Raw genomic sequence first — 47,219 nt, forward strand, 5'->3', positions numbered from 1 at the left:
AAATGTCGTCGCAGTCTCTCTTCTAAAACCATAGAAGTATACCCTACATAATACTTGTCTTGTGATCTAGAAAAAAGAATGTAAACGTGAAACATAATTTTTTTTATATAAAAAAAAGCCGAACGATCTCGTTCGGCTTTTGTCGGGGTGGCAGTGTTTATTCCGAAAACGGAAATTCGAACCTGCGGCCTTCCCGATTTGCAATCGGGACGCGATAACTGCTACTTATTTTGTAATTAATTCGACAATTTTTGTTTTACTTTTCCATTTTTTAATTTCCTGCTCTCGTGAAATTGCTAAAGATTTTTGGTCAAATAACTCCGAATAAACTATTGCCCAATCTTTGGCTCTTGCTGTAAATCCTTTGTGTGTACTTAAATGTCGTCGCAGTCTCTCTTCTAAAACCATAGAAGTATACCCTACATAATACTTGTCTTGTGATCTAGAAAAAAGAATGTAAACGTGAAACATAATTTTTTTTATATAAAAAAAAGCCGAACGATCTCGTTCGGCTTTTGTCGGGGTGGCAGGATTCGAACCTGCGGCCTCCTGCTCCCAAAGCAGGCGCGATAACCGAGCTACGCTACACCCCGAAAGCGGGTGCAAATATACAACTCTTTTTATCTTACACAAGTATTTTTGAAAAATATGAAAAATGTTATTCTGTTAAAAAAAAGAAGATGAATTCTAGAAAAACTTTTTCTGGATGGGAAAACCAAAGCCCAGATGGTAGCGAAAAGCGTTGCGCTAGGTGCATCTTGCTTTTTTTATCCTAAAAGAGCGACTAAAAGAAGCTCCTTTTAGGACAGTAAAAAAGCAGAGGCAACAGCAAGACCTTGTAGCGAACAGCTGGAATAGCTTTTAAATGAAAAAATTAAACTAAAATTTTAAACACAAGTAAAATCATTCAAATTGTGGTTTCACGATTGTTAACAAAATAGATTTTCAAAAACCATAAATAATCGTATTTTTACGGTTCAAAATTTAGAAAAACAAATGGGCAAAATCATCGCGATTGCTAATCAAAAAGGAGGAGTTGGCAAAACTACAACATCAGTTAATCTTGCAGCTGCATTAGGTGTATTAGAAAAAAAGGTTCTACTTATTGATGCTGATCCTCAAGCTAATGCATCATCAGGACTTGGAATTGATGTTGAATCAGTAGAAATAGGGACGTATCAAATATTAGAGCACAGCCATACTCCGCAAGAAGCAGTTATTAAATGCTCTGCTCCCAATGTTGACGTTATTCCATCTCACATTGACCTTGTTGCTATAGAAATAGAACTAGTTGATAAAGAAAACAGAGAATACATGCTTAAAAAAGCATTGGCCAATGTAAAAGATGAATACGATTTCATTATCATTGACTGTGCGCCATCATTAGGATTATTAACTCTTAATGCTTTAACGGCATCAGACTCTGTAGTTATTCCTATTCAATGCGAATATTTTGCTCTGGAAGGACTGGGTAAATTACTAAATACCATAAAAAGTATTCAAAAAATACACAATCCGGATTTAGATATTGAAGGACTTTTGTTAACCATGTTTGATTCTCGTTTGCGTTTATCTAACCAAGTTGTTGAAGAAGTTCAAAAACATTTTAATGACATGGTTTTTGAAACCATCATTCAAAGAAATGTAAAATTGAGTGAAGCGCCTAGTTTTGGCGAAAGCATAATTAATTATGACGCAACAAGTAAAGGTGCTGTAAACTACCTTCACCTTGCACAAGAAATCATAAAGAAAAACAGTAAATAATTTTATGGCACAAGCAATTAAAAAACAAGCCTTAGGAAGAGGATTATCCGCGTTATTGAAAGATCCAGAAAACGATATCAAATCTGTTGATGATAAAAATGCCGATAAGGTTGTTGGGAATATTATTGAGCTTGAAATTGCTGCAATCGAAATAAATCCGTTTCAACCCCGAAGTAATTTTAATGAGGAATCATTAAGAGAACTAGCTACTTCTATAAAAGAACTGGGTGTTATACAGCCTATTACCGTACGTAAACTAGATTTTAATAAGTTCCAACTTATATCTGGAGAGCGTCGTCTTAGAGCTTCTACACTTGTAGGACTTACTACCGTTCCTGCTTACATTCGTATTGCAAATGACAATGAATCACTTGTTATGGCACTGGTTGAGAACATTCAACGTCATGACTTAGACCCTATAGAAATTGCCTTGTCTTATCAAAGATTGATAGATGAAATCCAACTTACACAAGAACAAATGAGTGATCGTGTAGGAAAGAAAAGATCTACTATTGCTAATTATTTACGCTTATTGAAACTTGATCCTATTATTCAAACAGGAATTAGAGATGGATTCATAAGTATGGGTCATGGTAGAGCCATCATCAATATTGAAAACCAAGATATTCAAGCTGATATTTATCAAAAAATTGTTAGCCAAAATTTATCGGTGCGCGATACCGAGGCATTAGTAAAAAATTACCAAGAGAGCCTAAAACCAAAACCTGAAGGAAAGCCAAAAGCAAATTCGTTTGAGGTTGAGGATGCGCACAAAAACACCTTTACCAATTATTTTGGTACCAAAGTAGACGTGAAAGTTACAGGCGGCGGCAAAGGTAAAATAACCATTCCTTTTCACTCTGAAGAAGATTTTAAAAGAATCATTAATCTAATAAACGACTAGTGTTAAAATCATTTTTCATCATATCCATTCTCATGTTAATGAGTTGTGGTTCTGTTTTTGCACAAACCAAAAACAATACTGAACTCATAGCTAAGGATACCTTGAAATCTTCAAATATTGACCCACTTACACCTGCAAAAGCTGCTTTTTTTTCGGCCGTATTACCTGGTTTAGGACAAGCTTACAATAAAAAATATTGGAAAATTCCACTTGTATATGGCGCCATCGGTACTAGCGTATACTTTTATGTAGACAATAATAAAAAATACAGACAATTTAGAGATGCCTATAAAAGTCGTTTGGAAGGAGTCATAACCGAAGATTCAAAAAGATTTGACAACAATAGATTGATTGCTGCGCAAAAATTTTATCAGCGCAATAGAGATTTATCTGCATTAGTAACACTTGCTTTTTACGCTTTAAACATTATTGATGCCAATGTTGATGCAGCTTTATTGCAGTTTAATGTTGATGAAAGTTTATCACTACGACCTGCTATTTATCAAAATGATGTAACGTTCAGGACAAATGTAGGACTAACGATTAGTTATACTTTTTGAAAGATATAATAAATTTGGTTTTTATCAATAAATAATTAAGCCTTCTTGAATTATAAATAATTAGTAATTCAATTAAACGAAGTTATTGCCACAAGCAAAAAATAAAATTGTCAAATTTAATTTGGCTTTAAATTATAAAATATTACAATGAAAATTGCATTACTAGGATACGGAAAAATGGGCCAAGTGATTGAAAAAATTGCTTTGGAACGTGGTCATGAAATCGTATTAAGAAAAGATGAAAAAAGTACTTTTGAAGGACTTTCTACGGCTGATGTAGCCATTGATTTTAGTGTCCCAACGGCAGCTGTTGAAAATATTTCGACTTGTTTTCATGCTAATGTTCCCGTAATTTCAGGAACCACAGGATGGCTAGAACATTACAGTTCTATTGAAGCACTTTGCCTTGAAACGAAAGGTGCCTTGATTTCCAGTTCCAATTTCAGTTTAGGAGTAAATATCTTTTTTGAGCTAAACGAATACCTTGCAAAAATGATGTCAAAATTTGACAGTTACCAAGTAAGCATGGAAGAAATTCACCATACCCAAAAACTAGATGCACCAAGTGGTACAGCTATTTCATTAGCAAAAGGAATTATGGAGAATAGTTCATACACAAAATGGACTTTAGACAATCCTAATAAAGGTGAAATACACATTGATGCTAAAAGAATAGGAACTGTTCCCGGAACGCACACTGTACAATATGATTCAACAGTTGACAGCATCGAAATAAAACACACGGCACACAACAGAGATGGATTTGCACTTGGAGCAGTTATTGCAGCAGAATGGATTGTAGGAAAGCAAGGGATTTTCTCTATGAAAGATGTATTAGACCTAAAGTAAAAATAAACATTATTCTCTTTGCGAAAATGCATCACAATAATTAAACAAAATTAAAAGACTATGACTGTATATCAATGGTTTGTACTTTCCTTACTGGTACAAATAATTCACTTTTTAGGAACTTGGAAATTATATGAAAGTGCGGGAAGAAAAAAATGGGAAGCAGCTATTCCTGTTTATAACGCAATCGTATTAATGAAAATAATAGGTAGACCTACATGGTGGACCGTTTTATTATTTATCCCAATAATTAACTTAATCTTATTCCCAGTAATATGGATTGAAACCCTGAGAAGTTTTGGAAAAAGATCTTCTTTAGATACTTTTCTAGGAATTGTTACTTTAGGTTTATACATCTACTATATTAATTATACACAAAAATTAAATTACATAGCTGACAGAAGTGTATCGCCTCAGAACAAAACAGCCGACACCATAAGCTCTATATTATTTGCAGTGGTGGTAGCAACTCTTGTTCATACTTATGTTATTCAGCCCTTTACAATACCTACATCATCATTAGAGAAATCATTATTAGTAGGAGACTTTTTGTTTGTAAGTAAGATGAATTATGGCGCAAGAGTACCTATGACAACTGTGGCGTTGCCTATGGTTCACGACTCCATACCTTTGACGCAAAAAAAATCATATTCTTCATGGCCTTTATTGCCTTACTTGAGATTACCTGGAATTCAAAATATAAAGAGAACTGATATAGTTGTCTTTAACTGGCCTGCTGACACCGTTTATAAATTTTTTGACACCTCAAAAAGAAGAGCTTACAAACCAATTGATAAAAAATCAAACTACGTAAAAAGATGCGTAGGGGTGCCAGGCGACAACCTTTCTATTGTTAATGGAGATGTGTATATTGACGGTAAGATCCTTCAATTACCAGAAAGAGCAAAACCTCAATTTTCATATAAAATTGCGCTTGATGGAAAAACACCTATTGATCTTGAATATCTTTTTAAAGAATTAGATATTACAGATAGAGCATTTTTTACTAACGAAACTAAGCGAGACACCATTTACCTTAGTGCTCTAACAGAAGAAGGTGCTCAGGTTTTTAAAAATACTCCCGGCGTAACAGCAGTAGTGAAACAAATTGCCAAAGGCGTTGATCAAGCAAATTTTGGCAAAGGCGTTTTTCCTCACCTAAAAAAATGGAATAGTGACAATTACGGACCTATTTATATCCCGGAACAAGGAAAAACTGTTGCTTTAAATATTGAAAATCTACCTTTCTACAAAACGATTATTGGTGATTACGAGAACAATCAGTTACAAGTAAACGGCACCGAAATTCGTATCAATGGTAAAATTGCTAAAGAATACACTTTTAAGCAAAATTACTATTGGATGATGGGAGATAACCGCAACAACTCTGAAGATAGTAGATACTGGGGATTTGTTCCAGAAAATCATATTGTAGGTAAACCAATATTTATATGGTTAAGTATAGACCCTAACGGTAAAGGAATTAATAAGATTCGTTGGGAAAGAGTTTTCACAACCGTGAGTGGTGAAGGACAACCTCAATCCTATTTTCAATTATTCCTAATAGGACTAGTTGTATTTTTCATAGGAGATTATTTTTGGAAAAAAAGAAAAACAAACAAAGTTTAAATAAAAAAACTAGCGTTTAGTAGCACTATAAAAACTAAACGCTAGTATATTACAACATCATGAATATTATCATACACCCCACCTATTTCCCTTCTATAAGTCATTTTGTAGCCATTGCAAAAGCTGAATCAGTACTTTATGAGGTAGAAGATAATTTTCAAAAGCAAACTAACAGAAATAGAACTTACATTTATAGTCCAAACGGAATTCAACTTTTGAATATCCCTATAAAACATAGTAAAATAACCCATCAAAAAACAAAAGATATCCGAATAGAAAATGATTTTGATTGGCAGAAACAGCATTTTAAATCCTTAGAGGCAGCGTACCGAAGCTCTCCTTTTTTTGAGTTTTTTGAAGATGATTTACAACCTATTTTCGAAAAAAAACATGATTTTTTGATGGATTTAAACTTTGAAGTTTTGGAATTATTATCCAAGTGTATGCGCATGAAAATGGATTATACAAAAACAACAAGTTATTTACTAGAGACTGATCCAGAAATTATTTTAGATTACAGGACATTGGTAAACGGTAAAAAAGACCAATCACAATTTGAACCTTACCAACAGGTTTTTGATGACAAGCACGGTTTCTTGAATAATTTAAGCGTTTTAGATTTACTATTCAATGAAGGTAAGTTTACTTTGGATTATTTGAAAAATCAGACTTTATAATTTTCAGCACAAACATCACAAAAAAATAATTCATTTATTACCTAACAAAATCTATTCATAGGATAAACGTGCCATGATAGGAAAATGATCTGAATTTATAAAATTAGAAAAGTTTTCGAATTTTTTAACCTTCATTCTTTCATCAGCAAAAATATAGTCTATCCTTGCTGGATAATACCTAAACTTATAGGTCTCTCCAAAACCCTTACCGGCTTCTTCAAAACTGTCTTTCATTTTCCCTTTTATACTTCTATAAACATAAGAAAATGCACTATTATTCATATCACCACAAATGATGACTGGATAAACACACTTTAATTTATGCTCTCGAAACTGCTCAGCCTGTTGCTGTTGTTGCTTAAATGCCTTACTGATTCGAATAAACAGTTTTTGAGATTTATTTTGATTGATAGCATCTATATTTTCATCGATTTCATTTACGTCTGGGGAAATTTTGATAGATTGTAAGTGCATGTTATATACCCTAATAATATCTTTTCCCTTCTTTATATCTGCGTAAATGACACTATTACTTGATTTAGGAAATATAATATTACCATGATCAATTATAGGAAATTTTGAAAAAATAGCCTGACCCGTTTTGATTTGGTTTCCTTCGGTAAAAATATAGCGGTGTGGATATACCTTTAAATCTATTCCAGCAGTTGATGAAAACTCTTGAATACACAATATATCAGGGTTTTTTTCATTTATAAAATTCAAAATATCCCCTGGTACATCATCACGTTCGATCCATTTAAAAACGTTTAGGAGCCTGACATTGTAGCTCATAATGGTGAAATCTTGTTCTGCTCTAGGTAATTCAATACTTGAAAATTTATAAAACTTATTTATAAATGTTATCCCTATTAATAATACAATTCCAGAAACAATCAGTTGCTTTTTAAATTGCAAGGTCCAATACAAAAAAAACAAGGTGTTGAAAACAAAGAACAAAGGCATGAATAAAGTAAGAACTGACAATAATGGGAAAGATTTCGGGGCCAAGAAAGGTAAACTATAAGCAATAAAAGTCACCAATGTCAGGACTATATTGAGTAGAAACATACCTTTATTAAACCAAGAAAGATTTCTCATACTTACACTTTTAAATACTAGTTAAAATATACAATTAAATTCAGATTATTTTCCTACTTTAAAAAGGAATTCTTTTTCGTTTTGAGATAAACTATCATAACCAGATTGGCTTATTTTATCTAATATTTGATCTATTTGCTGCTGATTATTATCTTTTACAACAATTTTAGAAACTGCTTTTGGTACCGGTTTTTGATGCGATTTATACACTTTTGTAAAAGGTGAAGTCTTCCCTCTTTGGAATCGATTTTGAAAAAAATTGACAAAATCTGTGACTATTTTACTTAAATCAGTACCATTTTCAAGTAATTTAATGAATAAAAAACCAAATAAAGCTCCTGCAAGATGTGAAATATGCCCACCCATATTACCGGAACGCAATTGCATTAAATCAATAAACAGAATAACAGCTGTTACGTGCCAAAGCTTTACGGTTCCAAATATCAACATTCGGAGTTCCATCAATGGATTGTACGTTGCAACTGCAACCAAAATAGCCATTATAGCCGCAGAGGCTCCAACAATAGGCGCATCTATTGCTAAAATATAAAAAACTAAAACATACACTATTCCAGCAAAAATAGCTCCCAAAACATACAACCCAAACAACTGCTTGCCTGTAAAATAAGTTGTAAATAATCTACCTGCAAAATTCAAAACTATTAAATTAAAAAGAATATGCATGATTCCAGTATGAAAAAAAGCATAGCTCAAAATAGTCCAAGGCTGGCTTATAAAAACAGTGGGATTTGATGATAAACTAACATATTGAAGGTAATCTATACTAATACCCATTAAAGATATAAGGGAAAAAACTAAAAAAGGAATCACAAATAAAGCGATATTCCAAAAAATAAGACGAATAACAATCCCTCCCATTTTGTATTGCAATTTCAAATCATCAATAACATTCATATACCAATTCTTTTGTACCTATTAAAAATATACTCGATTTGTGTTGTATTAATTCCAGCGGTTTTTATTAAATTGGTTTTTTTTCCAATACCACATCATTATAAAGCCAAAAAGCGCTCCACCTACATGCGCAAAATGCGCTATTCCGCCACCACCAAAAATAGATTTACCTGAAATTCCCAGGTATAAATCAACAAGAACTAATCCCGGAACAAAATATTTAGCTTTAATAGGTACTGGAATAAACATAAGCGCCAGTTCAGCATTAGGAAACATAAACGCAAAAGCTACTATAATTCCGTAAATTGCTCCGGAAGCTCCCACAGCAGTCCCGGCATAAGCGCTTGTGAAGTTAGAAAAATCAGAAGCATTTATAAATTGCTGCCAACGAGTATCTATTTTACCTTCGTTTAAAAGCTGTAAAATATCTTGCCTGTTAAAGCCATTTACTGTCAAGGTAGTAATAGCATCATTAAAATAATAATAGTTTACCACAGTGTGCAACAAAGCAGCACCTAAACCACAAGAAATATAAAAAAACAAAAACTTTTTTCCGCCCCATATTTGCTCCAAAGCTGATCCAAAAGAATACAAAGCAAACATATTGAAAAAAATGTGCATGACACCGCCGTGCATAAACATGTGGGATAGCGGTTGCCAGTATTGAAAATTTGGATTCTCTGGAAAAAATAAAGCCAAGACTTTATAAACTACATCTCCTAAAAGGTATGTCCCAATAAAAAATATAATGTTAACAATAATTAATTGCTTCACAACTTCGGTTACGTTTCTCATACTGCAAATTTTTTATCTAAATCTTCCACACGCATAGTGATGAAAGTGGGTTTATGAAATGGCGAGACACTAGGATCTTTGCACGCAAAAAGTCCATTAACTAAATTTTCCTGCTCTTTTTCTGTAAGATGTGTTCCTGTTTTTACGGCTAAACTTTTAGCCATTGACTTTGCTATAGTATCATTTTGACTAAAACTGCTCTCAGGAATTCCATCTTGAAGATCACTTATTAATTGCTCTAAGACTATAGAAACTTCACTCTCGGTGATATTTACGGGTATTCCAGATATTACAATATGATCTGTATTGTTATCTTCAAAAACAAAACCAGTATTTTTTAACGCTTGCTGCAACTCGGTGATAATTTCCATTTCGCTTGACGAATAAAACAAATTCAAAGGAAATAATAGTTGCTGACTTGATGCTTGCTGTACAGTCATATTAAGCAAAAACTGTTCGTACAACACCCGCTGATGCGCACGCTGCTGATCAACAATTACCATTCCTGATTTGATGGAAGACACAATGTATTTTTTATGAATTTGATAGGTTTTATGCACCGCATGCTCCACCTCTTCATCATTAAAAAGTGACGATGTAACTTCTTCGTTTTCAAAAGTTACTTGCTCCACATCAAAAACGTCTTGTTTTAAACCGACATACAAACTGTCCCATTTTGAGGTGCTTTCTGGCTTTTTGTAACTAGAAAATTGTTTGCTAGGAGTTTCGTTAGAAAACGGATTAAAAGTCCCGTCAACTTGAATTGATGGAACTTCGCCAGATAAATCTTTGTAATGGTATGGCGTATCCAAATTTGAATCCCTATCAAAATCTAAAACTGGAGCTACATTAAATTGTCCTAAACTGTGTTTTATAGAAGCACGAAGGATAGCGTATAAAGCGTGCTCGTCATCAAATTTAATTTCAGTTTTAGTAGGATGAATGTTAATATCAATTGTGTTTGGCGGTACCGTTAGGTATAAAAAATAACTTGGTTGCGCACCGTCTCTCAGGATTCCGTCATAGGCAGCCATGACTGCATGATGTAAGTATCCGCTTTTAATAAAACGATCATTAACAAAGAAAAACTGTTCGCCCCTACTCTTTTTTGCAAATTCAGGCTTACTTACAAAACCTTGAATGGTAACAATATCTGTTTCCTCTTGAACGGGAACCAATTTTTCATTTGTTTTTCCCGAAAATATAGACACAATACGTTGTCTTAACGTCGCTGGAGGCAAATTAAACATTTCGCTTCCGTTGTGATAAAAGGCAAATTGAATGTTAGGGTGAGCCAATGCTACTCGTTGAAATTCATCAACAATATGGCGGTATTCTACAGTATCTGATTTTAAAAAATTTCTCCTAGCCGGAATATTAAAAAACAAATTTTTGATTGCAAATGAAGTTCCTTGTGGCAAAACAGCAAGCTCTTGTGCTACAAATTTACTACCCTCAATAATAATGTGGTGTCCTAACTCATCTTGTTCTTGACGTGTTTTCATTTCAACATGAGCAATAGCAGCAATAGATGCTAATGCTTCACCTCTAAAACCTTTTGTAAACAAGGAAAATAAATCTTCGGCTTGACGTATTTTTGAAGTAGCATGACGTTCAAAACACAGGCGCGCATCAGTTATATTCATTCCTAAACCGTTATCAATCACCTGAACAAGTGCTTTACCAGCATCTTTAATGATTAACTTGATATCTGTAGCCCTTGCATCAACTGCATTTTCCAAAAGTTCTTTTACTACTGATGCAGGACGTTGAACAACCTCTCCAGCTGCAATTTGATTTGCAACATGATCAGGCAGCAATTGTATAATACTCGACATTAAAAAAAATTAGATTTAAAAAATGGTTTTTGGTTCAAACCAAGATGTACAAATTTAGTGATTTTACAAAGGTAATACAGCAAAAACACTCATAAATTAAACTAAAAAAACCTATACAATTATTAAAGTATAGGCTTTTTTTTGAAAACATTATTGTTTCTTTATTCAGTTAATCCTAGTGGTACATTTTCTATTTGCAAAGTACCTGATGACAACAATTGTTGGTGATTAAAAGTACTATTTAAGGATGCTTGCTGACGAATGTATGCCATTTTAATAGCAGCAATAGCAGCTTCTGTTCCTTTGTTACCATGAATACCACCGCTTCTGTCAATAGACTGTTGCATGGTATTATCTGTAAGCACACAAAATATTACAGGGATATCGGTTTGAATGTTTAAGTCTTTAATTCCTTGGGCAACTCCTTCGCATACAAAATCAAAATGTTTTGTTTGCCCTTGAATGACACACCCAATTGCAATTACTACATCCACGTTTTGTGTTTGCAACATTTTCTTTGAACCATAAATAAGTTCAAAACTTCCTGGAACGTTCCATCTAATGATATTAGTCTCTGGAACCTCATTCTCAACTAAAGCGGTATACGCTCCGTTGAACAATCCCTCTGTAATAGTATCATTCCATTCAGCAACAACAATTCCAAAACGAAAATTCTTCGCATCTGGAATGGCATTTTTGTCGTATTCAGATAAATTTTTATTCTCGGTAGCCATCTTATTTTAGATTTCAGTATTAAGTTGCAAGATACAATTTCTCAAAACGGTATCCTGCAACCTGTGTACTTTTTATTTTTATTGAGACAGACCTATTAAAACATCAACAGATGCAGCCTCTGGAGATGATTCGTAATTTTCTTTGATATCTGTAAAATATTTCAGTGCATCAGCTTTATTACCTAATGAAAGAGCTACTTTACCAGCTTTCAATAAAAAACGAGGTGTTGTAAAATCGTTTTTGTTAGTTCCAGCTGCGTTGATGTAATTTTCAAGAGCCTCTTTTGGTTGGTTTTTTTGCGCATAAGCATCACCAATAGCACCTTTTGCAAGAGCGCTTAACATGATATCCTCTGATTTGAATTTTGATAAATAATCAATTGCTTCAGTGTATTTCCCAGTATTTAAATAAGCAATACCTGCATAGTAATTAGCTAGATTTCCTGCATCAGTGCCAGAATATTCGTCAGCAATTTTTAGGAAACCAAATTTCCCTTCAGATCCGTTTAAAGACAATTTATATAACGAGTCACTTGAAACTCCATCAGTCGCTTTTTGAAAATTTTGTTGTGCCACAAACATTTCATTAGCAGCTTCTTCTTGTGCAGGAGCAGCAACTAAACGTTGGTATGCTAAATAACTTAGTGTTGCAAGTGCAGCAGCAGCAACTAATCCTATAATAACTTTTTGATTTTTAGCAACAAAGTCTTCAGTTCTTGATGCGGTTTCATCTAATTTAGAAAATACTTCGGCAGTGGTACTGTCTTTTTCATCAATAACTACTGCTTCTACCGCTTCTTCTTTTACTTCTTTTTCTTTTGGTGCTTTATATCCTCTTTTATTATAAGTTGCCATTTAAATTTAATTTAGTGAATCGCAAAAATAAAATTTTTATTCAAACCCACATAAAAAAAAGGATTTAATATTAAAAAAAAATAAAGTTACACAAAGGCGTTTCTAAATATCTAAAATACTTAAAAATTGAAAAAGTACAAAAGCGAGTTATATGGATATTTTTCAATAATTTGCACCCTAAAAAAAAACTCCTTTCCAAAAACCTTGATCGCTTTTGTAGCAAGACTTTCTCATGTATTTAAAAAAAATTTCGCTCTTCAATTATAAAAATTTTTCAGAGGCTAGCTTTGATTTTGACCAAAAAATAAATTGTTTTGTAGGTAAAAACGGCATTGGCAAAACAAATGTTCTGGATGCTATTTATCATTTGTCTTATGGCAAAAGTTATTTTAACCCACTAGCGGTTCAAAATATCAAACACGGTGAGGATTTTTTTGTCATTGATGCTGAATTTGAAAAAAATGAAAGAACGGAGCAAATAGTTTGTAGCCTAAAAAAAGGACAAAAAAAAATACTCAAACGCAACGGAAAAAATTACGATAAATTTTCAGACCACATTGGTTTTATACCACTTGTAATCATTTCGCCAGCGGATAGAGATTTAATTGTTGAAGGCAGTGAAACTAGAAGAAAGTTCATGGATAGTGTCATATCTCAACTGGATCCGCACTACTTACAAGAATTGATACATTATAATAAGGTCATAAGCCAACGCAATGCTTTGCTTAAATATTTTGCTCTCAATCATGTCTACGATGCAGATACCCTTTCTATTTATAATGAACAATTGACCGGATTAGGGAATTCAATTTTTGAAAAACGAAAAGATTTTGTAGCTCAATTTCTACCTATATTTATTGCCCATCACAAAGCTATCACTGGATCTCAAGAAACAGTACAATTCCTTTATGAAAGCCACCTCTCCCAAAAAGGTTTTTTATCTCTGCTGGAAGGAAGTGTTACAAAAGACCGAGCACTACAATATACTAGTGTGGGCATCCATAAAGACGATTTAGTTTTTCAAATTGACGAGCATCCCATTAAAAAATTTGGATCACAAGGACAGCAAAAGTCATTTTTGATTGCCTTAAAACTAGCTCAGTTTGAATTTTTAAAAAAACAAAGTGGCGTGACACCCATTTTACTTTTTGATGATATTTTTGACAAGCTTGATGAAAGCAGAGTTAGTAAAATTATCGAAATGGTAAATAGTGCTACTTTTGGACAATTATTCATAACAGACACGCATTCAGATCGTACCGAGGCTATTGTGAAATCCACACATCAGTCCTATAAAATTTTTAATCTATAAACGTATTATAAACCAAAATCAAACCAAATGATTCATTTTAAAAACAGGAAAATAATCCATCTCTTTCTTTTTGTTTCTATCATTGCTTTGCAAATTGTAGCATTTAATTTTTGGTATTCTGAAACAAAAATTCAAAATAATATTTACAACTCCATAGATGCTTTAGCAAAACCCAATGAAGCTTTGACCTTATCAAATGAAGCTATAAAAAGTTATTTTGAAGCTAATAATGCTTTCAATGAATATTTAAATAGCAATTCAACGCAACGGTATATAAAATACCAAGAATCCATAAAAAAAATGATTACTGATCTTGAAAAACTAAGCAGTTTGACTCAGGAAAATGTTGCTTTTAACACGATAATCAAATCAAAATTAGGATTAGAACGCGACATGGGCGAACTGCGCAAGGAGTTTGATGCCATCATTAATTCTAATCTTAAAAAAACATCTGTAAACGATTTAAACTTCAAATTAAAATCATACAACTACGAAAAAGTTCTGAGTTCTATAAGCTATGACACCACAAAAACAGCCGTTGTAACAAAAAAGAAAAGTTTTTTTGGCAGACTTGGAAATGCTATTGCTGGTAAAAATGATGTTGACAAAGAAGAAGTGAAATCTGTTATAAAAATGGTTTTTAACAACCAAGAGAAAGCAGGTTCCTTTGAAGAACAATTGAAAAATATTTTTCAAGTTACTGAGAATTATTATAAAAACGAAGTGTCTAAACTGCAAAAAGTTCATTTTGCACTTAAAGAAAAAGACAACGAACTCATTAAAATAAATAAAAACATATTAGCAAAAAGTCAAGAAATAGTCTTGATTTATTCTAGTTCAGCTCAAGAGTTGAATAAAATGGAATACTTGCAAAACATAAAGGATTATAATTCTAATCTTGTAGAAAAGAAACAATTAATTTTTAATATGTTAATTGCCATAAGCATAATTACTATTTTATTGCTGCTATACACCCTCTACTCGTACATACTGGAAAAGAATCTAATTAAGCAAAAACAAAATGCAGAAATTAGTCTAGACAAAAAGAATCAATTAATTGGAATGATCAGCCATGAAATGAGAGCGCCATTGAACATTATTTCAAACTTTTCTAGAAAACTAAAAAATTCAAACACAGACACAACATTAAGTTCATCTATTGACTCCCTATATTTTACTGCTAACTCCTTACAAATTACAGTAAGTCAAATTTTAGATTTTTTTAAAAATGAAAACAACACATTACTCCTGTACAATACAAAGATGAACTTAAAAACAGAGATCAGTGCTATTTTAGAATCTTTAAAAGCTTTGGCCGAATTAAAACAACTTGAAATCATATATACTATACCTAGAGAACTAGACAAAAGTGTTTGGGCAGATAATGTCAAGATTCACCAATTGTTTTACAACATTATAGGTAATGCAATAAAGTTTACCAAAAAAGGATCAATCACAGTAGTCACATCCGTACAAAAAACAGGTGAGAATTATAGATTTGATGTAAAAATAACCGATACGGGTGCCGGAATTCCTGCAGAGGAAGTAGATAAAATTTTTGATAAGTTCTACCAAAGTAAAGCCCATCAAGAGCAAATAAGTTTCGGGGCAGGTCTTGGACTCACATTATGCAAAAATATCATTTCACTTTTTAAAGGAGAAATATCTGTAAAAAGCGAACTGAACGTTGGGACCGAAATTTCGTACTTCCTGATGCTAGCACCCTCAAATGAGGAGCAAGAAACTAGCGAAACAAAGCTAGTAAATCAATTTAAAGATAAAACTACTGAAATCGTTGTAATTGATGATGATACAATTACATTAGCACTTTTGAAAAAATTAATCGACAAATTACATTTTAAAGCAACCACTTTTCAAGACGTAGAGTCAGCAAAAGCATATTTAAAAACGAACACAGCCGACTTGATTCTTACCGATTTACAAATAAGCGAATACTCTGGATTTGACTTTGTAGAGGAAATCAAAAAAATGCCAAATAGAAATGCCGAGGCACCAATACTGGTAATCACTGGCGACTCCTATATGAATACGGCAAACTTAAAAGAATTACAAGTAGATGACATTTTGATAAAACCAATAAACAAAGAAGAACTATTTTTTAAAATTCATGCACTTTTAAACAAATAAAGACATGATTTAGAAATAGATGATTTTAAAATCATGGAATTATATAATATTTATTTTTAATTCTGTTCCATTGTAAACCATAAAATATCTTGAAGGAAGCACATTAAACAATAGAAATTAAGTATTTTTGAAGAACCTAAAATTCCCAAATAAAATGAATCTATTTAAATCCCTAGTAATTGCGGTTTTTACCACACTAACCACTTCTTGCAACGGACAAGAAGCAATTAAAACAAAAACCGTAGAAGCTCAAATATTTAGTGACAAAATAGCCCAAACACCAAACGCTCAAATTATAGATGTACGTACACCTCAAGAATTTTCGTCCTATCATTTAGATAATGCCATCAACATTGACTGGCTTGGTAACAGTTTTGAAAAAGAAGTAGGCAAGTTAGACCCTAAAAAACCTGTTTTTATTTACTGCAAAGCCGGAGGACGTAGTCAAAGTGCACATGAAAAACTCAATCAATTAGGATTTACAACCGTTTATGAAATGAAAGGTGGCATCTTAAAATGGGAGGCTGCAGGACTAGCAAAAACTAGTGCTAAAGTGATTGGTATGACAAGGGAAGAATACACTAAAATTACCACTAGTGATAAAAAAGTACTAATAAATTTCTATGCGGAGTGGTGTGCCCCTTGTAAAAAAATGGCTCCTTATATAAAAACAATGCAAACAGAACTTGCTAACGACGTTACCATCATAAGGCTTGATGCTGATAAAAATAAAACACTCATGAGCGAACTAAAAATTAGTGAACTCCCTACCTTACTATTATACGAAGGCGCAAAAGTAAAATGGCAACAATCTGGCTACATAACAGAAGTTGACCTAAAAAAACAAATACAATAACGTATATGCTCACAAAAGAATCACTTCAATTTCTGGTTGATTTAAAAACCAATAACAATAGAGATTGGTTTTTAGACCAAAAAAAAAGATACGAAGCTTTTAAAACAGATTATAAAAGATTTGTTAGTGACTTGCTAGACACTCTAAAACCTTTAGATCCAAGTCTAGAACTACTTGAAGTTAAGAACTGTACGTTTAGAATTAATAGAGACATTCGGTTTTCAAAAGATAAAACACCATATAAATCCCATTTAGGCATCTGGATTTCATCTGGTGCCAAAGGTCACAATAGATCTGGTTATTACATTCATCTTGAAAAAGGAAGCAGTTTTATAGCTGGAGGATTGTATTGTCCAGAAGCTGAAGATGTAAAAAAAATACGAAAAGAAATTGCATTTTTTCATGAAGATTTAGAAGATATACTGGCCGAGAAAGAATTCAAAAAAGAATTTGGTGATCTTGATAGAAACGAAAAAGATCTTTTAAAAAATCCCCCACGCGGTTACGATAAAGACCATCCAGCAATAGATTTATTAAAACTTAAAAGCTTTGAATCGTCACATAAAATTAATTATGATGATGCCTCAAAAGAAGATTTTACAGCAACAATTTGTCAAAAATTGATTCTTTTAAAACCGCTGAATGATTTTATCAATCGTGCCTTAACGTCGGAATAAAATGAAAAAGCGAAAGATCCTTTTTTTAGGAGAAACCTACCGTGCAGATGCCATCACTTGGATTAAAGGGTTGGAGGAATTTGGCAGTTTTAAAATCATAACCTGGGAGTTACAAAAACCAAGTAATAATTTAAAAAATAGAATTTTACGACTGTTAGAATACACCACAGCATTACAGCAGATTAAAAAAATTATTAGGGTTGAAAAGCCAGATATGGTTATTGCAGAAAGAACCACAAGTTATGGCTTTCTTGCAGTTTTATGCGGCGTAAAACCTGTAGCAATTGCGCAACAAGGATATACTGATTTATGGCCAAGAAATTCCATACTATATCCTATAAAAAAAAGAATGCAGCAATATGCTTTTACACATGCTACATTAATTCATGCTTGGGGTCCTGTAATGTCATATTCCATGCAAAAAGCAAATGTTAACATGAGTAAAGTTTTGGTTTTACCAAAGGGTATTGATTTTGAAAAATTCAATAGTCCCTACAAAACATTTTCAGGCAAAATAAATGCTCTTGTCACCCGTTCCTTATGTCCTGAGTATGGTCATGATGTCATTTTGAAAGCGTTTGGGATCTTACATAAAAAAGAAATAGATTTTGAGTTGACAATTGTAGGTGATGGCAAAGAACTTTTAAATTTAAAAAAATTAGCGCAAGATTTAAATATTTCTCAAAAAGTTCATTTTACGGGAAGAATTTTAAACACTGAATTACCTAAATATCTTGATAAAGCAAATCTATACATCAGCATGCCAGTAACTGAAGGAGTTTCGGCATCACTTTTTGAAGCAATGGCCACGCGCTGTTATCCTATTGTAAGTGATATTCCTGGAAATAAAAGCTATATTAAACATAAAGAAAATGGGCAGCTTGTACCCGTGGGCAATTACAACAAACTTGCACAAGAGATTTTATGGACAATAAAAAACACTAATAATATTGAAAATGCTACCGAAATTAATTACAATTATTGCTCTCAAAAAGCAAATTACAAACTAAACATGAAGGAAATTGCCAATCAATACCATACTCTAATAAACGCCAAGAAATAACTCATTATGTGTGGAATTAATGGAATCTTTCATTTACAAAATCAAAAAAAGGTAGATGAACGTCTCTTACTTAGAATGAGAGACTCACTAGAACATAGAGGACCTGATGACAAAGGAGTTTTTATTGATAAAAATATCGGATTAGGACATAGAAGATTATCTATTATAGATTTAACAATCGCAGGACACCAACCCTACATCTCCGAAGACGGAAGATACATAATGGTTTATAACGGCGAAATTTATAATTACAAATCCTTTTATAGCGAATTAAAAAACAATGGGCTTATTATCAAAAACACATCTGACACAGAGGTGTTAATGAAACTATATCAGTTGCATGGCTTGAAAATGCTGAATAAACTCAATGGAATATTTGCCTTTGCCATTTGGGATAAACTAGAAAAAAAATTGATACTTGCACGAGACAGGATGGGCGTCAAACCGCTATACTATTCGTTTCATAATGAATCATTATATTTTGCATCAGAACAAAAAGCATTGTTTACTGCTGGTGTACCACATAAAATAGCTTCGGACGGACTAGAGGAATATATATTCAATCGTTTTGTAGCTGGTGAAAATACCTTATATCAGAATGTGAACAAAGTTTTACCAGGTCACTCTTTAACTATACATCAAAACGGTAAGAAAGAAATTGTAAAATGGTGGGACTTGAAGACCGAAATTCAAAATCAAGACCAAATTAAAAAACCTATAGAATGGTTTCAAGAAACATTTAACGATTCTATAAATTTAAGAATGGTGAGTGATGTACCCGTAGGTGTATTATTAAGTGGAGGTTTAGACTCATCATCAATTTTAGCTTCTTTACACGATCAAAAATATCAAAAAATACAAACCTTTAATATGGGTTTTGAAGAAGCAGAGCATAACGAGTCTCATCTAGCCAAAAGATTAGCCTCAAAGTTTGATTATGAATTTCACACGATGCAATTAAAAGATGAAAATCTATATGAAAACCTTATTAAAGCTACATACTACCAAGATGAGCCCATTGTACATTTGAGTGAACCTCATATTTTAGCGCTGTCTAAAATGGCTAAACCAAAGGTGAAAGTACTTTTATCTGGTGAAGGAGCAGATGAATTAATGGGAGGTTACGTACGCTATAAAACTTTAAAATATCCATCTTTATTAAATGCAATATCAATGATTAGCAATTTTGAGCTTTTTAATAACAAACCAAGGCTGGAAAAACTGGGACGGTATTCTCAAATTAATACAAATTCCGATTTAGTTATTTTTAATGGATCAAATATATATCCAAATGACATTGCAAAAAATTTCGGCATAAAAAATCCTCCAATAAATGAATACCGAATGAAAATATTTGAGGAAGCAAAATCAATTTACCCTAATAATCTCCGAAGACAGGCACTCTATTTTGACCAGCATACTTATTTGTGCTCTCTATTGGATCGAAATGACCGCTGTACAATGGGAGAATCAATAGAATGTAGAGAACCTTTTTTAGATCCAAGACTCATCATTGGATTAGGTTCATTAGAGGATAAATGGTTGTTTTCAGGAAAAAAATGGAAATTCATTTTAAAAAAATCAATGGAGAAAAAGTTACCACAAGAAATTCTAAATTTTAAAAAAGTAGGTTTAAGTGCACCCTGGGGTAAATACATGGCAAGCAGTGATGCTTTTAAAGAAGAATTACACCTTTTTGCTAAAAGCGATCTCTTTCAAATGCCCTATTTCAATAACATCAATATTCAAAAATTGATTACTAATTTACAAAAAGGAGATATGAGAATGACACCATATGTTATGCCGCTTTTTATGATGCATATCTGGATGAGAACCTACACATCTAAATTTTAATACTTACTTTTGACATTCGTTACAATACTTGAAAAAAGCATACCATCATGAACATACTTCCTCAATTTTCACTAAAAAAACACAACACTTTTGGCATTGATGCTTTCGCAAAAAAATTTATAGCTGTACATACCGTAGCAGAATTAGCAATAGTATTAAACCAGAATCAAAATACTGAATTATTTATTTTAGGTGGAGGCAGCAACATGCTACTAACACAAGACATTGACGCTCTGGTAATTCATGTGGATTTAAAAGGCCAAAAAATCATTAAAGAAAATGATGACTTTGTGTGGGTTGAAAGTCAAGCAGGTGAAAACTGGCATGAATTTGTACTATGGACCATCAATCAAGATTTTGGAGGATTAGAAAACATGTCCCTTATTCCGGGAAATGTGGGTACAACTCCAGTTCAGAATATTGGGGCTTATGGTGCCGAAATAAAAGATACTTTTGCTTATTGCGAAGCAATGAACATTGAAAACCAAGAAATTAAAACGTTCACTAATGAGGAATGTAAATTTGGTTACCGTGAAAGTATTTTTAAAAATGAAATAAAAAATCAATTCGTAATTACATCCGTAGTTTTTAAACTCACCAAGAAAAACCACAAAATAAATATCTCATACGGAGATATTTCAGGTGAATTAAACAAAAAAAACATCACAAACCCTACTCTTGTAGACGTCAGTAATGCTGTTATTACTATCAGAAAAAGTAAATTACCCGATCCTAAAGAACTGGGCAACAGCGGTAGTTTCTTTAAAAATCCAATAGTTTTAAAATCTGATTTTGAAAAAATACATGAGCGCTTTCCAGAAATGAAATTCTATGAAATTTCAGATACTGAGGTTAAAGTTCCCGCGGGTTGGCTGATTGAGCAAGCCGGTTTTAAAGGCAAACGTTTTGGTGATGCGGGTGTGCATAAAAACCAAGCTTTAGTTCTTGTAAATTATGGCAATGCTACCGGAAAAGAGATATTAAATGTAGCACATGAAATTCAAGATACCGTGTTTAACCTTTTTGGAATCTCGATAGAGGCCGAAGTAAATATTATCTAATAAATATATTTCTTAAAATTGTACCACTTTAAAAGAAAAACTAACCATGTACATTCCTGATATTTACAGAAACGACGATGCAGCAGAAATAAAAAAATTTCTATACGAAAACAGTTTTGGTATACTCATCAATCAGTCTAATAGTAAACTGTGTGCTACTCATATTCCATTAGAGCTTGAAACTAACAGTGAAAGAAAAGAAATTTTATGCGGTCATCTTTCAAAAGAAAATCCACAATGGAAAGGATTCTTAGAAAATGACGAAGTTTTAGCAGTATTTTCAGGACCTCACAGTTACATATCTTCTTCATGGTACGATCATGAAAATGTGCCAACTTGGAATTATATTGCAGTTCAAATACATGGGAAAATTAAAATAATTGATGATGAAGCTGCCATAGAATCCTTAAAAAGGTTAGTAGATAAATATGAGAAAGGTTCAGAAAATCCAATCCGAATTGAAGATTTATCAGTAAAAACAATGCGACAAGCAAAGGGAATTGTAGCTTTTGAAATTGAAATTACAGAAATTAATGCGACTAAGAAAATGTCTCAAAATAGAGACCAAAAAAATTATCAAAATATAATTGAGGCATTAGAGCAAGTAAATACCCCACAAGCCATTGCAACTGCAACTGAAATGAAAAAATGTCCTATTTAATTTATTTGGAAATTTACCGAATGTATTTAACATTTCGCAATTCTATTCATACCTTTGCTACCATATTTCCAGACTCCTTGTAACAGGTATTAATACTCATTAAACGCAAATGCTTATATTAATTTTTTACTTTTTTATTTTTATTATTGCCGTTCAAATACTCTATTATTTAGGTGTTTTTAGGCTATTCGCTTTTGCCAAAGATCAAAAAAGTACTCCAAAAAAAATTCCAGTATCTGTAATAGTTTGTGCTAAAAATGAAGAAGAAAACGTAGCACAATTTATACCATTATTAGCTGCACAAGAATATCCTGACTTTGAAATAGTTCTAATTGATGATGCATCAAGTGATAAAACACTAGATATTTTTGAAGAATTTGAAAAGCAATATTCAAACATTCGACTAGTAAAAGTAGAAAACAACGAAGCTTTTTGGGGAAATAAAAAATATGCTTTAACGTTAGGAATCAAAGCTGCAACAAAAGATTATTTATTATTTACAGATGCGGATTGTTATCCTACCTCAAAAAACTGGATTGCTACCATGACAGCACAATTTACTATGCAAAAAACGATTGTTTTGGGTTATGGTAAATACGAACGAATAACAAACTCATTTCTTAATAAAATAATTCGATACGAAACTCTTTTAACGGCCGTGCAGTATTTTTCATGGGCAAAGTTTGGCAAACCATACATGGGAGTTGGCCGAAATTTAGCTTATAAAAAAGATGAGTTTTTTAAAGTTAATGGATTTATTGAACACATGCGCATCCGCTCAGGAGACGATGATTTATTTGTCAATCAAGCCGCAACAGCAAAAAACACCACAATAGCATTCGAGTTGGATAGTTTTACACTTTCTAAACCAAAAACTTCATTTAAAGACTGGATTAAACAAAAAAGAAGACATGTTGCGACTGCTAACCACTATACCTTTTTTGATCAATTTCAACTGGGTGTTTTTTATGCTTCTCAATTATTATTTTTAGTATTACCTGCAATTTTACTTGCGTTTCAATTTGAATGGATTATTGTAACCTGCTTAATAGCCTTGCGCTATCTCGTGGCATGGATTATGATAGGTTCATCTGCAAGGAAACTTGAGGAACATGATTTAAAATTTTGGTTTCCAGTTGTTGAAATTGTCTTAATCTTAATCCAAATCAATATATTTATCATTAATCTATTCTCAAAACCAGCACAGTGGAAATAAACAATCAAATAGAAAAAGCAAAACAAGGTGATCAAGTGGCCTTTACTTTTCTATTGAATCACTACTGGAATGAGGTGTATGGTTTCATGCTAAAAAGAACCGAAAATGAAACTACAGCCGAGGACATTACCATCGAAACGTTTTCTAAAGCATTTGACAAATTAGCAACTTACAATCCTGAATTCCAATTCAATACTTGGCTAATAGCTATTGCAAAAAATGTCCATATTGATTTATTACGAAAGAAAAGACTAAGTCTTTTTGTTGAAATTACAGAAGACGAAAATCATCAAGCATACAATATTGCTGATACTACTCCTTCTGCTGAGGATGTGTTGATCACTGAACAAAACTTATCTAGATTATTACAATGCATTAAAGAATTAAAACCTCATTACCAAGAGGTGATTCAGTTGCGTTATTTTCAAGAAATGAGCTATCAAGAAATAGCTTTAAAAATGAACGAACCACTTAGTAATGTAAAAATTAAACTATTACGTGCCAAGAAGTTGCTAGCCGAAATAATTCAGAAAAAATAATTCCTTTATCTGTTTTGAATGGGCACAAAAAAAAGCCTGAAAAAACAGACTTTCTTTTACATTTATAAATTTCAGTTTAACGTACAATCCTTTCGGGAAAATCAGTAATGATTCCACTCACTTTTAAATCCTGTAGTACTTTGATATCAGCAGGCTCGTTTGCTGTCCAGGGAAGAATTTTGAAATTATTAGATTTCATTATAGCAACATTAGCCGTCGTCAAGGTTTTAAAGTACGGGTTTATTGCTTGCGCATTTAATTCTTTTCCTAACTGAATAACAGTTTCAATAGAATCTTTGTAAGTCAGTAATCCTATAGAAACATCCTTACTCAAAGTTCTCATTTTTCTTAATTCATTTACTTTAAAACTTGATACAAAAAAATCTTTATTGCTCCAGCCACGCTTTTTAAAGTTTTCCATAATGGCGTAGGTATCTGCCGCCGTATTATCTCCTTTGAGCTCAATATTTAAAACTGCTCGTTTGTTTATCGTAGTAATTACTTCATCAAGAGTTGGAATTTGATGTTTTCCTGCAACAAGTACTTTTCTTAATTCATCAAAGGTGTAACTCTCTATCTTTCCTTTCGCATTTGTCAATCGATCTAAATCATCATCATGAAAGACAACAATTTCACCTGTTTTTATTTTAAACACATCTATCTCAAGCATATCTGCCTTAAGATCAATTCCTTTGTTTATAGCGGCAATTGTATTTTCCGTTTCATGACCCATTGCGCCTCTGTGGCCACAAACAATAAATTTATTTGAACTACAACTAAAAAAAAATAGCGTTGTAGCTACTCCCATAATAACCCATTTTAATTTCATAAACATTTTTTATTTTTTGCTGAATATCGGCAACGCCTACCTTCTATGTTTTTCTGCCCCGTGTTAAACAAATTTCCACAGATTTCATCACATTTTAAAAAAAAAATCTGTGTGAATATTTTTAATCTGAGACTAATTCTTTCTAGCTTGGTATAAGTTACGGATAGTCCTATTATTTTTATAAAATTATGTTTTAGAACCTTATTTATCATTACCAAATCATTACGAATAAACTAAATTAAAGCTACTATTTGCGCCATAATGTTTCATAAAGTTTACCTAAAAATAGAAATAAGCACTAAAAAAGGGCGAAAATCAAAACTTTGGTTACAAAAAATTATTTTTCTAATAGTATTAATGTAACACCTTTTTTTCTATTTCTAGATTCCTTTGCCAGCATGAAACTAAACACTAAACTCATGAAAAATATTAAAATGTTCTTATTTACGATGGTGTGGATTATCGTAATAAGCGCTACAAGTCATGCACAAACCACACAAGCTTCTATTTCTGGAACCATTACAGGCACAAATAATGAGACTATAAAAGAAGCAAATGTTACCCTAAAAAATGAATCTACTGGATTTAAAACTACTACACTTACTAACTTTAAAGGGGTTTATACTTTTAAAGAATTGCCTCTAGGTGGCCCTTACACAATTACTGTAAAAACATCTGGATATGGAGAACAACAACGATCTGGATACACACTTAATCAAGGCGATTTGATTACGATTAACATTAAAATGCAAACCGATATGCAAACCCTAGAGGTGGTAGAAGTGGTAGGCCGAGGGTTAAAAAACAAAACAGGAAATCTAGGTGCGGCAACTGCAATTACAGCCAAACTCATTAATTCTTTACCCGTAAACGGAAGAAATTTTACCAACTTAATGGATTTGTCTCCATTAACACGTGGCGGAAACATCTCGGGACAATTAGCATCGTCTACTAATTACACATTAGATGGTATGAATGCAAAAAACCCAACTTCGGCAGGAGCTACCACCAGCAGAAGTGGCGCACCCTACTCCATCTCTATTGAGGCTGTAAGAGAATTTAAAGTAGTCACAAATCAATATGATGTAGGTTATGGTCGTAGTGGTGGTGGAACTGTAAGTGCTGGTACTAAGTCTGGAACAAATGATTTTTCTGGAAGTATGTTTGCTTACAATAGAGCAGACTGGCTTTCTAGTGCTTACGACATTAGAGGAAACAGACGTCAAAATGATTTTACAACTACACAATATGGTTTTACTTTGGGCGGACCCATTATCAAAGACAAACTACACTTTTTTATAGCATGGGATCATCAACAAGATTCAAGACCATTGGTCATTGCTGATGTTCAATCTCCAGAAGATGAGCTTAGGTTTAATGTAACCAAAGCAACGCTGGACAATTTTGTAACCATTGCCAGAAATAAATACGGCGTTTCAAGTTCACCTCAATATGGATCATTTGATAAAAAAAGAAATTCGGATGCAGCATTTGCTCGTCTTGACTGGCAATTAAACAGTAAAAACCTACTAACCATTCGAAATAACTTTACGTTTGATGACAATAAACTGGGATTACAAGACAATACAGCAATTAATTTATATGAGTCTTTTGGTGATGACTATAATATTGATAACAGTATTTTAGCTTCATTGAGAACAACTGTAAATCCTAAAATCACAAACGAATTAAAAGTACAACATCTTTACACTTTTCAAGACAGTAATCCTGGTGATCAATTGCCTTCTTATAACATTCCTAGAGCTATTGTAGAAAATGCAGCCTCCACAATTAATGGTGCTGTGAGAACTACCAATATTCAAATAGGAGGACACCGATTTGCACAAGAAAAATTCACCAATAATGTTTTTCAAATTGTAGATAATCTGTATTACAATACAGATAAAATAAAATATACTTTTGGATTTGACATCATGCAAACCAATTCAAAATCAGTTTATGGTAGTGAAGTAAACGGTCGTTTCCATTTTAATAGTGTTGCAAATTTTGATAATGGCACACCGTATCGTTACTTTAGAGAAGTACCATTAGTGGCTGATCCTACTGTTAATTCGAATATATTAAATGCTGGAATATATGGTCAATTACAAACTAAAATTGCACTTGGTGTTGACTTGACATTAGGACTACGTTTTGATTATGCGAAGTATCCAACTGCAACTTTCAACCAATTGGTTTTTGATGAATTAGGCATTAGAACAGATAACAAATTACAATCGGCTATTTTACAGCCAAGAGTGCAATTGACATGGGATGTAAATGAAAACCACAAAGATTACATACGTGCAGGAGCAGGGATTTTTGCATCAGATTTAAATAACTATGCCATCATTAACAATCTATATTTTGACGGAAAAAAAACTGCAACTGTAGATGTTAGAGCACCCAATGTACCTGTACCTAACTTCACTGGTTACCGAAACAACTTTTCTAGCATTCCTACGCTAGATGCTTTTCAATTACCAACTATAAATTATACTGGTACCGATGCTAAAGTACCTGTGGTTTATAAAGCTAATGTATCTTACACACATTTTTTTACAGATCATTTAAAAATAGGAATCGCTGGTTATGCAACTCTAGGACGAAATAATTATGTGTATGTAGATAGAAATATGGTTAGCAATCCGTTTTTTAATTTGGCAAACGAAGGAAATCGTGGCGTATTTGTTCCAGCAAGTTCAATACCTGCAAATGGAGCTGCAGACTGGATGCAAGGTAGAATAAGTAATAAATTAGGGAGAGTTTTAGAACTTAACAGTGAAGGAAAAGTAAATCAATTTGCGCTAGTTGTTGATGCTACTTACAAATATTTTAAGGATGGAGAAATTACGGCTAGTTACACCCTAAATGACACCAAAGACAACACTTCTTTCAACGGAAATGTGGCTAACACAGCTACACTTGTATTACCGGTAGAGGATGATCCAAGAAACTTAAACAAAATGACGTATTCTGATAATCATTTTCGACACAAGGTGGTGTTTTATGGGTCATTACCCACTTTTTACGGTTTTAGTGTAGGAGTTCGCTATTCTGGAATAGGAGGAACACGATATAGTTTATTATCTGGAGGAAATACAAATGGAGATTTTGTAACTGCTTCAAATGATTTAGCGTACATTTTTGACATCAACAGCCCAACCGTTCCACAAAATATCAAAACTGGTTTACAAACTATTTTAAATAATACTGCTGCAAGTTCAAGCTTAAAAAATTATATCAACACTTACTCTGGTAAAATTGCAGAGCGTAACGGTGGTATAAATGAGTTCTATGGTCTTGTAGATATTAGAATTAACAAAAAAATCAGTATTCCAAAAAAGCAATTTATTGAATTCACTGTAGATATTTTTAATGTTGCTAATTTACTAAACAAAGAATGGGGAGTTAATAAATCATTGAATAGCCAATCTCTCTATGCACTAGGAACACCCGCAGCAGGCGGTAATCCAGCAGTTCCAGGTTTTGATAGTACTAGACAACAGTTTAACTACCGTGTAAACAATGCTGGTTTACCTGCTTTATCTGGCAATCCATTTCAAATACAAATAGGTTTTAAATATGCATTCTAAATAATTCTATTTTACAAAAACACAAGCGCATCCTGATACAGTGATGCGCTTTTTTTTCGCGCAGTCTTCTAATAAAATTATTTTAGTTAAATACTAAAATATAATTCAATAAATTTTTTTAAAATTTAAAAATTAATCACAATAATAACACAATAGACACGTTATTAATAAAAAACACACTTGCTTATGATGTAAATGTACTTAACCATAAAAACCACAAATTATGTCTAAATTAAGCATTTACGAGACCGGCTGGATTGAACTTGTTTTTCAAAACAGAAATAAAGAGTATGGTGCGTACAAACTTCGTCAAGAGAGCACAAAAACGTCACTTACAGCACTTTTCATGGGAGTAACATTATTAGTGGGTGCCATTAGCATTCCTACACTAGTCACAATTTTTAATCCTGAGACAACCTTTACTCCTATTGAGCCCGATTTTACAGATAAAATTGTCCAAATAACCGATGTCTTTCCAAATAAAACACAACCTAAAAAAGCATTACCTCCCTTAAAAACAAAAAGTATTGCTAATCCAGTAAAAAGTAAAGCATTAATTAATCCTATTATTGTATCTACTGAAAACGCAGAGCAAAATATTGCAAAAAATACCGATCAACCAGTTGTAAATACAACGTCATCAGATGGTACGGGAACTGTAGCTGTTAATGCTAGTCCTAACACAACAGTCCAAAACGAAGTGGAGACACCTGAAACTGGAAACACTATCATTAACAGTGTAGCGCTAGATAAACTTCCAGAATTTCCAGGAGGTATCAATAAGTTTTACTCCTATGTGGGAAATAATTTTGAAAAACAAGAAACTGAACTCAATGGAACAGTAAAAATCTTTGTTTCTTTTGTAATAGAAAGAGATGGAAGCATGACTGACATACAAGTTAGAAGAGATCCTGGTCACGGACTAGGAAAAGAAGCGATTAGAGTTTTGAAATCTTTACGAACCAAGTGGACTCCAGGCATGATTAGCGGCAAAGCAGTACGCACCGCCTACACCTTACCCATTTCTGTTCAAATGAATTAAAATACTATCGCAATAAAAAAGGCAGAACTTGGAGTTCTGCCTTTTTTATCATGAAACTTACTTTTTCTTTTTAACAGGTGCTTTTTTTGCAGCAACTGGCTTTTGCTTCACATAAGGTTTATACAAACCATCTTTTTCAGCTCTTAATTTAGCGTTTTCAGCTCTTTCTTTTGGATCAGGATGAGAACTCATCATTTTCTCCAAGAAAGAAGATTCAGCTCCTTCACTCATTTTTGCTAGTATAGCAAACGCTGATGAAACTGCATTAACATTATAGCTATTGTTTTTCATGAAATTATATGAAAACTCATCAGCCTCAGACTCTTGTTTTCGGCTGTGTTTACTATCAATCATCTGACTACCCACTTTAGCCAATTGACTGTCTGTTATAGCTGCAACTTTATCAGATTGGGATGCTAATAAACCTAAAGCTGCTTCCTTTTTATAAGCAGCTTTAATTGCATCTCTTGAATCAGTATTAACCACGTGACCTATTTCATGCCCTATTACTGCTAGCAACTCATTGTCATCCATAATATCCATTAAACCAGAATAGACACGAACACTACCATCAGCAGTTGCAAACGCATTTACTTCGTTTAATTTATATACTTTATAATTAAGTGTAACTCCCTCTGTAGTCTTATGTTTTCCAAAAAGCTTATTTAAACGAAGCGTATATGGATCTTTAGCACCTGTAATAACATGTTCAGCATCCATTTTATCTACTGCTGCTTTTGATAATGCAGCTGCATCAGCATCACTAAATGTAAAGCCTGCTACCCCTTTTTGAACAGCTCCAAGAGCTTTTTCACCAAAACTTATTTGTGCGTTAGCGGTTGAAACCCCTAATAAAACGAACAAAGATCCTAAAATTATTGATTTATTTTTCATGATTTCTAATTTTAATCAAAGATACTAATTTATGTTAAAAAAAATAAAACACATCAACATAGTTTTTTTTTATACGTTGAGATGCTTTATAAACTCTTACAAAGACAATACCAAAGAATTATTTTATAATTTTAAACCCAAACAATATCCTCTAAAAAATATGTTAAGTAAAATTTTATGCTTTGTATAAGTCTAATTCACGATTTGGTTTTACACTTTTATAATTCAACTTTAGTTATCTTTGCATTCAGAAAATTGAGATATGGAAAACGTTGTAGAAAACAATTTACTAGAAAAAACCCAAACCAAGGCAGAACAAGTCACTGGAAAACCAAAATGGTTGAAAGTGAAGTTACCCATTGGACAAAAATATACAGAACTTAGAGGATTAGTTGACAAATACAGTTTAAACACTATTTGTACATCTGGAAGCTGTCCTAATATGGGAGAATGCTGGGGCGAAGGAACTGCTACCTTTATGATTTTGGGAAATATTTGTACGCGCTCTTGCGGTTTTTGTGGTGTAAAAACCGGTAGACCAGAAACGGTAGATTGGGAAGAACCAGAAAAAGTAGCGAGATCTATAAAGATCATGAATATCAAACACGCAGTAATCACAAGTGTTGATCGTGATGATTTGAAAGATGGTGGCTCAATCATTTGGATTGAAACAGTAAAAGCTATTCGAAGAATGAATCCAAATACGACACTTGAGACATTAATTCCTGATTTTCAAGGAAACGAAACGCATCTAGACAGAATAGTTGCTGCAAATCCTGAGGTAGTTTCGCACAATGTAGAAACAGTGAGACGATTAACTAGAGAAGTCCGCATACAAGCTAAATACGATCGTACACTTGAGGTATTGCGTTACTTAAAAGAAAAAGGCATCAATAGAACTAAATCTGGTATCATGTTAGGTTTAGGTGAACTTGAAGAAGAAGTTTATCAAACCTTAAGAGACCTGAGAGATGCAAATGTAGATGTAGTTACTATAGGACAATACCTTCAACCAAGTAAAAAACACTTACCTGTTAAAGAATTCATAACTCCTGATCAGTTTGCAAAGTATGAGGAATATGGTTTATCATTAGGTTTTCGTCATGTAGAAAGCGGACCTCTTGTTCGCTCTTCTTATAAAGCTCAGAAACACATTCTTTAAAATTGTAACAAGGTATTGGTACAACAAAATTTCATTTTAAAACTGAAATTTGAAACTTTAAACAAAAAAATATTGAAAACTAGAATTGCGATAAACGGTTTTGGAAGAATTGGAAGGAATCTTTTCCGATTACTTTTAAACCACCCAACAATTGAAGTTGTTGCCATAAATGACATTGCCGACAAAAAAACAATGGCACATTTAGTAAAATATGATAGCATACACGGTGTGTTACCGCATGACGTGAGCTATGATGAAACAGGAATACTAGTTGGCGAATCTCATTTTCTTTTTTTTCACGAAAAAAATTTAAAAAACCTAGACTGGAAAAGTTGCTCCATTGATTATGTTATTGAATCAACAGGAAAATACAAGACTTTTGAGGAATTACATACACATATTCAGGCTGGTGCCAAAAAAGTAATTTTATCTGCACCTTCAGAGACTGATGCAATAAAAACCGTTGTCCTAGGCGTTAATGAAGAAATTCTTGACGGTACAGAAATAATAATTTCAAATGCAAGTTGTACTACAAATAATGCTGCCCCAATGATCAAAGTAATCAATGACCTTTGCGGCATTGAACAAGCGTACATTACCACTATTCACTCTTACACAACAGATCAAAGTTTACACGATCAACCACATAAGGACTTAAGACGAGCTCGCGGCGCAAGTCAATCTATAGTTCCTACAACAACGGGAGCAGCAAAAGCGTTAACAAAAATATTCCCAGAATTTGAAGGTAAAATAGGCGGATGTGGCATAAGAGTTCCTGTTCCTGATGGATCTTTAACTGATATTACCTTTAATGTGAAAAAAGCAGTCAGTATCAATCAAATAAACGAAGCCTTTAAACACGCTTCTAAAAACACTTTAAAAGGAATATTAGATTATACGGAGGACCCAATTGTATCTGTAGATGTAATAGGGAATAAAAATTCTTGTATATTTGATGCACAACTTACTTCTGTAATTGATAAAATGGTAAAAGTAGTAGGTTGGTATGATAATGAAATAGGATATTCATCAAGACTTATTGATTTGATTCTTCTAACATCTAAATAGTAATTTTTCAAAAAAACATGCTTAATGAAATGTTTTTTCTTTTCTGTATTATTTTTTGCTGGTATACTCGTGTCCCATGCACGAGTGAAGGAAGATAACTTATCCTACCATTACAAGCTCAGTTCTAAAAATATCAAGGACGATAATTATAGAAATGTGTTGTTTTTTACACAAAAAGCAATACAATTTGCAACAAAAAGCAACAAAAACATGGAGCACGCGCTTCATGAATTTACTTTAAGTAAAATTTTTTATGATTTAAAAAAAAATGACTATCGGCTACTTCGTTTTTTAATAAATACAACACATTACATTATTACGATTTCGAATCAAATGGGAGCTGAAAGTTACTCCCCTTTTCGTCTTTCCTATAGGCCTAAAGAAAACTGTAATGAAGCCTCACTTTACTCTAACAAAACCGAAAATTTACACAAAGATTTAAAAACCACAAGTAAACCTCTTGAAGCAAAATTCCAAAAAGGCCTTACCAAGCAGTTCAATAAAAAAACGCAAAAGACTATTAATGCTTTTAAATCAATAATTTCCAAGTCAATAACTTCCTTTTTGTGGAACTTAAGACCAACAGCTTTGTATCAGACAGGACCTATTGACCCAAAATACAATAGCAATAATCTAGCAATAGCGCATCTAAAAAATGCACTTATTAGTACTGAAAAAAGCAACAATATTGAGCTAAATAGATCCATATTACCGTCGCTAAGTAAGTTTTATGAGAAAAAATTAGATAAAAACTCAGTATATCAATATGTAAAACAACATTTAGCGTTAAAAGAAGACTTAAATTTTCTTAATAATAAAAGACTTGAAGCTGATGATTACACAAAATTTAAAGAAGCAAAACGACTCAAAGAACTGAATCAATATAAAATTCAAAAAGAAGAGGAACTACAATCAAAAAAAATATCAAAAATTATAAGCATACTTGCTATCGCTCTGATTACAATATTATCCTTACTAAGTCTTTCACTTTACAAGAATAACAAAATTAGAACCAAATCAAACCAACTCTTAAGGGACAAAAACAAAGAGTTAGAGATTGCTAAAAACAAATTTGAAAAAGCATCTCAAGCTAGATCTGAGTTTCTATCTACCGTAAGCCATGAACTTAGAACGCCACTTAATGCAATTAATGGCATTACCCATTTACTGCTTGAAGAAGACCCTAAAAAAAATCAAATTGATTACCTTTCCTCTCTAAAATTTTCTGGGGATTACCTGACTAAGTTTATCAATGAAATTTTAGAAATAAATAAAATAGAATCTAATAAAACCGAAATAGAACAAATCCCGTTCAACTTAAAACAACTCTTAATCAACATTCAACATTCACTCAAAGAGTTAGCTATTGTAAACCAAAATGATTTTAAATTAGATATTGATCATACTATTCCTGATTACCTTATAGGAGACCCCACAAAACTCTCTCAAATTATTTTAAACCTCATCAATAACGCCCTCAAATTCACAAAAAATGGAACTGTAATTATAGTAGCGCAACTTCAAAATCTAGAGGATAAATATGCTACATTACATTTTGAAATTAGTGACACCGGAATTGGAATAGCTACTGAAAAATTAGAAAGTGTTTTCGATAGTTTCTCTCAAGGATCAATAGAAGTCAATAGAAAATACGGAGGCACTGGACTTGGATTAACAATTGTAAAAAAAACTAATAACTGTTTTAGGAGGTCAAATACATCTTAAAAGCACTATTGATAAAGGCTCTACCTTTTCATTTCAATTAAAATTTGCAATAGGTAAGAAACCTATAGCAATAATCCCTTTAAATAAAGTTAATTACGAAACTAAACTGATTAACAAAAAAATATTGTTGGTTGAAGATAATAAAATCAACCAAATGATCACCACAAAAATGCTTTTTCACAAAAAAGTGATTTGCGAAGTGATTGATAATGGTGAAGAAGCTATTGAACTTTTAAAAATATCAAAATTTGATTTGATATTAATGGATGTTCACTTACCCGGAATAAATGGAACTATAGCTACTGAGACAATCAGAAAATTCGACAATCAGACACCAATAATAGCACTTACAGCAATATCTCTTGACGAAAATCGAGAAATGTTATTGTCTTTTGGTATGAACGATGTAATTACAAAACCGTTCATACCCGAAGCTTTTTACAACACAATTGCCGAACATTTGTAGAAATTAATATTGCAATATTAGTTCCTTTATTAAATTACGCACCTGAGGTTCTGCTTGTTTTGCAGCTTCTAGTACTTCATCATGTGAAATTGTCCCTATACTTTCAGCATCTCCCATATCTGTAATTACGGATATACCAAAGGTTTCTAAATCCATGTGTCTAGCCACAATAACCTCTGGAACAGTAGACATACCTACACAATCTGCTCCTAAAATTTTAACCATTTTGTATTCCGCTAGAGTTTCAAATGTAGGTCCTTGCAAACCAAGGTAAATCCCTTCATGCGTTACAACATTTAGATCGTTAGCAATTTGAGTTGCTTTTGCAATCATTTTTCGAGAATAAGGCTCACTCATGTTTACAAAACGAGGTCCAAAACGTTCATCATTTTTCCCTCGCAAAGGATGTTCTGGAGTCATATTAATGTGATCTGTAATCATCACAATAGATCCTACTTTGTAATTTGGATTCACTCCTCCTGATGCATTAGATACAATAAGCTTATCCACACCTAAGAACTTCATTACTCTCACCGGGAAAGTAACTTCGGTCATAGAATAGCCTTCGTAAAAATGAAAACGGCCTTGCATGGCTACCACTTTTTTACTTCCAATAGTCCCAAAAACAAGAGCTCCTTTATGACCTTGAACGGTTGAAACTGGGAAATTTGGAATATCATGATAAGGCAAGGTAAAATGAACCTGCATATCACTAGTAAAACTTCCTAAGCCTGAACCTAAAATAACTCCATACTCTGGAGTGAAATTAATTTTTTCTTGAATGAAACTAACTGTTTCTTGTACTTGTTCCCACATAATCTAAAATTGTTTTATTAAATTTCTCACCACCTGTTATAAACGAACTCTGTATAGCTAAGTAAAAAAGCTGTTCGCTTGGAAAAAATCCTTTTAAACGCACATAATCCTTTTCGGTAGTGATGATTTTATTATTTTGAGCTATTTTTTTAATTTCTAACACTTCATCATCAGTAAAGTCGTGATGATCCGGATAAGAAAGACAAATATCTCCCTCCTCTTGTACGGAGTTAAAAAATGATTCTGGCTTTGCTATACCAGCTATCAAAACTTTTTTCACACCTTTTAACGCATCTCTATCAATCTTACAATTATCACCCAAAAAATAAGAATCATAATTAATAAAGGTGAAAAATAATTCTTGATGATCATTAACTTTAAGTTTAGTTCGCAATCTACTTTGTTCCTCTAAACTCAAATTTTCAGGACATTTTGTAACAATAACGATGGATGCTCTTTTCGCACCAGCTTTTAGTTCTCGTAAACTTCCAGTGGGCAACATAAAATCATCTGTATATAAATCTCCGTAGGCTGTTAGTAAAATATAAAAACCCGCCTTTACTTTCCGGTGTTGGTAAGCATCATCTAACAAAATAACACCCGGCTTTTGAGATGCATGCATTAACTGCTCTATTCCGTTTCTTCTATCGGCATCTACAGCCACTTGAATTGTTGGGAATTTGCTGAAAAATTGAAACGGTTCATCACCCAAAATTTTTGCATTGGTTCCGGCTTGCGCCAAAATGTATCCTGAGGACTGTCTTTTATATCCTCTACTCAATGTAGCTACCTTATAATTCTTATTTAGTAAACGAATTAAATATTCTATTTGGGGTGATTTCCCAGTGCCCCCAGCACTTAAATTACCAACGGCAATAACAGGCACATCAAAAAAAGCAGCCTTAAGGACTCCAATATCATATAAAAAATTACGAATGCTAGTGACCACGCCATACAGAATGGCAAACGGAAACAGTATTTTTCTCAGTAATTTCATTTTACGAAAGTAGAATAAATTATCTTTGAATTAAAAATCTAGTACAGATTTCAGCAATTATAAAATTTAAAAAAAACGAAATCTACTTCTATCCGTATCAAGAACATGAAAATCAAAGAAATAATTTACGTACTCGAAGAAATGGCTCCCACTGCCTATGCCGAAGATTTTGATAATGTAGGATTACTTGTAGGCAATCAAGAGGTCGAAGCTAGCGGAATTTTAGTTTGTCATGATGCTCTGGAGACTATTATAGATGAAGCTATCGCAAAAAAATGCAATCTTGTAGTTTGCTTTCATCCCATTTTATTTTCTGGATTAAAAAAGATAACCGGAAAAAATTATGTTGAGCGTGCTGTTATCAAAGCTATAAAAAATGATATCGCTATATATGCCGTTCATACTGCTCTAGACAACCATCAAGAAGGTGTCAATAAAATTTTTAGTGATACTCTAGGGCTAATCAATACAAAAATCCTGATTCCTAAAGAGCAATTTATTCGAAAACTAGTGACTTACGCCCCGCTTGACAATGCCGAAACCGTTCGAAACGCTTTATTTGCAGCTGGCGCTGGCAACATTGGTAATTATGACAAATGTAGTTTTAGCTCTACAGGAACAGGAACTTTCAGAGGCAATCAAAACAGCAATCCAGTAGTAGGAGAACGTCATGAACTTGTTCAAAGTACCGAAGTCAAAATAGAGGTGACTTATGAGAAACATTTGGAACGCAAAATTCTAACTGCTCTTTTTAATAGCCATATTTACGAAGAAGTTGCACATGAAATCTATAATTTAAACAATAAGCATCAAAACATTGGTTTAGGTATGATTGGTGAACTTCCTAATCCCTTGCCAGAAAAAGAATTTTTAGAATTCGTAAAAGACAAAATGCAGTGTGGTGGCATCAGACATTCTAGCTTCACAGGTAATAAAATAAAAAAAGTTGCCCTACTTGGTGGTGCTGGGAGTTTTGCCATTTCAAATGCAATTCAAGCCGAAGCAGATGCCTATTTAACAGCTGATTTGAAATACCATCAGTTTTACGAAGCAGAAAATAAGCTACTTTTAGCGGATATTGGACATTTTGAAAGCGAACGCTATACAAAAAATTATATTGTAGAGTATCTTCGAAAAAAAATCCTTAATTTTGCAGTTATTTTATCAGAAGAAAATTCAAATCCAGTTAAGTACTTATAGAATATGGCGAATACAAAAGAATTAAGTGTTGAGGACAAGTTAAGAGCAATTTACGATTTACAACTTATTGACTCTAGAATTGACGAAATCAGAAACGTAAGAGGTGAATTGCCTTTAGAGGTAGAAGATCTTGAAGATGAAGTGGCTGGTTTAAGCACACGTTCAGAAAAATTAAAAGGAGAACTTGAAGTTATTGAAGACCTTATCAAAGCTAAAAAAATAGCTATTGATGAACACAAAGAGTCGATCAAAAAATATACAAAACAACAGGAAACGGTTCGTAATAATAGAGAATTTAACTCTTTGACAAAGGAAGTAGAATTTCAAGAACTTGAAATTCAATTAGCTGAAAAACAAATCAAAGAAATGAAAGCTTCAATTGAGCACAAAAAAGAAGTTATTTCAGGCTCAAAAGAAAGATTAGAATCTAAATCGAATCATTTAAAACATAAAAAATCAGAATTAGATGCAATTTTAGCTGAAACAGCAAAAGAAGAAGCATTCTTGTCTGAAAAATCTATCGAATTCCAAAACTTAATAGAGGAGCGTTTGTTAAATGCTTACAAAAGAATAAGAGGAAGTGTTCGTAATGGATTAGCTGTAGTTTCAATAGAAAGAGGTGCATCAGCAGGTTCATTTTTTACTATTCCACCACAAACACAAGTTGAAATTGCTTCTAGAAAAAAAATCATTACTGATGAGCACTCTGGAAGAATACTAGTAGATAGTGTTCTTGCAGAAGAAGAAAAAGAGAAAATGGAACAATTGTTCTCAAAAATATAATACCTTTAAAGTCCCGATAACATCGGGACTTTTTTATGATGCGTAAATTATTTTATTTCATATTCACTAAGTCAATAGGATTATACATTAATATCCTTAGCTACCTGTGGCCATCAAAAGCAACTCGTCTTGCCTATTCCCTTTTTAGTTCACCACGTGAAGGAAAATTAAATAAAACTGCATTACCTGCTGTTTTGCAAAACGCAACTTCGGAAACATTTACTTTCCAAAATGAAACCGTACATACCTACACCTGGAAAGGCAATGAAACTGTGCTTCTACTTGTTCATGGATGGGAAAGTAACGCCTCACGCTGGGAGAAACTGTTACCATATTTAAAAAAGTCTGGTAGTACCATAATAGCATTAGATGGACCCGCACATGGACTCTCTAGCGGCACTGAGTTCAACATACCACAATATGCAGCTTTCATAGATTTTATTGCAACAAAGTTCAAACCACAATACTTAATAGGACACTCAATAGGTGGCAAAGCCTGCTTATACTATCAGTCAGTTTACCAAAACAAGATGCTCCAAAAAATGGTGGTTTTAGGTTCACCTAGCGATTTTAATATCATACTTCACAATTATATTAATTTGCTAAGCCTCAATTCTAAAATTTTAAAATCATTACAAACTCATTACCTCAATACGTTTCAAATCCATTTAGAACAATTTTCAGCTAAAATATTTGCATCCAAAATAACGCTTACGGGACTAATAGCGCATGATCAAGATGACAAGGTTGTACTTTTTGAAGAAGGAAAAAAAATTGCTTCTACCTGGAAAAATGCTACTTTCATAGCCACCAAAGGACTTGGACACAGCATGCATGATGATGCATTATACAAAAAAGTGAGTCAGTTTCTTTTTCATTAAATAGATATTCATTGGACATAACTACAAGAATAAAATTTTCCGCTATACTCCAGTAAAAGCGATCTTAAAAAGTAATCTTTTTCGAAAAAAACATAAACAAAAAAGATTTTCACTACTAACCTTCTAACAAAACGAACTAAATTGAATACTAGAACTCTTTGAGAACAATCGAAAATCATTAGCATTTTCAAGATTTAGATTTTTTTACATTTCAAATTCATTACTTTTGCAAGATGGAAGATCAATTAAAACGCCTCAATAAATTCATTGGCGAAACAGGTTTTTGCAGCCGCCGCGAAGCTGATAAAATCATCGAAGAAGGACGAGTAACAATCAATGGTGTTGTACCCGAATTAGGGACCAAAGTAGCACCTCATGACGAAGTACGCATTGACGGCAAATTAATTCGTGAAAAAACAGAAAAATCAGTATATCTTGCCTTTTACAAACCAGTAGGCATAGAGTGTACCACAAACCTTGATGTACACAACAATATTGTAGATTATATTAATTATCCAAAGCGAATATTCCCAATTGGGCGTTTAGACAAAGCCAGTGAAGGTTTGATTTTCATGACAAATGATGGCGACATTGTCAATAAAATATTGCGTGCGCGCAACAATCACGAAAAAGAATATACCGTTACCGTAAACAAACCCATCACCGATCGTTTTATAGAAAGAATGGGAAATGGTGTTCCTATTTTAGATACCGTAACGAGAAAATGTAAAGTAGAGCAAATTAGTAAATTCACTTTCAAAATCATCTTAACACAAGGTTTGAACCGTCAAATCCGTCGAATGACTGAATATCTCGGCTATGACGTAACTGCCTTAAAACGCATTCGGATTATCAATATTTCGCTAGATGTTCCTGTGGGGCGCTACCGTGATTTGACTGATGCCGAAATAAAAGAACTCAATGCTCTTATTGAGCCATCTAGCAAAACAGAAGAAGCTAGTTTACCAAAAGTAGAAACACCAAGAAAAAGAACTGAGTTTATAAAACGAGATGATCCTAGGTTTAAGAAACGCGGGGATTATTAAAAATATTAATATCCCATCAGTTGAAGCTGATGGGATTTTTAATATTGGTAGTAAAAATAGAACGATTTAGAAAAAATAAATAACAATATTACTCTTTTTTGCTTCGAATTAATTTTGAAGTAATTAGTCCCAAAACATAAAAAATTGTTGTAGCAAAAAAAGAAAAAATAAATCCTGAGATAAATGAAAAATTTCTTCCAGTATCATTTATTAGAACTTTCATAGCTTCTTTTTGACTATTTGTTATTTCAATTCCATTAAAGAACCCATCCTTATTAAGATCGTAACGATGTAAATCCCATTGACAATAAATGGTGTCATACGTAGCTTTGCCAACAATCAATAGGTATAAAACCAAAAATAGTATTAGGCTATTCCAAAACAATCTATTCTTTTTTAAAATTTTATAATAAAAAACTATCATTGATAACCCAACTAAGCAAAGAATTGCTGGTGCGGCTAAATGAAATGGTATTACAATACCATTCATTGATTTTTTAATTTATTCGTTTTTAGAATCCAAAAATTCGTAATAAAGTGATTTCGACAAAAAGCTTTCTTCAGGTAAATTCTCTTTCCCTTGCATGTATTCTGCATGAACCTTAAAATAATCATAATATGCTTTATGATTAAAATTTAGATTTCTAAGAAAATTTTCCTCCACGCCTTTGTTCACAGCAATATTATAATTGGTGATCAGATTACCCCAGTTAACAAAGCTGCATAGTAAAATTGTTCCGAAGAAACCCCACATCATTTGATTGAAAAGAAAAGCATTTGTTTTTTGCTTTGTAATTTTCAGGTACGAAATAATCAATCCTATTATTGCTAAAATTAAGAAAGCGTACACACCTAATCTCTTGTAGGTCAATCCATAAAATGAAATATACTCAGTGTTTTTGATTATGGTAGAAAGTATTAAAATTCCATTTAAAACAATCCAAATCTTGGCTAATTTTTTAAGATATATCGCTTTTTCATCAAAATTAAAGCCACCTTTGAAGTAAAACAAGATTACACCAACTGCCATGATAATTGATAAAATTACAGCATTTACTCGTTCATGTGTATCCGAACTTAAATTTGATTTTTTAACCACTTCAAAAAACTGCTCATAGTTATAAGTTACAATGAAAACCAATAGCAATGCATTCAAAAGAAAGAACGTAATCTCTCCACTTCTTCTCTCGAAATCAATATCCAAAAACGAAAATGAGTTTTTATTTTGAATCTTGTCGACTTCATCAAAATCATTATCTAATAAACTATTCTTTTCGTAGCAAATCTCTGGTATCCAATAATTCCAGAAAGTGAATGAAATAAAAAATCCTAAAGCAGAAATTACAATTGCTTGCCAAACATCGATGTCTAAATAATAACCGGTAAACAGAGACAAAAAATGATCACTTGCAAATGAGTATACTACTAAAAACAATCCAAGAAATAGAAGTGGAATAACAAAGTAAGCTATCAGTTTTTTTATAAAACCATTATTGATTCTGCGCTTAGGAAGGTATTGACTAAACATGAATATAAGGCCTAAAGAGGTAATTCCATTGAACAAAACCAAAGGAAAAGCTTGTAACAATTTCAGTTTAGGTTCATGAGTTTTGAATTGTAAAAAGATAATTGATAAAGACATGGCACAAAACGACGGAAAATCGCCATACCAAGCAAACGCAAAACAAGACAAAACCGATGCAACCACTAACAGCAAATGCATCCTACTGGTAAACTTCTCTTGGAAAAAATAGCATATTAATCCGATTTGTACAATCCCAAAAATAGCCCAATTAAGCCCCAAATCTTCCTTGTAAAAAAGCAATGTAAAAACCAAACTGCTGGCTAAAATAAAATGTAGTTTTTTCATAATTATAAATTTAAAAGTACTTTGTATTTCAAAGTAAAAAGTTAAAAAAAAGGTTTATTTAGATTTGAATAATTTTTCAAGACTATTTAAATGCGAAACAAAAGCAGCTCTGCCCATATTGGTCACTCGGTACGAAGTTTTTGGTTTTTTACCCACAAATTCTTTTTTGATTTCGATATAGCCTGATTTCTCTAAAGAAGAAGAGTGGCTTGCCAGGTTCCCATCAGTAGTATTTAACAATGCCTTCATCTCTGTAAAATCGATCCAGTCGTTTACCATCAATACAGACATTAAACCTAATCGGATTCGACTTTCGAAATCTTTATTTAATTTATCGATAATACCCATGATTATCTGTATTTTTTAAACATGATCGTTCCGTAAACTATGTGTAGAATTCCAAAACCAAGGGCCCAAAAAATCAATCCATATCTTAGAAAAAATAAAGATACACTCCCAAGAAATAATTGAAAATATCCTAAATATTGAATATCTGAATACGTATACTTACCCGCATTTACCAATGCTAATCCGTAAAAAAGTAAAGTAGCTGGCGCTAAAAAAGCGAAAAGACCATGATATATTAAAGCTAGACAAAAGACGCCTCCGATTGCTAAAGGAATTGCTAATTGCAAAAGCATCACTTTTGTGGTAGAAGTCCAGATTGGCAAATTATTTTTTTTATTCTTTTTAAAAGTGAATAGAAATCCAGAAAGAAGAGCAAGAACTAAAATTACAATCCCCGCTGCAATTAGTTTGTAAATCAAATCAACACTGTACACCTTTTCCAGTCCATCAAAATAAGACATCCCATTTGACTCAAACAAAAAAGCAGCATAACCCGCACCAAGTAGCGCAAAGACTCCTGCAAAAACACCTGACAATCCGCTAAGGGAAATAAACCTTGAAGAACGTTCCATCATGGAACGAATGTGAACTAAATCTTCTTGAATATTTTGACTCATAATAAAAGCACTTTGAATTACAAAGTTAAAAATAAAAACGAAAAATTATACATTTTATAAAAATAATTTCGAACTTACTTTTTTAAGCCTTGAAAATGGAAACAAATATCTTATTTAACAAGTACAAACACAGAGCGAATCATTACCAGGCTTAAGATTTACAGCTCCGTTTTTAGCTTTTCATAAGACAAAAAAAAGCCCCAAAAATAAATTTGAGGCTTTCTATGTAAAAATTTTTATTTGTTTCTCTTCATTTCCCTTGCCAAGAGTGTGTTTTTTAATAACATGGCAATGGTCATTGGTCCTACTCCACCAGGAACTGGGGTAATAAAAGATGCTTTTTTGCTTACTTGATCAAAATCTACATCACCGGTGATTACGTATCCTTTCTCGTGGTTTTCGTCAGGAACGCGAGTAATACCCACATCAATAACAACTGCTCCATCCTTCACCATATCCGCTTTTAAATAATTGGGAACACCCAAAGCTGTGATTATAATATCAGCCTGAATGGTAATTTCTTCTATATTTTTGGTGTAACTATGCGTAAGTGTCACTGTTGAGTTCCCTGGAAAACCTTTGCGTCCCATCAAAATACTCATTGGTCTACCCACAATATGGCTGCGGCCAATAACAACAGTATGCTTTCCTTTTGTTTCTACTCCATAGCGATCTAGCAATTCTAGAATACCAAATGGAGTGGCAGGAATAAAAGTAGTCATATCCAATGCCATTTTCCCAAAGTTCTCCGGATGAAAACCATCTACATCTTTACTTGGATCTACTGCCATCAAGACCTTTTGCTCGTCAATTTGTTTGGGAAGTGGCAATTGCACAATAAAACCGTCAATTTGCTCGTCTTCATTTAATTCTTTGATCTTTTTAAGCAATTCAATTTCTGTAGTGGTGTTGGGCATTTTAATCAAAGTAGACTCAAATCCTACTCTTTCGCAGGCTTTTACCTTACTTCCTACATAGGTTAAGCTTGCGCCATCATTCCCTACGATTAGTGCTGCCAAATGAGGAACTTTCTCACCATTGGCTTTCATTTTTTGTACTTCAACAGCAATTTCGCTTTTGATGTCTTCTGCTGTTTTTTTTCCGTCTAGTAGTTGCATTGTTGTTTTGTTTAATATAGTAAAGACAAAAGTCTTAAAATCATAACGACTTTAAGACTCTCTTTTTAAATTCTTTATTTCATTCCTGGCATTCCCGGCATTCCGCCTTTCATTCCGCCCATCATTTTCATTAGGTTTTTTCCGCCCGGACCTTGCATCATTTTCATCATTTTGCTCATTTGGTCAAACTGTTTCATCAGCTGATTTACTTGCTCGATTTTGGTTCCTGAACCTTTTGCAATTCTTGCTTTTCGTTTTACATCAATCACAGCTGGTTTACTTCTTTCGATTGGAGTCATCGAGTAAATAATAGCTTCAATGTGTTTGAAAGCGTCATCTTCAATTTCAACATCTTTCATCGCTTTTGAAGCACCTGGTATCATTCCTACCAAGTCTTTCATGTTACCCATTTTCTTTACTTGCTGAATTTGAGAAAGGAAATCATCAAAACCAAATTCATTTTTAGCAATTTTCTTTTGGATTTTTCTTGCTTCTTCTTCATCAAATTGCTCCTGAGCTCTCTCCACAAGGGAAACAACGTCACCCATTCCTAAGATTCGCTCGGCCATACGTACAGGATAGAAAACATCAATAGCTTCCATTTTCTCTCCAGTACCTACAAACTTAATAGGCTTATTTACAACTGTTTTAATAGACAAAGCAGCTCCACCACGAGTATCACCATCTAATTTTGTTAAGATGACACCATCAAAATTCAATCTGTCGTTGAAGGCTTTTGCTGTATTTACCGCATCTTGACCTGTCATAGCATCTACTACAAACAAGGTTTCTTGTGGTTGAATCGCTTTATGCACGCGTTCAATCTCGTTCATCATTTCTTCATCCACAGCCAAACGACCAGCGGTATCCACAATGACAACATTAAACCCATTTGCTTTAGCATGTTTGATTGCGTTTTGAGCAATTTCAACTGGATTTTTATTTTCTGGTTCTGAATATACCTCAACACCAATAGAATCTCCAACTACATATAATTGCTGAATCGCTGCCGGACGGTAAATATCACAGGCAACTAATAATGGTTTTTTGTTTTTCTTAGTTAAAAGATAATTGGCTAATTTTCCAGAGAAAGTAGTTTTTCCAGAACCTTGTAATCCAGACATTAAAATAACAGATGGATTACCCGATAAATTAATTCCGGCTACATCGCCACCCATTAATTCAGTCAATTCATCTTTAACCAATTTCACCAATAATTGCCCAGGTTGAAGCGTTGTTAATACATCCTGACCTATTGCTTTTTCTTTTACTTTGGTAGTAAAATCTTTGGCAATTTTAAAGTTAACATCGGCGTCAAGTAAAGCACGTCGAACTTCTTTTAAAGTATCTGCTACGTTTACTTCGGTTATTTTTCCGTGACCTTTTAATATATGGAAGGCTTTATCTAGTTTTTCGCTTAAATTATCGAACATAATTCTTTTTCTCTTTAATTAAGGTGTAAAATTAATGATTTGGTATTGAAGTTGAAAAGGTATTAGTAATAAAAAAAGGAATGTTTTTAAAATTATCTGAATAAAACAAAAAGAGGCTAAAATAATCAGCCTCTTTTTCCCAAAAACAAAAAACTAACTAATTCTAGTACTTTTCTTTTCTTATTTTAGAATAGCATATTTCTCTTTTATCGCTAAACTGATTTACTGAAATAAAATTTTACCTGTTTTAATCTCTTTATTTCCTGATAGAATTTTATAGAAATACAGTCCTTTTTTATAATTTGAAGGTATATTCCATTTTACTACTTGACTTGGAATAACTGTTCCTTTAAAAATAGTTTTAGAGTTACTTACTTAAAAAACACTTATATTTATAGTAAATACAAGGATATGGAAAGTATATTTCAGGGGGAGAATATTTTAGAGTTCATAAAGACATTCCCAGACGACCAAAGTTGCCGTGAATTTATAGCCAATGAGAAGTGGAAAGACGGCTATAGATGTAAACGTTGCGAGAATACGAAGTATGTTTATTTTGAAAAACACAATAAAAGAGAGTGTACCAAATGTAGATATAAAGAGAGTGCAACGGCAGGAACTCTTTTTCATAGAGTTAAATTTGGAATTCAAAAAGCATTTTGTATTGCCTTTGAAATGACTTGTACAACCAAATCAATATCCTCAACTCAAGCGGCAAAACGCTATGGAATAACTCAAAAGACTTCTTGGTTGTTTATGCAAAAAGTAAGACTTGCGATGAAGTCCTCAAAACAGTATCCAATGACAGGAAATGTACAAGTTGATGAATTTGTAGTTGGCGGAAAAGAAACAGGAAAACAAGGTAGAAGTTACGATAGCAAAAAGGCAAAAGTTGCTTGTGCTGTTGAGCTGACAGATGAAGGAAAGATAAAAAGAGGTTATGCAAATGTTATTGATGATTATTCTGCAAAGTCAATAAAACCATTATTTGACGAGCATATAAGTAAAGATGCGAATATTAAAACAGACCAATGGACAGCTTACAAAATAATAGCAAAGAGCTATAACATCGTCCAAGAAAAAAGCGTTCCTGGGAAAAACTTCAAAGAAATGCACACTATTATTCATCAGGTAAAAACTGCAATAAGAACGATTCAATCACACGTCAAAAAGGAACATCTCCAAAAATATTTAGATGAATATTTTTATCGACTGAACAGGTCAATTTACAAAGATTCTATTTTTGATAATATATTCAAACGATTAGTCTCACATCCGCATCAGGGTTGGAAGCAAATCGTAGTCATTAAGTAAGTAACTCGA

The 47,219-nt window shown here is 32.9% G+C and carries 45 protein-coding genes and 1 tRNA gene; 27 read left to right on the top strand and 19 right to left on the bottom strand.

What is annotated here, in order from left to right; translation table 11 throughout:
* From FJV36_RS16600 to FJV36_RS00015, 3 genes are all read right to left on the bottom strand, one after another.
* Positions 1-95 (bottom strand): GIY-YIG nuclease family protein (locus FJV36_RS16600; protein ID WP_199251025.1); only part of this gene is annotated, 95 nt, incomplete at its 3' end.
* Positions 96-225: 130 nt separating this feature from the next.
* Positions 226-471 carry a GIY-YIG nuclease family protein gene (locus FJV36_RS00010; RefSeq protein ID WP_158727695.1) on the bottom strand — a complete coding sequence of 82 codons (246 nt, stop codon included), beginning with the start codon at positions 469-471 and terminating at the stop codon, positions 226-228.
* Positions 472-518: 47 nt separating this feature from the next.
* Positions 519-593 (bottom strand) — tRNA-Pro (locus FJV36_RS00015).
* A 403-nt stretch (positions 594-996) separates the two neighbouring features.
* Here FJV36_RS00015 and FJV36_RS00020 point away from each other — a divergent pair.
* The 6 genes from FJV36_RS00020 to FJV36_RS00045 all read left to right on the top strand — a co-directional run bounded on the left by FJV36_RS00020 (position 997) and on the right by FJV36_RS00045 (position 6,383).
* Entirely contained in the window at positions 997-1,764 is a 768-nt protein-coding gene (locus tag FJV36_RS00020; protein WP_086454275.1) for a ParA family protein, read from the top strand.
* A gap of 4 nt (positions 1,765-1,768) precedes the next feature.
* Positions 1,769-2,668, top strand: coding sequence for a ParB/RepB/Spo0J family partition protein (locus FJV36_RS00025; RefSeq protein ID WP_158727694.1), 900 nt, complete (start codon positions 1,769-1,771; stop codon positions 2,666-2,668).
* A gap of 32 nt (positions 2,669-2,700) precedes the next feature.
* Positions 2,701-3,228, top strand: coding sequence for a DUF5683 domain-containing protein (locus FJV36_RS00030; RefSeq protein WP_233264512.1), 528 nt, complete (start codon positions 2,701-2,703; stop codon positions 3,226-3,228).
* Positions 3,229-3,375: 147 nt separating this feature from the next.
* A complete protein-coding gene (gene dapB, locus FJV36_RS00035; RefSeq protein ID WP_158727693.1) occupies positions 3,376-4,077 on the top strand; it encodes a 4-hydroxy-tetrahydrodipicolinate reductase in 702 nt (233 codons plus the stop codon).
* A gap of 60 nt (positions 4,078-4,137) precedes the next feature.
* Positions 4,138-5,706, top strand: coding sequence for a signal peptidase I (lepB, locus tag FJV36_RS00040; RefSeq protein ID WP_158727692.1), 1,569 nt, complete (start codon positions 4,138-4,140; stop codon positions 5,704-5,706).
* 59 nt (positions 5,707-5,765) lie between these two features.
* Complete coding sequence (locus FJV36_RS00045; RefSeq protein WP_158727691.1) at positions 5,766-6,383, top strand: WbqC family protein; 618 nt, start codon at positions 5,766-5,768, stop codon at positions 6,381-6,383.
* Positions 6,384-6,434: 51 nt separating this feature from the next.
* Here the strand turns inward: FJV36_RS00045 and FJV36_RS00050 are convergent, their stop codons facing one another.
* From FJV36_RS00050 to FJV36_RS00075, 6 genes are all read right to left on the bottom strand, one after another.
* Positions 6,435-7,481 carry an endonuclease/exonuclease/phosphatase family protein gene (locus FJV36_RS00050; RefSeq protein WP_158727690.1) on the bottom strand — a complete coding sequence of 349 codons (1,047 nt, stop codon included), beginning with the start codon at positions 7,479-7,481 and terminating at the stop codon, positions 6,435-6,437.
* A gap of 45 nt (positions 7,482-7,526) precedes the next feature.
* Positions 7,527-8,396 carry a rhomboid family intramembrane serine protease gene (locus tag FJV36_RS00055; protein ID WP_158727689.1) on the bottom strand — a complete coding sequence of 290 codons (870 nt, stop codon included), beginning with the start codon at positions 8,394-8,396 and terminating at the stop codon, positions 7,527-7,529.
* 48 nt (positions 8,397-8,444) lie between these two features.
* Positions 8,445-9,191: a rhomboid family intramembrane serine protease gene (locus tag FJV36_RS00060; RefSeq protein ID WP_158727688.1), complete on the bottom strand. Its 747-nt coding sequence runs from the start codon at positions 9,189-9,191 to the stop codon at positions 8,445-8,447.
* Entirely contained in the window at positions 9,188-11,029 is a 1,842-nt protein-coding gene (gene mutL / locus FJV36_RS00065; protein ID WP_158727687.1) for a DNA mismatch repair endonuclease MutL, read from the bottom strand. Before mutL ends, FJV36_RS00060 begins: the two co-directional genes overlap by 4 nt.
* Positions 11,030-11,190: 161 nt before the next feature.
* Positions 11,191-11,763, bottom strand: a complete 573-nt coding sequence (gene ribH / locus FJV36_RS00070; RefSeq protein ID WP_158727686.1) for a 6,7-dimethyl-8-ribityllumazine synthase — start codon at positions 11,761-11,763, stop codon at positions 11,191-11,193.
* Positions 11,764-11,841: 78 nt separating this feature from the next.
* The gene (locus tag FJV36_RS00075; protein ID WP_158727685.1) at positions 11,842-12,618 is read right to left on the bottom strand and encodes a tol-pal system YbgF family protein; all 777 of its coding nucleotides are present in this window, start codon (positions 12,616-12,618) and stop codon (positions 11,842-11,844) included.
* Between the two features lie 232 nt (positions 12,619-12,850).
* Here FJV36_RS00075 and FJV36_RS00080 point away from each other — a divergent pair, with 232 nt between their 5' ends.
* The 10 genes from FJV36_RS00080 to FJV36_RS00125 all read left to right on the top strand — a co-directional run bounded on the left by FJV36_RS00080 (position 12,851) and on the right by FJV36_RS00125 (position 24,005).
* Positions 12,851-13,930: a DNA replication/repair protein RecF gene (locus FJV36_RS00080; protein ID WP_158727684.1), complete on the top strand. Its 1,080-nt coding sequence runs from the start codon at positions 12,851-12,853 to the stop codon at positions 13,928-13,930.
* A 27-nt stretch (positions 13,931-13,957) separates the two neighbouring features.
* The gene (locus FJV36_RS00085; RefSeq protein WP_158727683.1) at positions 13,958-16,078 is read left to right on the top strand and encodes a hybrid sensor histidine kinase/response regulator; all 2,121 of its coding nucleotides are present in this window, start codon (positions 13,958-13,960) and stop codon (positions 16,076-16,078) included.
* Positions 16,079-16,232: 154 nt separating this feature from the next.
* A complete protein-coding gene (locus FJV36_RS00090) occupies positions 16,233-16,934 on the top strand; it encodes a thioredoxin domain-containing protein (RefSeq protein WP_158727682.1) in 702 nt (233 codons plus the stop codon).
* 5 nt (positions 16,935-16,939) lie between these two features.
* The gene (locus FJV36_RS00095) at positions 16,940-17,611 is read left to right on the top strand and encodes a DUF2461 domain-containing protein (protein ID WP_158727681.1); all 672 of its coding nucleotides are present in this window, start codon (positions 16,940-16,942) and stop codon (positions 17,609-17,611) included.
* A 1-nt stretch (position 17,612) separates the two neighbouring features.
* Positions 17,613-18,674 carry a glycosyltransferase family 4 protein gene (locus FJV36_RS00100; RefSeq protein WP_158727680.1) on the top strand — a complete coding sequence of 354 codons (1,062 nt, stop codon included), beginning with the start codon at positions 17,613-17,615 and terminating at the stop codon, positions 18,672-18,674.
* 6 nt (positions 18,675-18,680) lie between these two features.
* On the top strand, positions 18,681-20,528 hold the full coding sequence (gene asnB, locus FJV36_RS00105; protein ID WP_158727679.1) for an asparagine synthase (glutamine-hydrolyzing): 1,848 nt from the start codon (positions 18,681-18,683) through the stop codon (positions 20,526-20,528).
* 47 nt (positions 20,529-20,575) lie between these two features.
* Complete coding sequence (gene murB / locus FJV36_RS00110) at positions 20,576-21,589, top strand: UDP-N-acetylmuramate dehydrogenase (RefSeq protein WP_158727678.1); 1,014 nt, start codon at positions 20,576-20,578, stop codon at positions 21,587-21,589.
* Positions 21,590-21,635: 46 nt separating this feature from the next.
* Positions 21,636-22,250, top strand: coding sequence for an FMN-binding negative transcriptional regulator (locus FJV36_RS00115; protein ID WP_158727677.1), 615 nt, complete (start codon positions 21,636-21,638; stop codon positions 22,248-22,250).
* A 109-nt stretch (positions 22,251-22,359) separates the two neighbouring features.
* Positions 22,360-23,466, top strand: coding sequence for a glycosyltransferase (locus FJV36_RS00120; protein WP_158727676.1), 1,107 nt, complete (start codon positions 22,360-22,362; stop codon positions 23,464-23,466).
* Positions 23,457-24,005, top strand: coding sequence for an RNA polymerase sigma factor (locus FJV36_RS00125; protein ID WP_158727675.1), 549 nt, complete (start codon positions 23,457-23,459; stop codon positions 24,003-24,005). Before FJV36_RS00120 ends, FJV36_RS00125 begins: the two co-directional genes overlap by 10 nt.
* 76 nt (positions 24,006-24,081) lie before the next feature.
* Here the strand turns inward: FJV36_RS00125 and FJV36_RS00130 are convergent, their stop codons facing one another.
* Complete coding sequence (locus FJV36_RS00130) at positions 24,082-24,834, bottom strand: glycerophosphodiester phosphodiesterase family protein (RefSeq protein WP_233264508.1); 753 nt, start codon at positions 24,832-24,834, stop codon at positions 24,082-24,084.
* A gap of 419 nt (positions 24,835-25,253) precedes the next feature.
* Here FJV36_RS00130 and FJV36_RS00135 point away from each other — a divergent pair, with 419 nt between their 5' ends.
* Both FJV36_RS00135 and FJV36_RS00140 read left to right on the top strand, forming a co-directional pair.
* Positions 25,254-28,430 (top strand): TonB-dependent receptor, encoded by a 3,177-nt coding sequence (locus tag FJV36_RS00135; protein WP_158980743.1) that lies wholly within the window; start codon positions 25,254-25,256, stop codon positions 28,428-28,430.
* Between the two features lie 223 nt (positions 28,431-28,653).
* Positions 28,654-29,472 carry an energy transducer TonB gene (locus tag FJV36_RS00140; RefSeq protein ID WP_158727672.1) on the top strand — a complete coding sequence of 273 codons (819 nt, stop codon included), beginning with the start codon at positions 28,654-28,656 and terminating at the stop codon, positions 29,470-29,472.
* 57 nt (positions 29,473-29,529) lie between these two features.
* Here the strand turns inward: FJV36_RS00140 and FJV36_RS00145 are convergent, their stop codons facing one another.
* Positions 29,530-30,366: a M48 family metalloprotease gene (locus tag FJV36_RS00145; protein WP_158727671.1), complete on the bottom strand. Its 837-nt coding sequence runs from the start codon at positions 30,364-30,366 to the stop codon at positions 29,530-29,532.
* Positions 30,367-30,628: 262 nt separating this feature from the next.
* On the opposite strand from FJV36_RS00145, the gene lipA reads away from it, so the two are divergent.
* The 4 genes from lipA (at position 30,629) to FJV36_RS16395 (ending at position 34,787) form a co-directional block, all read left to right on the top strand.
* Positions 30,629-31,528: a lipoyl synthase gene (gene lipA, locus FJV36_RS00150; RefSeq protein WP_158727670.1), complete on the top strand. Its 900-nt coding sequence runs from the start codon at positions 30,629-30,631 to the stop codon at positions 31,526-31,528.
* A 72-nt stretch (positions 31,529-31,600) separates the two neighbouring features.
* Positions 31,601-32,596, top strand: coding sequence for a type I glyceraldehyde-3-phosphate dehydrogenase (gap, locus tag FJV36_RS00155; protein ID WP_158727669.1), 996 nt, complete (start codon positions 31,601-31,603; stop codon positions 32,594-32,596).
* Between the two features lie 24 nt (positions 32,597-32,620).
* The gene (locus tag FJV36_RS00160) at positions 32,621-34,321 is read left to right on the top strand and encodes a HAMP domain-containing sensor histidine kinase (RefSeq protein ID WP_233264507.1); all 1,701 of its coding nucleotides are present in this window, start codon (positions 32,621-32,623) and stop codon (positions 34,319-34,321) included.
* A gap of 154 nt (positions 34,322-34,475) precedes the next feature.
* A complete protein-coding gene (locus tag FJV36_RS16395) occupies positions 34,476-34,787 on the top strand; it encodes a response regulator (RefSeq protein ID WP_233264506.1) in 312 nt (103 codons plus the stop codon).
* Between the two features lie 3 nt (positions 34,788-34,790).
* On the opposite strand, the gene FJV36_RS00165 is transcribed toward FJV36_RS16395, so the two are convergent.
* Together FJV36_RS00165 and lpxK are read right to left on the bottom strand one after the other, a co-directional pair.
* On the bottom strand, positions 34,791-35,603 hold the full coding sequence (locus tag FJV36_RS00165) for a purine-nucleoside phosphorylase (protein WP_158727668.1): 813 nt from the start codon (positions 35,601-35,603) through the stop codon (positions 34,791-34,793).
* Positions 35,575-36,600, bottom strand: a complete 1,026-nt coding sequence (gene lpxK, locus FJV36_RS00170; RefSeq protein ID WP_158727667.1) for a tetraacyldisaccharide 4'-kinase — start codon at positions 36,598-36,600, stop codon at positions 35,575-35,577. The genes FJV36_RS00165 and lpxK overlap by 29 nt, the downstream gene beginning before the upstream one ends.
* Before the next feature lie 105 nt (positions 36,601-36,705).
* Between lpxK and FJV36_RS00175 the strand changes: the two genes are divergently transcribed.
* From FJV36_RS00175 to rluF, 4 genes are all read left to right on the top strand, one after another.
* Positions 36,706-37,800: a Nif3-like dinuclear metal center hexameric protein gene (locus FJV36_RS00175; protein ID WP_158727666.1), complete on the top strand. Its 1,095-nt coding sequence runs from the start codon at positions 36,706-36,708 to the stop codon at positions 37,798-37,800.
* Between the two features lie 3 nt (positions 37,801-37,803).
* Positions 37,804-38,583 carry a zinc ribbon domain-containing protein gene (locus tag FJV36_RS00180; protein ID WP_158727665.1) on the top strand — a complete coding sequence of 260 codons (780 nt, stop codon included), beginning with the start codon at positions 37,804-37,806 and terminating at the stop codon, positions 38,581-38,583.
* A 35-nt stretch (positions 38,584-38,618) separates the two neighbouring features.
* The gene (locus FJV36_RS00185; protein WP_347753149.1) at positions 38,619-39,464 is read left to right on the top strand and encodes an alpha/beta fold hydrolase; all 846 of its coding nucleotides are present in this window, start codon (positions 38,619-38,621) and stop codon (positions 39,462-39,464) included.
* A gap of 233 nt (positions 39,465-39,697) precedes the next feature.
* Positions 39,698-40,510: a 23S rRNA pseudouridine(2604) synthase RluF gene (gene rluF / locus FJV36_RS00190; RefSeq protein WP_086453424.1), complete on the top strand. Its 813-nt coding sequence runs from the start codon at positions 39,698-39,700 to the stop codon at positions 40,508-40,510.
* A gap of 88 nt (positions 40,511-40,598) precedes the next feature.
* Here the strand turns inward: rluF and FJV36_RS00195 are convergent, their stop codons facing one another.
* The 6 genes from FJV36_RS00195 to ffh form a co-directional block, all read right to left on the bottom strand.
* Positions 40,599-41,000: a hypothetical protein gene (locus tag FJV36_RS00195; protein WP_158727664.1), complete on the bottom strand. Its 402-nt coding sequence runs from the start codon at positions 40,998-41,000 to the stop codon at positions 40,599-40,601.
* A 12-nt stretch (positions 41,001-41,012) separates the two neighbouring features.
* Positions 41,013-42,380, bottom strand: coding sequence for a DUF4153 domain-containing protein (locus FJV36_RS00200; RefSeq protein ID WP_158727663.1), 1,368 nt, complete (start codon positions 42,378-42,380; stop codon positions 41,013-41,015).
* Between the two features lie 54 nt (positions 42,381-42,434).
* Complete coding sequence (locus FJV36_RS00205; protein ID WP_086453423.1) at positions 42,435-42,728, bottom strand: transcriptional regulator; 294 nt, start codon at positions 42,726-42,728, stop codon at positions 42,435-42,437.
* A gap of 2 nt (positions 42,729-42,730) precedes the next feature.
* Positions 42,731-43,345, bottom strand: a complete 615-nt coding sequence (locus tag FJV36_RS00210; protein WP_158727662.1) for a hypothetical protein — start codon at positions 43,343-43,345, stop codon at positions 42,731-42,733.
* 236 nt (positions 43,346-43,581) lie between these two features.
* The gene (locus FJV36_RS00215; protein WP_144893186.1) at positions 43,582-44,463 is read right to left on the bottom strand and encodes a bifunctional 5,10-methylenetetrahydrofolate dehydrogenase/5,10-methenyltetrahydrofolate cyclohydrolase; all 882 of its coding nucleotides are present in this window, start codon (positions 44,461-44,463) and stop codon (positions 43,582-43,584) included.
* A gap of 74 nt (positions 44,464-44,537) precedes the next feature.
* Positions 44,538-45,896 (bottom strand): signal recognition particle protein, encoded by a 1,359-nt coding sequence (gene ffh / locus FJV36_RS00220; RefSeq protein ID WP_158727661.1) that lies wholly within the window; start codon positions 45,894-45,896, stop codon positions 44,538-44,540.
* A 411-nt stretch (positions 45,897-46,307) separates the two neighbouring features.
* Here ffh and FJV36_RS00225 point away from each other — a divergent pair, with 411 nt between their 5' ends.
* Entirely contained in the window at positions 46,308-47,210 is a 903-nt protein-coding gene (locus FJV36_RS00225) for an IS1595 family transposase (RefSeq protein ID WP_158728025.1), read from the top strand.
* Positions 47,211-47,219 lie beyond the last annotated feature (9 nt).

Origin of the sequence: Flavobacterium sp. I-STPP5a, from assembly GCF_009764685.1 — a bacterium.
GTDB lineage: Bacteria > Bacteroidota > Bacteroidia > Flavobacteriales > Flavobacteriaceae > Flavobacterium.

Excerpts from the sequence above, each read along its gene's own strand:
- FJV36_RS00010 (WP_158727695.1), bottom strand. The coding sequence starts at position 471 with ATGTTTCACGTTTACATTCTTTTTTCTAGATCACAAGACAAGTATTAT.
- FJV36_RS00020 (WP_086454275.1), top strand. The coding sequence starts at position 997 with ATGGGCAAAATCATCGCGATTGCTAATCAAAAAGGAGGAGTTGGCAAA.
- FJV36_RS00025 (WP_158727694.1), top strand. The coding sequence starts at position 1,769 with ATGGCACAAGCAATTAAAAAACAAGCCTTAGGAAGAGGATTATCCGCG.
- FJV36_RS00030 (WP_233264512.1), top strand. The coding sequence starts at position 2,701 with ATGTTAATGAGTTGTGGTTCTGTTTTTGCACAAACCAAAAACAATACT.
- dapB (WP_158727693.1), top strand. The coding sequence starts at position 3,376 with ATGAAAATTGCATTACTAGGATACGGAAAAATGGGCCAAGTGATTGAA.
- lepB (WP_158727692.1), top strand. The coding sequence starts at position 4,138 with ATGACTGTATATCAATGGTTTGTACTTTCCTTACTGGTACAAATAATT.
- FJV36_RS00045 (WP_158727691.1), top strand. The coding sequence starts at position 5,766 with ATGAATATTATCATACACCCCACCTATTTCCCTTCTATAAGTCATTTT.
- FJV36_RS00050 (WP_158727690.1), bottom strand. The coding sequence starts at position 7,481 with ATGAGAAATCTTTCTTGGTTTAATAAAGGTATGTTTCTACTCAATATA.
- FJV36_RS00055 (WP_158727689.1), bottom strand. The coding sequence starts at position 8,396 with ATGAATGTTATTGATGATTTGAAATTGCAATACAAAATGGGAGGGATT.
- FJV36_RS00060 (WP_158727688.1), bottom strand. The coding sequence starts at position 9,191 with ATGAGAAACGTAACCGAAGTTGTGAAGCAATTAATTATTGTTAACATT.
- mutL (WP_158727687.1), bottom strand. The coding sequence starts at position 11,029 with ATGTCGAGTATTATACAATTGCTGCCTGATCATGTTGCAAATCAAATT.
- ribH (WP_158727686.1), bottom strand. The coding sequence starts at position 11,763 with ATGGCTACCGAGAATAAAAATTTATCTGAATACGACAAAAATGCCATT.
- FJV36_RS00075 (WP_158727685.1), bottom strand. The coding sequence starts at position 12,618 with ATGGCAACTTATAATAAAAGAGGATATAAAGCACCAAAAGAAAAAGAA.
- FJV36_RS00080 (WP_158727684.1), top strand. The coding sequence starts at position 12,851 with ATGTATTTAAAAAAAATTTCGCTCTTCAATTATAAAAATTTTTCAGAG.
- FJV36_RS00085 (WP_158727683.1), top strand. The coding sequence starts at position 13,958 with ATGATTCATTTTAAAAACAGGAAAATAATCCATCTCTTTCTTTTTGTT.
- FJV36_RS00090 (WP_158727682.1), top strand. The coding sequence starts at position 16,233 with ATGAATCTATTTAAATCCCTAGTAATTGCGGTTTTTACCACACTAACC.
- FJV36_RS00095 (WP_158727681.1), top strand. The coding sequence starts at position 16,940 with ATGCTCACAAAAGAATCACTTCAATTTCTGGTTGATTTAAAAACCAAT.
- FJV36_RS00100 (WP_158727680.1), top strand. The coding sequence starts at position 17,613 with ATGAAAAAGCGAAAGATCCTTTTTTTAGGAGAAACCTACCGTGCAGAT.
- asnB (WP_158727679.1), top strand. The coding sequence starts at position 18,681 with ATGTGTGGAATTAATGGAATCTTTCATTTACAAAATCAAAAAAAGGTA.
- murB (WP_158727678.1), top strand. The coding sequence starts at position 20,576 with ATGAACATACTTCCTCAATTTTCACTAAAAAAACACAACACTTTTGGC.
- FJV36_RS00115 (WP_158727677.1), top strand. The coding sequence starts at position 21,636 with ATGTACATTCCTGATATTTACAGAAACGACGATGCAGCAGAAATAAAA.
- FJV36_RS00120 (WP_158727676.1), top strand. The coding sequence starts at position 22,360 with ATGCTTATATTAATTTTTTACTTTTTTATTTTTATTATTGCCGTTCAA.
- FJV36_RS00130 (WP_233264508.1), bottom strand. The coding sequence starts at position 24,834 with ATGAAATTAAAATGGGTTATTATGGGAGTAGCTACAACGCTATTTTTT.
- FJV36_RS00135 (WP_158980743.1), top strand. The coding sequence starts at position 25,254 with ATGAAAAATATTAAAATGTTCTTATTTACGATGGTGTGGATTATCGTA.
- FJV36_RS00140 (WP_158727672.1), top strand. The coding sequence starts at position 28,654 with ATGTCTAAATTAAGCATTTACGAGACCGGCTGGATTGAACTTGTTTTT.
- FJV36_RS00145 (WP_158727671.1), bottom strand. The coding sequence starts at position 30,366 with ATGAAAAATAAATCAATAATTTTAGGATCTTTGTTCGTTTTATTAGGG.
- lipA (WP_158727670.1), top strand. The coding sequence starts at position 30,629 with ATGGAAAACGTTGTAGAAAACAATTTACTAGAAAAAACCCAAACCAAG.
- FJV36_RS00160 (WP_233264507.1), top strand. The coding sequence starts at position 32,621 with ATGAAATGTTTTTTCTTTTCTGTATTATTTTTTGCTGGTATACTCGTG.
- FJV36_RS16395 (WP_233264506.1), top strand. The coding sequence starts at position 34,476 with ATGATCACCACAAAAATGCTTTTTCACAAAAAAGTGATTTGCGAAGTG.
- FJV36_RS00165 (WP_158727668.1), bottom strand. The coding sequence starts at position 35,603 with ATGTGGGAACAAGTACAAGAAACAGTTAGTTTCATTCAAGAAAAAATT.
- lpxK (WP_158727667.1), bottom strand. The coding sequence starts at position 36,600 with ATGAAATTACTGAGAAAAATACTGTTTCCGTTTGCCATTCTGTATGGC.
- FJV36_RS00175 (WP_158727666.1), top strand. The coding sequence starts at position 36,706 with ATGAAAATCAAAGAAATAATTTACGTACTCGAAGAAATGGCTCCCACT.
- FJV36_RS00180 (WP_158727665.1), top strand. The coding sequence starts at position 37,804 with ATGGCGAATACAAAAGAATTAAGTGTTGAGGACAAGTTAAGAGCAATT.
- FJV36_RS00185 (WP_347753149.1), top strand. The coding sequence starts at position 38,619 with ATGATGCGTAAATTATTTTATTTCATATTCACTAAGTCAATAGGATTA.
- rluF (WP_086453424.1), top strand. The coding sequence starts at position 39,698 with ATGGAAGATCAATTAAAACGCCTCAATAAATTCATTGGCGAAACAGGT.
- FJV36_RS00195 (WP_158727664.1), bottom strand. The coding sequence starts at position 41,000 with ATGAATGGTATTGTAATACCATTTCATTTAGCCGCACCAGCAATTCTT.
- FJV36_RS00200 (WP_158727663.1), bottom strand. The coding sequence starts at position 42,380 with ATGAAAAAACTACATTTTATTTTAGCCAGCAGTTTGGTTTTTACATTG.
- FJV36_RS00205 (WP_086453423.1), bottom strand. The coding sequence starts at position 42,728 with ATGGGTATTATCGATAAATTAAATAAAGATTTCGAAAGTCGAATCCGA.
- FJV36_RS00210 (WP_158727662.1), bottom strand. The coding sequence starts at position 43,345 with ATGAGTCAAAATATTCAAGAAGATTTAGTTCACATTCGTTCCATGATG.
- FJV36_RS00215 (WP_144893186.1), bottom strand. The coding sequence starts at position 44,463 with ATGCAACTACTAGACGGAAAAAAAACAGCAGAAGACATCAAAAGCGAA.
- ffh (WP_158727661.1), bottom strand. The coding sequence starts at position 45,896 with ATGTTCGATAATTTAAGCGAAAAACTAGATAAAGCCTTCCATATATTA.
- FJV36_RS00225 (WP_158728025.1), top strand. The coding sequence starts at position 46,308 with ATGGAAAGTATATTTCAGGGGGAGAATATTTTAGAGTTCATAAAGACA.